The organism is Staphylococcus sp. Ze2 (assembly GCF_048568365.1).
GTDB lineage: Bacteria > Bacillota > Bacilli > Staphylococcales > Staphylococcaceae > Staphylococcus > Staphylococcus xylosus.
On sequence record NZ_CP183486.1, the window covers coordinates 1,903,157 to 1,960,827 of the forward strand.

Here is a 57,671-nt window from a genome sequence, read left to right on the forward strand (position 1 = left end):
CTAAATTGAGCATATGCTAGTGCTAATGCAACAACACCATATATTGCCCACGCATGGAATCCCCAATGGAAGAATGTTGAACGTAATGCTTCTGTATATGCTGCTGTCGTTTTCGGTTCTGCATTTGGCGGAGCTGCAAAATCAGCCATTGGTTCTGCTGCACCGTAAAATACAAGTCCAATCCCCATACCAGCACTGAATAACATCGCAAACCATGAAATTGTATTAAATTCAGGTTTGTCATTTGGTTTACCTAATTTTAATTTCCCAATAGGACTAAAAATTAGAAATACACAGAAGAAAACTATAAACGTTGTAAGAATTAGGTAATACCATCCAAGTTTATCAGTAATCCATAGTTTAATCGTATTCGTAACATAATCAAATTGACCCGGCAATACTGCACCGATAATAACTACGATTGCTACGATGATAGCACTATAAATAAAAACTGGAGATATCTTCTTACCATTAGGCTGGTTACTAGAAGAATTCATAATTAATTACTCCCTTTCTTATCATATTAAATTTTCAAGCCAAATAGAACTTTCATTTTCCAAAAAGATTCTATTTATGTATTAACCACGTATTAGAATAACAAAACAATGCGGTAATATCAAATTTCGTTAAAAAAACTATTCTCTTACTTTTAAATATATTGTATAATAATCTTTAAATTTAATAAAAAGGGAGTTAATCATATGTTTCAAGAATTTAAAGAATTCGCATTAAAAGGCAATGTCCTTGACTTAGCAGTAGCTGTAGTTATGGGTGCAGCATTCAACAAAATTGTGACAGCTTTAGTTTCATTTATTATTATGCCATTAATCGGCTTAATATTCGGTACTGTTGATTTTGCTAAGAGCTGGTCATTCATGGGAATCAAATATGGTATGTTCGTTCAGTCAATCATAGACTTTATCATTATTGCATTTGCATTATTTATCTTTGTGAAAATAGCTAATACGCTAATGAAAAAAGAAGAAGAAGAGGAAATCGAAGAAAATACAGTTTTACTTACTGAAATACGTGATTTACTACGTGAAAAAAATTAATTTAAAACACGAAAAACGAGAGTCCTAGCAGAACGACAACTACTAGAACTCTTTTTATTTATTTCATTTCATTAAAATTCTTACACTTTTTATTTAAAGATATTTTGCCATATAATATTAAATTATTGTTTCTTAAAAGTTGTCGTACTTTGATATTGTTCCGAAGCTACTTCTAAAATAAGAGGAATTCTTTGTTTCAATTCACTTACATGTGAAATGATTCCCACCATTCTACCCGTTGATTTTAAACTTAATAGTGTATCCAAAGCTGTTTCTAAAGTTTCTTGATCTAATGTTCCAAACCCTTCATCGACAAACATAGAATCTAATGCAATGCCACCTGACTCTTGTTGAACTATTTCACTCAAACCTAAAGCTAAGGCTAACGAAGCTTGAAAAGTTTCCCCTCCAGATAATGAACTAATATGCCTAGATTGATTAGAATGTGCGTCAAATACATCAATCTCAAGCCCACTGTATCCAAGTGAAACTTGTGATCTTCGCGTCAACTGGTACCGTTGACCTGTCATTAAAGATAAACGTTGATTAGCTTGAGCTAAAATTCTTTCCAAATAATAAATTAACACATAATTTTCTAATGTTAATTTTTGTTCATTTTTCCCTGCTAAAATTTCTGCTAATTGAAAAACTTCTTGTTGTGTTTTTAATTCACTTTCTAATTTACTAATTATATCTCTAATTTCACTTATTTTTTTATTATTAAACGTAACTTTATACTCATGTTGACTCAATTCAGTAGAGATGACTTCATACGCTTGTTGCTGTTGTTCAAAAACTTCCATTAAATGTCGAGTATCTTCTAACTTTTTATCAGAAATCTCATCTTTTAATTGTGAGATTATTAATTCAAAAGATTGTCTTGATTTATTAAATTTAGTTATTTCATTTTCTAATGCTTCTTTTTCACTAACTTTAGAAACTGTATTATATACTTGTTCTAAATCTGCGAAACCAATACGCTGCATCTCATCTTCAATTTTCACACTTACATTTTTAATTTCTTGCTCAATTTCAGATAAATTATTATCTAAATGATTTTTATTATTTTGTTCTATAGCAAGTTCACTCTTATACTGCTGTATATTATTCTCTAATTCACGTAGGTTTTTTTCATATTTCTCAATTTCACTTTGATTATTTTCAAAAACTTCTATGAAAGCATTAACGTCAGTATAACCAGTAGTATTTTCAAAATCATTTATAGCAATTTCAAGTTCTTTTAAATTATGTTGCTTAGTTTTCTTATCTAATTCTAATTGATGATACTGGTGTTCATTTTGTTGTTGTAATTCCCTTAATTCAACAATCTCTTCATTTTCCTTTTCAATTGTATGTTTTTGTTCTGTTTTCTCCTTAACTTCCATCTCAAGTTCATGATAGTTTATCTTTTCTAGTTTATCTTCATCAAATTTTGCCAACTGTTCTTCAATATAATTCAGTTCACTTTCAACTTTAATGCTATCTCCAATTGCATCATTTTTCTTTTGTTCTAACCGAGAAAGACTCTGGTGTCGTGCAGTTATATCATCAAAATCAATATGTTGTACTATAGTATGGACTTGATTACCACAAATTGGGCAAGTGTCTCCAACATTTATTGCGGATTGCAAAGTACTAATCAAATCTTGCTTATTATTTAAATCTATACTTGTTTTATCTATTTTTTTATAAGCTTCGGTTAGCTGCTGAATCTCATCATTTAACTTTTCACTGTAATTTGCTTTTTGATGTTTTCTTTCTAGTAATTGAAGGTATTCTTTTTTATCAAGTTCATTTTGTTTTAGTACTGTAACTTCATTATTCAACTTATGAATTGTTTCGTTTACTTGCTCTATTTTTTTGTAGTTCGGTACTCTACCATTGAGTTTGCCTTTAATTTCATCTAATTGCTGTATTTGTGTGTCTAACTTTATTTGAAGCGATGCAAAACCTTCTTTAAGTGATTGTTGCTCTTCATAAGCCGATTTGTACTTCTGAGATCTTTCGAAAAAAAGTTTTGTCTTTTCAATAAAGTTTTTACTATCTGTTATTTTACCTGACTCGTTTTTATGTACTTCTAACTGTTCAACTGCTTTTTTTATTTGAATTTCAAGTTCTGAAATAATTTCTATTTTCTTATTGATATCTTCTTTTATTTTTTGTTTCTTTGTATATAATTCGTCTTTAGATTCCAATAAATTAGCAATTGGCCTTACTTCGTTTATTGCATTCAAACGGTTTATTTTTTCATTTATTTCATTTTCACGAGTCAATAGTTGCTCATAATTTTGCTGGTTTTCTGCTAACTTGTTTAATGTTTCTTCTAATTTTTGATTGTTTTTCAAACAAACTTCAGCATCATTTAACTTTGCTTTATGTTCAACCTTTTGTTGTGTTAATTTATGCTGAATTTGTTCCGCTTTTTCACCAAATACATTCAATACTTTAAGCACTTGATTTGTTTGTCTTGGATTAATGGATTTATTCTCAATTAAAGTTTCATCATCGAATGTTTCTAAATCGAGCCAATTAGTTTCCAACAAATGATATTTTTGTTCTATTTGCTCTCTAACTTCTTTCACATCTTCAGATAAGTTTTTTTGTATTTCTTCAAAGCGCTGACTATTAAAAAGTGTTCTTAGTATTTCTTGTTTTTCAGAACTTTTTGATAATAAAAATCTTTTAAACTCACCTTGAGGTAAGATAAATAATTGCCTAAATTGCTCAGCGTTTACTCCTAATAATTCTTTAATAAATTGATTACCATTCGTTATTTTACTTTCTCTAAGCTCATACTCTTCAGTTTCCATTTGATACACAGCAAGTTGACCGAGTGTTTTATTCTTATTACCTTCTTTAACAAAAGCCCCTTGTCTTTTTATTTTGAAATATTGATTTCTTAATTTGAATTCAAATTCTACTACCATAGGTTTCTTACTTTCAGCAAAATGACTTCTTAAATCGCCTTCTTTTCTATCTTTTGTAGAGGCTTCTCCAAACAAAGCATAGACAATAGCGTCAAAAATCATCGTTTTTCCCGAACCAGTTTTACCACTAATTAAAAATAATTGGTTATTATCCACATAATTAAAATCAATTATTTCATTTAGAAAAGGACCAAAATTATTTAATTTAAGAGTTATTGGTCTCATTTATTTAGAACCTCCTTCTAACATTTCACGCATTACATTCTCAATTTTCTCTTTTTGGTGAGTTGTTAATTGTTCATCTGTCATGTTTTGATAAAAATTATCTATAATAGTCTCGTCATCAAGCTTTTGTATTTCAATATTTTCGTGATGTAACGATGTATTAAATTCAAAGGTTTGATTAGTTAGCGCTAGTGTATTTGGATAAATTCGCTTTAAATGCATCATTGGATCATTCACGTGTGACATATGTTTTAATTTAAAATGCATATAGTTTTCTTTATTTTTAACTTCTAAATTCTCTTGTATCGCATCTTCATAATCACCTTCTATCACTTCTAATTGTCTTAAAGGCTTCAAAGGTATAAATTTATCTTTTATATCATTTTTATTTATTACAATAGTTCTATAACCTTTAGGTTGACTCACTTCTGAAAATGAATATTGTAATATAGATCCACTATAATTTATAAAATTTGATTCGATACTAAATGGATGATGTAAATGACCTAATAATACTCTGTCGAATTGCTGAAACAACTTCTCTTCAACTGATTCTACTGTTCCAATAGTTAGTGGTCTCTCAGAATCCGAACGTATGGCGCCTTGCACTGTTAAATGCCCAATGAACATATTTATTCTATGCTCATTAATCACTTCACTCATTTGATTCAATGCATGTGCAAGCGCCTGTTGGTGTGTTTCAATTTCTTCATCATCGAAATGGTATTGCATCTCATTAATCGTTGCAAATGGTAATGTATAAAAGTCTACATCACCTATTGAAATAGGATTTTGCATATCATTTAAACTCGTACGAATATACATATTTGATTTTTCAAACCACTTAGCGCCGTAATTCAATCTTTCTTTACTATCATGATTACCATTAATTAAAATTAATGGAATATTCATTTCAAGATTCAAGGTATCAATCGTCTGCTCTAACAATTTAATCGCATTTTTATTAGGGTAACTTGTGTCGTATAAATCTCCAGCAACAACGATTACATCAGGTCTTTCCTCACGCATCGCTTCAATAAATTGTTCCAATATGTATGATTGATCTTCTAACAACGACTTACCATTTAAAATTCTACCTAAATGCCAATCCGCCGTATGTACAATTTTCATTTCAACACTCCTTTTCAGAACATTTGTTCGTCAACTTATTATATTATCATTTATCATACATCAAGCCTATTAAAAACGAAGTATTCGCGACAGCAATCTAATTTATTTAAAAGATTACGTCTCCCGCTATTTAGTAGACTAGAATTGATGTATCTAAAAATTTCACTTGAACCATTGCTCATTTAATGATTAAGGCTGAGACAATTAATTTGTCCCAGCCCCATTTATAACTTATTGAATTAAAGTTCTTTTCACTTTTTTATATTTGTATAACATCGCTAAACGCCAAGGTACAATCATGCAAAACGCAAGTAGGAAAAACATTCCTGCAATTTCGCCGGGATCTATCTGATTACTTATAAATATTTTAATTATTGTACGTACCAGAAGTAACGTTATAAGAATTATAGGAAAGGCTTTTGATCGTTTCATATAAATTTCACTACCTTGTTTTTCAAACCTAGATGTCCAAATTAAAATTGTAGAAAATAAAATACCTAGAATAATACATTCTACTATTTCAAAACCTGTCAACCTAAAATATGGAACGACGTACATTAATGCCCCCGTTGCCATAAAAAAAGGTGGTAATATGATTTTCTTTTCATTTACTGGAAAATGCTGTGCTTTCATTCGCACAATTATAACACCTATTCCCATTAGAAATGCAAATACAATGGAAAATATTAAATATAACATGCTTACACCTACTTTAAGTTTCTACAAGATGATATTCACTTTGGTTAGTATATCATTTAAATAAATAATAATCAGTATTTGTACGTTCATTTTTATTTACTATTAACCAATAGCACGTATATTATATCTTAGTATTTTTAAAATTACTAAGAAAATCATTACAGATTAATTGAATATCATAGAAAAGTCCAAATAAAAATACGATAAGATAAGCCTATTTAAAAGCTAACCTTATCGTACTTTTATTTAAAAAGCATGTGTCTGGTTACATGCCGATAATGCATCATTTAAAGTGTATCTAAGATAATTCATATCATGAATTTGCATCGCATTATGATATTTCTTAAATGCCTCATCGGTCGGAAAGTTAATATGCATATTTGCTAGTCGATCAAGTACTTCTTTGTCTTCCATGTCATAAGCATCCTTCACTTATCGATACCTCCCTTATATATACATTATAACAAACCACATTTTAGAATCAATTATTTTCTGAATATTTCAATAAATTAATACAGCTATAATCTTATATAAACTCAATAACAATACTTTCAATTGCAAAATCAATCTAAAATTTATGTATATAAGCTCACTCAATTTGAAAAAAACAATTTCCAAAAGACAAACACCATGTAAAGATCACTAAATTCTATCCATAAGCAACAATAAAGTTCCTCTGCACACAAAAACAAGGGCTGACAACTACTCAATATAAGTAGCTGTCAGCCCTTTATTTATGCGCTATTTCTTCTTCTTCATAGCGTCTTCTTGATTTTTATTCATCATCGTCATCATTTGATTAATTTTCTTTTGAGATGGTTTTTGACCCATTTGCATCATCATCATACGTAGCATTTCTTCATTAATTGGCGGGTTCTTTTTAAGATAATCCATCATATATTTTCTTGCAAGGAAAAATCCACCGACTAATCCTAGAATTAGTGCTAACACGATTAATAATATTGCTAACCAAGTTGCCATTGTTTCACCCACTTTCCTATCCTAATGAATTTTACTAAAATTAGTGCCCCTTTTCAAGAGCAACTCAATTAATATAGTGTTTCGACTTATGTATTATACCAATTAAAAAATAACTTTGTAAATATAAGTATATTTTTATTTCTAAAAATAAAAATTGGTATGAGAACCTAGGCTCTCATACCAACAAATTAAGCTTAGTTACATAAATTAAAATGTTTGAATTTGATTCAATACATTTTCTTTTGTAAAGCCATATTTTTCAACAACTAAGTCTCCAGGCGCACTAGCACCAAAACCGTCGATACCGATAACTTTACCTTCAGTACCTACATATTTATGCCAACCAAGTGGTGAAGCCATTTCAATTGCTACACGTTTAGTAATTGATGATGGCAATACTGATTCTTTATATTCAGCAGTTTGTTGATCGAACGCATTCCAGTTTGGCATAGAAACAACACGTACACCTTTACCTTGTGCTTCTAAGTCTTTAGCAGCTTCAAGTGCTAAGTTAACTTCTGAACCTGTAGCTAATAATAAGAATTCTGGTTCTTTATCTGATTCAAATACTACATAAGCACCTTTACGTACGCCTTCTTCTACAGTTTCTTTCGGTAAATCCATAGTAGTAAGATTTTGACGAGTTAAAACAAGTGAAGTTGGTGCATCTTCAGATTCTAATGCTACTTCCCAAGCTACACGTGTTTCGTTACCATCGGCTGGACGAATAACATTCATGTTTGGAATAGCACGTAAACCAGCTAATTGTTCAATTGGTTCATGTGTAGGACCATCTTCTCCAACTGCAATTGAATCATGTGTAAAAATAAACGTTGAGTTTAATCCCATGATTGATGACAGACGTAATGCTGGTTTTAGGTAGTCACTAAACACAAAGAAAGTTGCGCCATAAGGGTGTAAACCACCATGTGCAGCCATACCATTTACTGCAGCGCCCATTGCAAATTCACGAACACCAAACCAAATATTTTTACCTTCTGGTGTATCTTTATCAAAATCTGTCGCATCTTTGACATTTGATTTATTTGAACCAGCTAAGTCCGCTGAACCGCCAAAGAATGAAGGTACAGTTTTACTTAAAGTTTGAATTACTTCACCAGAGTCAGCACGTGAAGCACCGCTATGTCCAGCTTCAAAGTGTGGTAACTCATCTTTATAGTTTTCTGGTAATTTACCGCTGATAGCCAATTTAAATTCTTCAGCTAATTCAGGATATTTATTACTATACTCTTCAACAAGTTTATTCCATGCTTCTTCTTTTTCGTTAGCACGTTTCAACATACTTTGTTGGAAAATTTCATAAACTTCTTCTGGAACATTGAAACGTTTTTCAGGGTCTAAACCATAGTTTTCAAGTGTTAATTTTCTTTCATCCTCACCAAGTGGCGCACCGTGGACACCATGTGAAGCTTGTTTATTAGGAGCACCAAAACCAATAATCGTTTTAATTTCAATAATTGTTGGTACATCTTGAGATTTAGCTTCTTCAATCGCTTTATCGATTGCGTCTAAATCATTACCTTCTTCAACTAAAATGTGCTTCCAACCATAGGCTTCAAAACGACCTTTAACATCTTCAGAAAAGGCTTTATCTAAATCTCCATCTAATGAGATATCATTTGAATCATATAAAACAATCAATTTGTCTAATTGGTTATGTCCTGCTAATGAAGCTGCTTCGTGAGAAATACCTTCCATTAAGTCACCATCTGAAGCAAGTACATATGTGTAATGGTCAACAACTTTAGCATCTTCTTTATTAAATTTACCTGCTAAGTGTTTTTCAGCCATAGCCATACCAACAGACATAGCAAATCCTTGTCCAAGTGGACCAGTTGTAACTTCTACACCATCAGTGTGTCTAAACTCTGGATGTCCCGGTGTTTTAGAACCCCATTGTCTAAATTCTTTTAACTCTTCTAATTCTAAACTACCTGAAACATGTAATAGGCTATATAATAACGCAGAACCATGTCCAGCAGATAATACAAAACGATCTCTATCGAAGAAATCTTTTGATTGGGGATTAAAATTTAAGTGACGTGTCCATAATGTGTACGCCATAGGAGCCGCACCCATTGGTAATCCAGGGTGTCCTGAATTTGCTTGTTCAACTGCATCGATACTTAGCGCTCTAATCGTATCTACCGCTAATTGATCTTTTTCTTTATTCATCTAAATGACTTCCTTTCTTCTAGCAAGTTTCTATCTCATTATACCTTATTTGGTATCTATTTAACAAAAAAATGATTTAGTTTTTATCTTCTTTATTTTTAGAATCTAATATATTTTTCACTTTATCAGGTGTTACATCATTTCCTTCAGGATCTATGACTCTTGTATTTTCAATTTGTTGCTTAAATTTTTCTCTAAATGAATCTAAGTAAGCTTTTCTCAATTTAGATTGTTCTTTAGCTTCTTTTTCAGTCAAGCCTTTTTCTTTTTTCTTTTTTGCTAATTCATTTATGCGTTGTAAATCTACACCGTCTTTTTCAGCCATAATAAACCTCCGAAATTATTTATATAGAAAAATATAACAAAAAAGTGAACGAAACTAAATGGTTTCGCTCACAAAAAATACTATTATTAACAGTTCTATATAATAAAAAATTCATGCCACTATCAGTTATTAGTGAACAGCTGCCATCACTTGTTGTGAACTTTGTTCGCCTTGTATTTTAGTTTCGCTATTATCTTGTTCGCTAATTACTGATTCACTTGTTATTTGATGGTCAGTCATTTCGTACGTCTGTTCTGAATTAGCACTATTGTGTGCACTTAATATAAATAAGGCGCAAAGTATCATCGTCACTATTAATACTATAAAATAAGTCTTCATTTGCGATTTATAGTTCTTTATCATTCATAACCACTCCTAGAACGTTTGTTTGTATACAAACCTTATCAGAACATCTGTTCTATGTCAACGACCAAACGAACAAACGTTTGTAAAAACGTTATGAGCATGCTATAATTAAGCTAAATTAAATTAGGGAGTGCCTATTATGAGAGAGTTAACTAAACGACAAAATGAAATTTTTGAATATATCAAGCAAACCGTTCAATCCAAAGGATATCCACCGAGCGTTAGAGAAATTGGAGAAGCTGTCGGATTAGCATCTAGTTCTACAGTTCATGGCCACCTATCTAGATTAGAGGAAAAAGGTTACATTAGAAGGGACCCGACTAAGCCTCGTGCCATAGAGATTGTGTCAGAACAATTAGGTGAATCAGTTAATATGGAAGAAACAATACACGTTCCTGTTATAGGGAAAGTAACTGCGGGCGTACCTATTTCTGCAGTTGAAAATGTTGAAGAATACTTCCCATTACCGGAACATTTCACTTCAACCCATAATAGCGATATATTCATCTTAAATGTTGTTGGTGACAGTATGATTGAAGCCGGTATTCTGGATGGAGATAAAGTTATCGTAAGAAGCCAAACGATTGCAGAGAATGGCGATATTATCGTTGCAATGACAGAAGAGAATGAAGCGACTGTTAAGCGTTTCTATAAAGAAAAAAGTCGTTATCGCTTACAACCGGAAAATAGTGCAATGGCTCCGATTTACCTTGATAATGTAACCGTACTAGGAAAAGTCGTGGGATTATTTAGAGAAATGTAATTGATATTTCGACCAATGCTAACACTCTCAAAAAAAAAGAGGATGCGCTCATCGCGCACCCTCTCTTTTTTTATCGTTTTTCTCTAAAACGTCTTTTACTTTTTCAAGTATATCTTCTGTTTTGTCTTTTTTGTTTGTTGTCATAACTTTTCATCCTCACATGATAACAGATACCCTTACACAACAAAACTTAAACATTAACCAGTATAATTTTCTGTCCAATAAGGCTGACGATCTTTATTAAAGTCAACACCTACACCAAGGGTGTTAAATTCTTCCTTAAGGATATTCTTTCTATGTCCTAATGAATTCATTAAGCCTTGATGAGCGTAAATACTACTTGTTTGACCATATGCTAAGTTTTCACCTGCTGCATTAAAATCATGTCCATCGGCTTCCATACGATCAAATGGAGTATCGCCTGATAAATTATTATGATCAAAATAATTATGTTCAGCCATATCTTCACTGTGTTTTCTAGCTGTATCAGAAATACTATTAGAATATTTAAGTGGCTCTAACTTATGCTGTACTCGTTCTGAATTAACTAAATCAAAGTTTTGTAATTCAAAGCTTTGAGCTAATCCCTCAGATGGTGCGCCATATTGCTGTTGTAATCGGTTTTCCATTTTTTCACTAACTTGTAAGATTGCTGTTAAGTTATTGCTCTCATGTTTATCATAAAAAGCTGTTGTATATATTTTGTCTTTATGAAAATTATCAAATTCATCATCTTGAACATCAAATTTCACATGTCCTTTTTGCTTGTCAGTAATAGGTTTACCTAAACGTTCTCTCACCTTCTCTTTAGGTGTGCCATATTTAATTTTTGATTTAGATGATATAACGTTTTGGTTACTATATAGCGCATTTACTTTATCATCTATATAACTAACCATTACAAACGCTCTATAATGATCCGAATAATACGTGTGCCAATTTGTACCATATTCATTTGATGTGACACGTTGCGGACTCCCTAGCTTTTCTTCTACAGCGCCTTTAGTCATATTCATTTGAATATTATTAACCGCAAATTCTTGTTTACTGGGTACTTTTAATGCATCTTCGTTAATTGACTTTGATGAAGTCCAATCAGCAACTTTGCTTTTCAATTGCTGTTGTACTGTATACATCGATTGTGTTTCTTTGATTGGTAAGACAAGAATAATTACTAAGAAAGTAAGTACATACAAGAATAATTTTCTAATTTTTTACACCTACTAATATATTAGTCTCTATCACCGTTGAAAATTGAATTTCTTACAATTACATAATCCACTTTTCTTAAAGAATTAAGGTCAGTACCACCTGCATATGAAATTGAACTTTGTAAGTCTTGTTGCATTTCAATCAATGTATTAGATAATGAACCTTTGTGCTCAACAAACATTTTCTTACCTTCTACATTTTTATGCTCACCTTTTTGGAATTCAGAGGCGCTACCGAAGTATTCTTTATATAATTTACCATCTAATTCTACTGTTTCACCAGGAGATTCTTCATGTGCAGCAAATAATGACCCAATCATTACCATAGATGCACCAAAGCGTATAGATTTAGCAATATCACCGTGTGTTCTAATACCACCATCAGCAATAATTGGTTTTCTTGCCGCTTTACTACAGTTATTCAATGCTGATAGTTGCCAACCGCCTGTACCAAATCCTGTTTTAATCTTAGTAATACAAACTCTTCCAGGTCCAATACCCACTTTAGTAGCGTCTGCGCCAGCATTTTCTAATTCACGTACACCTTCGGGAGTACCGACATTACCCGCAATTAAAAATACTTCAGGAATGTGTTGTTTAATGTGTTTAATCATATTGATTACAGAATCTGAATGGCCATGAGCGATATCAATTGTAATATAATCCGGGATTGCTTTTTCAGTAGCTAATTGCTCTACAAAATCAAATTCGCTTTCTTTAACGCCTACAGAAATTGACGCAATTAACCCTTTTTCATGCATTTTCTTAGTAAATGGGATACGTGCCGCTTCATCAAATCTGTGCATTATATAGAAATAATCATTTTCAGCGAACCATTCAGCTAATTCTTCATTCATAACTGTTTGCATATTGGCTGGAACGACTGGTAATTTAAAACTTTTCGGTCCAAATTGAACAGTCGTATCACATTCAGAACGACTATTTACAATACATTTATTCGGTATAAGTTGGATATCTTCATAATCAAAAATTTTCATTGTTAATAAACCCCTAACATTTTTAATAAAACATTTACTTAATGGTAAGATTTTAATGATGTATTCAATAATTATATGGAGAATAATAGTTACATTTACTATAATTCCCGAACAATAACTTTTTATTTATCTTCACCAATAGATAATATACATTGTTTTAAACTAAATGTAAATGGACTTAGGTCGTAAATTACCAACTTGCTTTTTTAACACCTGGTATTTGCCCTTTATGTGCATGTTCACGTAATGCAATTCGTGACATCCCAAATTTGCGATACACACCTCTCGGTCTACCTGTAACTTTGCAACGACGTGTTAATCTAGTAGGTGATGAATCTCTCGGTAATTTTCTTAAAGCCTCATAATCACCTTTAGCTTTTAATTCTTTACGTAACTCATAATATGCTTCAACTAATTGTTCTCTTTTTTGTTCTTTAGCTATTTTTGATTTCTTTGCCATTGTTCTGTCTCTCCTTTTAAATCGTAATAGTTACGATTTAAATAATAACATACTCACTTCATTTTTCAACTTAAAAGTATTTGAAATTATTTTCTTTATATGCTAAAATTTTAAAACGTAATCATTACTGTTAAGAAAGAGGTGTTAATTTTGCGCGTAAATATTACATTAGCATGTACAGAATGTGGCGATCGTAACTATATTTCTACAAAAAACAAACGTAATAATCCTGAGAGAATCGAATTAAAAAAATTCTGTCCTAGATTAAACAAATATACGTTACATCGTGAAACAAAATAATTTCTCCGCTAAAATTATCTTTTTAAATACGACAATTTAAATGCAAGGGTATGTTGTAATGATATTTAGCTTATAGCACTAGAGTTATCTTTATTAAATTTATAATGACTTGTGATTGCCAACTACATTTTTATCATTGTAGTTGGCATTTTTTTTATTCATCTTAATCTCTAAATAACCACTCTAATTTATACGAAAAAGAGACCCATAAAGGGTCTCTTTCAGAACGTAGACAAACCTTGCGCAAATTAATGCGTAAGGTTTGTTTATTTTTATTTATATAGTTATTTTTCAAAAAGCAGTGGTCTTTCAGACCATTATTGGCCCTTTTACTAACCACATTGCTATTTTTTTAGATTCATGGCAGCACAAATTAGCGTGGTATCCATGGAAACTTTGTCATGCCCTCTATATCTTGTCCATCGCATACCATGCTGTTCTTTTGCATCGCCAAATCTTCTCTCTATTGTTTGACTTCGCAATTTATATTGTTTTTTTACAGTATCAATAAACCTTAAATCTTCAACTATATCTAAATCGTCTTGCCAAACATGTCTTCTAATTTGTTTTATGGCATCTTTATTTTCGGTACATTTACTTAATACAGGACAGTCTCGACATATTGAACCATCTGATACATATAACCTGTGTCCTGTCGGCATCGTTCTTTTGTATGATAAAATTTCATCATTAGGACAAATATAAGTATCATAATATTCATCGTAGATGAAATCTTTTGTTCTGAAAAATCCAGGTTTCCCCTTAGGTCTTGTATAGGGCATTGCTGGTACAATTGCTTTTTCAAGTAAAAAGTGGGTATTAAAAGGTGTTTTATAACCTGAGTCAATTGCTAATGTAATAGGCAACATCTGCTTTGCTTCTAGTCTTTCAATCATTGGTTTGAGTTGTGTACTATCATGAATATTACCGGGCGTCACATGCTTATCAATTATATAACCATTTTTATCCACACATGCATGTAAACTATAAGCAAATTGCTTTTCTCGTTCTCCTTTTACATAGTATCCAGCTTCTGGATCAGTTGTACTTACCTTTTTTGTTTTATATTCCTCCTTCTTTTTATTTTTTAATGGCTTTTTTCCTTGTGCTAACCTTTGTTCATTTATTTCATTGTCCAATTCTTCTTGAAAGTGAAGTGTATCTTTTTTAACAATTTCTGTAATATACTTATTTTTATTTGCATTTGCTTTAATATGGGTGGAATCAATAAATAAAGATGAGTGATCGATTAAGTTATTTTTGATAGCTATTTCGAGTATTTTCTCAAATATTTGTTCAAATAAATCCGTATCATGAAAGCGACGTGTATAGTTTTTACTAAAAGTCCCAAAATGAGGTACTTTATCTAAAAAGCTATATCCTAAATACCAACGGTAAGCTACATTTGTTTCTATTTCTTTAATTGTTTGTCTCATTGATTTGATACCAAATAGTCTTTGTATAAGTAATATTTTTACTAAAATAACTGGATCTATAGAAGGTCTACCATTATCGAGACAATATTTGTCTTCGACAAGTTCATATACAAAATTTAAATCTAATATCGTATCGACTTTACGTAATAAATGATTATTAGGGACTAATTCAGAAATAGAAATCATTTCATATTGATCTCTTTTATCAATTGATTTATTCAACATAATAAACACCACCACTGTTTAATTTATATATATTATAATATTTTTCGTATAATATTGGCAGTGATTTGGGCCGACTCCTGCGGGAAGAGCGCTAGCCGAAGACTACAGGCTAAGGCAGTGCCCGCGGAAAGCGTGCACAAAAAAACTGCCAACAAAGTCGGAGACTTTGTCGACAGTCTGAGAGACCCATAAAGGGTCTCTTTTTACTTGTAAGAAAATACTACTAAACTATCACTATTTTCAAAAGGGTTGGAACACTTAATTAATAGAGTATTCATTCCCTCGCTGTTTTTGACATTATTAATCTTTGATTTCTAAATCAACATCATTAATATCAATACCTAAAGCTTTCGCTACGCCTTTACCATATTCACTATCAGCTTTGTAACAGTGGCGAATGTGACGGTGTTGTACTTCTAATGTAGTACCTTGCATCTCATTAGCAGTATTTTCAAAAATGCGCTCTTGTTGTTCTTTAGATTGTAATCTAAATAAACGTCCTGGTTGTTCAAAGTAGTTGTCGTCATCTTGTCTGAAGTCATATTCATAAGCTTCGCCTTCAACTTTTAAGCCAGGCTTTTTGAATTCAGGTTGATCTTCAAATGAACCATCACTATTTGGATAATAATGCGTGCCGCCACCTTGATTATTATCCAAGATTCTCATTTGGCCATCTCTACTAAATGGGCAAATGTTTTCAACACCTACACCTTTTGGTTGATTTACTGGTATTTGCCAATGATTCACACCTAATCTATAACGTTGCGCATCTCCATATGAGAATAAGCGACCTTGCAACATTTTATCTGGTGAGAAATCTATGCCAGGCACAATATTTGTAGGTGCAAAAGCAGCTTGTTCCACATCTTGGAAATAGTTATCTGGGTTTCTGTTAAGTTCCCATTCCCCTACTTCTATTAATGGATAATCACCTTTGTACCAAACTTTTGTTAAATCAAACGGATTATCTTTATGGTTTCTTGCTTGTTCTTCCGTCATGACTTGGATGTACGTCTTCCATTTTGGATAATCTTTATTTTCAATTGCTTCAAATAAATCACGTTGTGACGATTCTCTATCATCAGCAATAATTTTCGCTGCTTCGTCAGGTTGAAGATTTTCAATACCTTGTTGTGTTCTATGATGGAATTTCACCCAAACACGTTCACCTTTGTCGTTATACATTGAGTAAGTATGAGAACCAAAACCATGCATATTTCTATAACCTTTTGGAATACCACGATCAGACATCAAGATTGTAACCTGATGTAAAGCTTCTGGTAGTGACGTCCAAAAATCCCAATTATTTTGCGCACTACGCATATTTGTTCTTGGATCACGTTTGACCGCGTGATTTAAACTCGCAAATAATTTAGGATCTCTAAAGAAGAATACAGGCGTGTTATTACCAACTAAATCCCAGTTCCCTTCATCTGTATAGAACTTTAATGCGAATCCACGAATATCACGCTCTGCATCTGCTGCACCACGTTCACCTGCTACTGTTGAAAAACGCGCAAACATTTCAGTCTGTTTACCAACTTCAGAGAAAATACTCGCTGAAGTATATTGCGTGATATCATTTGTAACTGTAAAAGTACCAAATGCTCCTGATCCTTTTGCATGCATACGTCGTTCCGGAATCACTTCTCTGTCAAAGTGAGCCATTTGTTCTAAAAAATACCAATCTTGCATTACTAGTGGGCCCCTTGGTCCTGCAGTCATACTATTTTCTCTATCAGAAACTGGTGCACCAAATAGGCTAGTTAATTTTTTATTGTTGCTCATCACATTTCCCCCTCATTCTCTACCTAAATAATAATTATTATTACCTAGTACTTATTTTAATGTAAAGTAGTTTTAAAAGCAACATATCCAACATTAATTAATTAGACTATTTTCGCAATATTTAAACATTTCTTGACTTTTAGCTGAGAAAAAGCATTGCTTGTGTCTATCAAAAGCATTAAAATGGAGTGTATATATTTTAATTAACTATTAGGAGACTTATTATGGCACAAAATAATATGAATCGTGGTTTAAATTCTCGACATATTTCAATGATAGCAATTGGCGGTGCCATTGGAACCGGACTTTTTGTTGCTACAGGTAATGTAATTTCTCAAGCTGGTCCTGGTGGTGCAATATTAGCTTATTTAATTATTGGGGTAATGTTGTATTTCTTAATGTCTTCCATTGGGGAACTAGCAACATTTTATCCTGTTTCAGGATCTTTCAGTTCTTATTCTACTCGATTTGTAGATAAGTCCTTAGGGTTTACGATGGGATGGCTCTATTGGGCAATATGGTTACTAGTTACTAGCGTGGATATCATTATTTCTGCAAGTGTACTTAATTATTGGGATACGTTTCAATTTTTCAGTCCAGTAACTTGGAGTATTATCTTTTTATGTTTACTTTTCTTATTAAATATATTTTCAGTTAAAGCATTTGGTGAAACTGAATTTTGGTTATCATTAATTAAAGTAATCACAATTATCATCTTTATCGCTGTCGGTGTTCTAACTATCGTTGGTATTTTAGGTGGTAAAACATATGGACTGTCAAATTATACTATGGGCGAAGCACCATTCGTTGGTGGTTTTTCAGGTTTCTTAGGCGTGTTACTCGTTGCAGGTTTCTCAGTTGGTGGTACAGAGGTAGTTGCAGTCACTGCGGGTGAATCATCTAATCCTGATCGTTCAATGCCAAAAGCGATAAAACAAGTGTTTTGGAGAATATTATTATTCTATGTATTATCTATTGCTGTTATATCTGCAATCATACCTTATACTGATCCTTTGTTACTAAACGAAAGCGAATCAGTATCTCAAAGTCCCTTTACAATTGTCTTTGACCGTGTAGGAATTGCTTTTGCAGCATCTGTAATTAATGCAGTTATCTTAACTTCGTTGTTATCAGCAGCTAACTCAGGTATTTATACCACTAGTAGAATGTTGTACTCAATGGCTGAAGACAAACAAGCACCTAGATTTTTAGCAAAATTAAATAAAACAACAAAATTACCTATAGTTGCTCTATTTACAACTTTCATTATTGTATTAGCAGTAATTATATTGGCTCAATTCAAATCTGATATTGTGTTTACATTACTCAATATCATCGGTTCTTTAGTTATTGTTATTTGGGCAGCTAGTATTCTAGCTCAAATCAGACTTCGCTTGGCAATTAAAAAGCAAAACAAAGACCCTAAAGATGTACTACCATATAAAGCACCATTTTATCCTTTAGGGCCGATTATTGTAATCATCGCTTTACTGTTCTTGTTTGGAGGAAATTCGTTCGGAGCAGTATTATCAGGAGATATTGGTGCATTATTTAGAAATATAACACCTATTGTCATTTTAGTTCTAATATACTTAGTACATAAATTTATTAGAAAAACTAAAATTGTAAAACTTGAAGAAATTGACTTAAAACGTCACGATTTAGACTAGTTATATTTCATAATTAAAGATGTATAAACACCCTTTAATATGGAGAGAACATTAACAACTGAAAATGATATCTCAAAGTTATGAAAAATGGGGATACGAAAGCAATTTCAAACATTGATTTCGTATCCCTTTTTTGTTATATAGTACTTTATTTAAATTACATAGATTTATCAATATAACACCCGAACAATTTTATTAACTCTTTCTAAATACATAAGCCTCAGTTATTTTCAGTTATATAGAAATATAGTATAATAATTAATAACAATGACGTAACTTAGAGGTGAAGAATATGATTGGGCAAACGAATTTATTTGACGATATTTTAGAAACTGAAGAACGCTTCGTTATAGTTGTGCAATCACTTGAAGATAAGCATCAGCGCTTAATCAAACGTACATTAAGAGAGTATAGTAGTTTAGACCATTCACAAATGGAAAGTCTTTTTGAACATTTGAAAGACTTATTTTTACAAGAAGACTTTGAGGAAAACCAATCTGCATTCGCAATAACTGTTTATACTAACTTAGACTATACGGCAGATCATGTATATGCACACGTCAAGCGACATCGTGGCAAAAACGAATGGACACATACTGCTAAGTAATCTATAGCATATATTGAATACTTAGTGTATTAGGCATCTAACTATTGCAATCTTTTATAAAGTGATAAACACATTGATTTAAACTTATCAAACAGGGACTGCCTCGCTAAAATCCTATATTTATTGAATTGATTTCAGTGATCATGTACAAACTATTTTTAGAATATTTACAAGCAACCATTATCAATAAAAAATAAAGCCCGAAACACATAATTAAGTGTGTCTCGGGCTTTATTTTTATTTTAATAAGTTTCTTAAAGCATGTGGAATACCATTATCACTGTTACTTAAAGTTACCTCATCAGCAACTTTTTTCACATCATCATTAGCATTTCCCATTGCTACAGCATGTCCAACAACCTTTAACATGGAGATATCATTGGCGCTGTCACCAAAAGCAATTACTTCTGATAGATTAACTTGCACTTTTTTACATAATTCAGTGACGGCATTTCCTTTGGATACACCATTAGCCATAAATTCTAAGAAATAAGGTTTACTTGTAGTAACATCAATTTCTTCATTAAAATGGCCGGCCAAATCTTTATTGAGACCTGTAATAGTTGGTACATAATCAACGCCCATCACTTTAGGTACATCTTCTTGAATGAAATCCTTCAAGTCATCTACACGCTTCATAGGAAGCCCAGTTAATTCAGACTCAATATTCATATATTCATGTTCACCTTCGTAAACAATAAACCCATCTTGATAAGTTAATACAAATAATCCATTTTTTCTACAATAATCGACTATAAAATCAAAATTTTCTTTAGAAACAGTACGGCTTACTTCCACCGTTTCCGTATTAACATTTACGGTTTTTCCACCATTATAGCTAATTACATAACTTTGAAATTTATCCAATTGTAAAGTTTTAGCAGTAGGTAACATACCTTCTGTAGGACGTCCTGATGCTAATACAACTTTGTATCCTTTATTTTGTATATCAATTAAATAACTTTCTGTTTCAGGACTCATTTGATTGTCATGGTTCATCAACGTGTCATCCATATCCATTACTATCATTTTATATTCACTCATGTTGCTTGTCTCCCTTCAACGTCTTCACTATATATTACAACAAATTATTGACGTTGGTACAACACTTTGAGTTCAACACCAGTCTCATTAATCGTCACCAACTCTGAACGACAATTTTCAAATGTTCTTTTCAACTCTCTAACTAATTCACCACTACGTTCAGGAGCTATCATAGTAAGTACAGTTGGACCTGCACCACTTATCACCGTAGCATATGCTAAATATTGTTTTGCTAGTCCTTTAATTGTCTGGAATTCAGGAATTAAATCTTGTCTATATGGTTCATGAAACCCATCTTGTTCCATCATTTTTCCAGCTAATACGTAATTATGTTGAATAAGTGCACTAATCATCGTATTACTAATCGCGCTATTTTGAACAGCTTTTTTATGTGAAAAGGTATCAGGTAAAGCATTTCTTGAATCAACCGTTCTTAATTCATAAGATGGCACTGTAATAATGATATCTAATTTAGGTGTATCAATATAAGAAACATCAGTTACCTTAGTTTCCGGATTATAATAACCTAACACTAATCCACCGTATATCGTCGGTGCGACATTATCAGGATGACCTTCAAATTCGGTAGCGAGTTGCAATAATTCATATTTTGATAACTCAATATCACCAAAATAATTTGCTATGTATAAGGCACCTACTAAAGCAGATGCCGAAGATCCTAATCCTCTAGCCAAAGGAATTTCACTTCTCATTTCAATTTCTAACGTAGGTAAAACCACATTATACTTGTGCGCAACCTTTTGTGCGATTTGGTAAATGTAATGACTATTATCTGTTGGTAAACCTTCCACATTAGGACCGATATGGTTAAACGACCAATGATCATCATTACTTATTTTCACATCTAAATATAAAAATTTATTTAATGCCATACCAATTGAATCAAATCCAACACCTAAATTTGCAGTAGATGCTGGTATTTTCAAATGTAACCTTTCGCTCATGCTAAATTGCCCCTTTGATATAATCTAAAATACTTTCTCTATCATTTGGCAATGGTTTAATTGGATTATCCAACAAGGAAATTGCAGTATCTGGATCTTTCAAACCATTACCAGTTAATACAGAAACCACTTTTTTACCTTGAGGTAATTTGCCTGCTCGATGTAACTTGATAAGTCCTGCAATTGAAGCATTACTAGCTGGCTCACTGAATACACCTTCGTTACGCGCCATCAATTGATATGCCTCTAAAATTTCTTCGTCAGTAACGCTATCTATTTGTCCATTAGATTCTTCAAGTGCAGCAGTTGCTTTATCCCAACTTGCAGGATTTCCAATTCTAATTGCTGTGGCAACCGTGTCTGGGTCTTTTACTACTTTATTTTGAACGATTGGCGAAGCACCTTCCGCTTGAAAACCAAACATTTGTGGTAATTGCGTATCATTTGCTTCATGGTAATCTTTGAAACCTTTCCAATATGCAGAAATGTTTCCAGCATTACCTACTGGTATTGATAAAATATCAGGTGCCACACCGTCTAATTGTTGGATGACCTCGAAAGCAGCTGTTTTTTGCCCTTCAATACGATAAGGGTTTACTGAATTTACTAGAGCAATTTCTCCATTTTTAGCAATTTCTTGAACAATTTCTAAAGCTTCGTCAAAATTACCTTCTATTGATACAATTTCTGCTCCGTACATCACAGCTTGTGACAATTTACCTAAAGCGATTTTACCTTCTGGAATAACTACAATAGCTTTTAATCCAGCACGTGCTGCATATGCAGCTGCCGAAGCTGAAGTATTTCCGGTAGAAGCACAAATTACAATTTTCTTGCCTTCTTCTTTCGCTTTAGCCATTGCCATAACCATACCTCTATCTTTAAATGAACCTGTCGGATTGGCACCTTCATATTTTACATGTAGTTCAATACCTAGCATTTTAGACATGTTTTCACAATAAATTAATGGTGTGTGGCCCTCATTTAATGATAATGATGGTGTTTTTTCAGTTACTGGTAAATAATTTTTAAATTCTTCTACTAAACCTTTCCAATTCTTCATATTAATTAAACCCCTTCTACTGGATAAATTTTCTTAACGATATAACCTGACTCTTTAATTGATGCTTCTGGATTTTCATCGATTCCTATTACTGCAACACCTACTGTATGAGCGTCACGTTCAGTTACTGCTAATGATTTGTGGAAAGGTAATACACCCTTAAGTAAGGTTTCAACTTTACTTATATCTTCACCGTCTGTTTGCACGACAACGTAGTAACTTTCTTTTTCCTTAATTGATACCGTATCTCCATCGTCCATAATCGCTTTCGTCTTTTCAGTTTTTAATTCAAAATGTGGCGGTAATGTGTGTAAATTCGTATCAAAATTTAATGTTACATTTAGCAAGTCACTTACAACTGCGCTTCCAGTAGCTAGACTACCAGCACCTTTCCCGTAAAACATTGTTTCACCCACTGCATCACCGATGACATAAATTGCATTAAACTCATCTTCAACAGCGGCTAATTGATGGGATTTGTTTATAAGTGTAGGTGAGACAGAAGCTTGTACTTGACCATGTTCATATGTCCCTTTACCAATTAACTTAATCTTATAACCAAGATCATCGGCAACTTTAATGTCTGAAGGCTCAACATCACTAATACCATGTCTTACCACATCGTCTAAATTAATCACTCTATTAAATGATAAGTAAGAAGTAATGACAACTTTTCTAGCAGCATCGATACCTTCAACATCATCAGTTGGATCCGCTTCTGCAAAGCCCAATCTTTTAGCTTCGTCTAATGCATCTTCGAATGACGTTTGCTCTTTTGTCATTTTACTTAGAATAAAATTAGATGTGCCATTTAAAATACCCATAAACTTACTAATGTTATTAGCATTTAATCCATTGTTAATTGCGTTTACAATTGGAATACCACCTGCGACACTAGCTTCATATTTCAATGCTACATCATTTTCTTGAGCTAAATCTTCTAATACATTTAGATGTACTGCTAATAAATCTTTATTTGCAGTCACAACATGTTTCTTCTGACTTAATGCGCGCTTCAACCAATCCACCGTTGGCTCAATACCACCCATAACTTCTACTATAATATCAATTGAATCATCGTTTAAAATTTCATCAATATCTTCAGTTAAATTATAATTCGACACATTGATTGGACGTTGTCTTGATTTATCTCGAACCAATATGTGTCGAATATTAATATTTTTATTCATTGTTTCTTGTATTTGTTCTCTATTTTCTTCAATAATTTTTACTACACCAGAACCTACAGTTCCTAAACCTAATAAGGCTACATTTAATTCCTTCATAATTTCATTCCTCCGATTGTTCTTCTAAAAAATACAGTTGTACAGTTGAAAAATACTTGAATATGGTATAGTATAAATTCATTCATTATTTTTGTAAAGGTGAAAATTTAGATTCTATATATATCCTATCACTCTCGTGATAAAAACTAAACAAAATTTTCTGATTTTTTAGAAAGGTTGTATGTCCCATGAAAGTTGCCAAGTTTGGAGGAAGTTCTGTATCTACTGCAGATCAAATAAAAAAAGTATTAAATATCGTTAATTCCGATGAGGACCGGAGAATCATCATCGTGTCCGCACCAGGTAAGCGACATAAAGAAGATGTTAAAACAACAGATTTACTTATTCGTCTGTATGAGAAAGTCATTGATGATTTAGATTATATTTCTAAAAAAGAAGAAATTATTCAGCGTTACGCTGATATCATTTATGAGTTAGATATGAGTGATAACCTATTAACTACTATTGATCAAACGTTAGAAAATTTTATTACTACATTAAAAGATAAACCTTCACGTTTATTAGATGCTTTACTTTCATGTGGTGAAAATTTTAATGCACAATTAATTGCAGAATATAATAATAGCCAGGGCATACCAACTCGTTATATATCTCCTGGCGAAGCGGGCATTCAAGTTACCGATTTGCCCCAAAATGCACAAATTTTAGATCAATCATATGAAGCACTATATAACTTAAGAACATATGACGAAAAATTAATCGTCCCTGGTTTCTTTGGTGTTTCAAGACAAAATTATATCGTAACATTTCCTCGTGGTGGGTCTGACATCACTGGTGCTATTGTTGCAAGAGGTGTCAGAGCAGACTTATACGAAAACTTTACTGATGTTTCAGGCATTTTTAGAGCAAATCCAACAATTGTTAAGAATCCTGAAGTCATAGATGAAATTACTTATAGAGAAATGAGGGAATTGTCTTATGCGGGCTTCGGCGTCTTTCATGATGAAGCTTTACAGCCCCTGCATAAAGATAGAATTCCTGTCGTTATAAAAAACACAAATCGACCAAATGATACTGGAACATTTATTCGTCATGATAGAGAAATTAATTCTAGTAATATCGTGAGTGGTATTAGTTGTGACAAAGGCTTTACTGTATTAAATATCAAAAAATATTTGATGAATAGACAAGTAGGATTCACACGTAAAATCTTAGGCGTGTTAGAAGATTATAATATTTCTTTCGACCACATGCCTTCAGGTATTGATAGCATCAGTATCATTATGCGTTCAAAAGAAATTCATAATAGAGAGGAACAAGTGCTTAATGACATTCGCGATAAATGTGACGTCGATGAGTTAAGCGTAGAACATGATTTAGCTATCCTAATGATTGTTGGCGAAGGTATGCACAGAATCGTTGGCACGGCTAACACCATTACACATGCCTTAGCAGAATCAAAAATAAATTTAAAAATGATGAACCAAGGTGCTTCTGAGATTTCAATTATGTTCGGTATTGATGTAGCAGATGCAGATAAAGCTGTGAAATCAACTTATGAATATTGTTACAACGGTAAATGCTTAAAAGTTTAGTATCACACATTATTTAACAATCAAAAAATCCTTCAAATTAATTTTTGTCCTCTTGTTAAGACTGACAATAATTTGAAGGATTTTATATTGCTTTTTTCTCTGAAATAAGCGCTTGGTTAATACGTTCATCTCCAACGACTAACCTCAATATTACGAATTGATAATAACTTAATGAATCTATTACATTTCTATAATTTGGTAGTTGATGATAGTCTATTGGATCTAATAATTCATACATCAACACGATTTCTGGTTTAATATAATCTACATCCCATTTGATAGAATGAAAATAAATATTTTTCTCTGGCAACCTTATGTTATGATTCCACCTAAACATCCATTCTTCATCTTTTACATCGTATACAATCACGGTCATAACCAATGTATCACCATCATATATATTAGCGTGAGTAATCTTTGAAAAATCTACTGTTGTATAATCAGAAGTGCTATGTGTAGTGTCGTGCAATAATGTTTGGTATTCATTCGGAATATATTTTAAAACTTCCCCCAAAAACTTTCTCTCAACACTAATATCAACTTTATTATCTAAATTAAATGCATCATGTAAAAACAATTGTTTTGCTATTTCACCATTATATTTAATTAAATTTGGTACATTAGTATTTAAAATTTCGACAATTCTCTTTATCGATTTATTTTTTTCATTTTCCAAATGTGCACCCCCTGACAAAAGTAAGCGTTTCCAATAATTAATATTATATAGTTTGTACTTAAATATTTCAATGTATTAAATACAAAATCGTGAAATAAAACACAAATTATTTTTAAAAACTACCTACCAAGGTGTAATCATGAGATGAATGATTATCTAAAAGATCTGGTCTGTTTAACAGAAAAATATCATTAGCATTGGTGTTAAGCATTTTTTGAATATCGGCAATAGCAGGTATTGTCTGGTATAAATCATTATCTTGTATATATGGTACAGTGATAAAGTAATATCGAATACGATATTTTGAAAATGTTTGCACTACATCTGAACCTACAATGATATGAAAAGCACTATCAACCACACCATTAGGTACAATAATATTAAAATTTGTATACCTAGATACGTATTTAATAATATCTGTAGAGTAACTAATCACAGATATTTTAATATCATAATTAGAAAGTTCGTCTAAAATTTTATATGCAAAAGGATGATTATCAAAAGCTATAATATCCTCATGTTTAATTGTTCGAGTAATGTGCTCGAGATATTCTTTTATCGTACTCAAATCACTTTTCACCATCTTCCTTATTTATATTACATATAATTTATTATAGCTATTAATCTAAGTAAGTTAAACCGTTATCTATTTAAAAAATACCACTTAAGTGCCCAAAAGATACGAAAGGAATTAATTTACAAATATAATTTATGTACAGGTTAGTTATAATATATTACCATGGATATGATCATATTAAGTTTAACGAATTGGTTAATAGCATTTGTACAAAATTAGATAAAAGCGTAAAATGAACTATGTTAAAAAATTTAATAAGATTAGGATGATATTCATGTTTTTACCACTTATATTACTAGTAATAATAGTATTACTTATTATTATAGTATTTATAGATCATCGTGTTATGCAAAATAAGCTTGAAACTGAAACTTATGCTAAGGATCAATTAGTAACTAAAATAAGTACAGTTACACGTGAAAATACAAATTTGAAAAATAAAATGTTAGACATAGATTCAAATAATGACACACATCACCATGGTCTCAGAAAAGCTAAACAAGATTTATCAGTCATTTTAAATGAACAAAAAGAACAAGGCGTAATAGCGTACTTCGACATTATTGCTACTGGTAATTTAGCTGTTAAGCATCCTCTATTTGAATACGCAAGAGCTTTTGACTATATTGTTTTTACCGAAAAAGGAATTTTTAATATTAATGTCAAAAATTGGAAGCAAAAAACTTTTTATCACTTCACGCCTGATTCAGCAGAGCAAACTGAAATTGATAATGAGAATTCAGTACATCAAATTGTTGGAAGATATATTGCCAATCAATTTCATGGCCAATACCAATCATCTCGTTCTACAACTTATACATTTATAGAACGTATTAAAAATAATTCTGTCATTTATGACTTTTACAATTATGACCCTTATGAACAAGCTTCTAAAAACACTCAAGCATTAGAAGCCAAAATTCAAGAGCGTTTAAATCAACAAATTCCAAATGTTGGTCTCGTTTACTTCACAGACGGTAGTGTGAATTTAATCGATGGTCCAACAGTTAGAAATAATTATGTGGAAACAGTTTCTTCAAAATCTTCTTTACAAGAAATTATAAAAGAAACATTAAATTCAAAAAATGATGTATTAACCAAAGAACAATATGATAAACTAATTGCACGGTTTAACTAATTAAAAAAACAGACCTTAAGTGATAGTTCTCCTAAGGTCTGTTTTCTTATATTTATATAGTTTTTTCAAAATAACCGTGATCTTTCAGAGTAAAGTTACCTCTTTTATCAATTAATTTATTTAACTTAATCAACACCATCACTGCTTAAGTTATATTTAATCTTCCCAGTGTAATATTTGGCAGTAATTTGTGCCTAATCCTGCAGGATGATTACTAGCCGAAGACTACAGGCAAAGGCAGTGTCCGCGGAAAGCGTGCAAAAAACTGCCAACAAAGTCAGAGACTTTGTCGACAGGCAGGTCTTTTTTATACTTTATCGTTCTACTAAATAATATAAAGGTATGTTAGCTACTTAGAACAAGTTTACTTGCTCCAAAGATTCACTTTATCATTTTTAGCTTGTGTTTCAGCTTGTTTAAATACTTCTCTATACTTTCCATTGGGAGAAAAATATTTTTCTCTAGCTAATCCTTTTTTTACCAATTCCTCATTGAACATCGTTTTATCATCGATCCATACATATGCTAATGTTCGTCCATAACGATCTTCTTTTTCTTTATCGTATTCTAAATATACATCTTTATTCGTTAAATGTTTTTTAGAATAATCCGACGCTTCTTTACCATAAGGTTGTACTGGCGTGTTAGGTTTAACAGTCTCTGGTGTATCCATACCAATTAACCTAACCTTCAATTGTTCATTGTCACTATTTTTAGCAACTAACGTATCTCCATCTACAACACGTTCAACATGAACCTTTTCCGAATTGTCAGGCCCAGAAGATGTATCACTATTACCATTTTCTTGAAATGGTCCCGTATGATTAATAAATTGAAATGCTAATACACCCAATACAATTACAATTGCGATCAAAGATGTCGTTTTCTTTTTTGATTTCACTGTTGCACCCACTTCTTTTTAATTGTCCAAATTATCATATAGAAAAAAGTGGCGTGCGTCAACATAACAAATATACTTTTTAAACAACGAAAATAATTATTGAGCTATTTAACACTCGATTATAATCTTTCCGTATAAAAACTACCCATCTTAAAATTTGCTTTCACACTGTAATTATTTGAAAATTGAAGTTCATTCAAATCTATTTGGTTTTATTTATCTATTTAAATAACTCATGCTATAATACTTAATGAATAGGAGTGAACGCGTTGAGTATATTTAAAGAAAACATGATAACAATTATCGCAGTTATTGTAGCTATCATTATTGGTATGGTATTGCAATATCAATTACAATTACCCCCAATGGTATCAGCAGTTGTAGCTATATTATTAGGCCTCTTAGTTGGCTTTATCGTATTTGTAATCCAAGCAATTGTCACTAAAAATAATAATAAATAAATTTAACTGTCGCATATTCAATGCGGCAGTTTTTTGTTGCTTTAACGTTAAATCAATTTATATCCAGCCATTTTAAAATTATGCAACAATAGTTTAGAATGCAATTTCTTCCACTGCTCTCATTTTATTATTTTTAATCTTTATCTGATCACAATTATCCCCAGATATTATAATCTAATATTCTTTCATATAAACTTGGGTAATAATATGAGTGTGTGTTGTCACAACTTCATAGTGACAAATGTCATAAATTAAGTTCACTACAATTTTGTTTACATAATAAATATATAGTAACTAAAAGATAGCTACTCTCATTCATATTATGTGAGTAGCTATCCTTTCTCTATGATTTAGTTGTCTATTAGATAAATTACCGTTCACTACAAATTTAGGATTTGTAAATAATTAGACTAATAATTATTTATGGCAAACTTTAATAAAATAAAAAGACTGAGACAACAATGTCTCAGTCTTTTTATTAACGCTCTTTTATAAAAGTTAGAATCGCATGAAATTCTTGTTCATTCGCTGAAAAAGTACGTTCTTCAATTTCTCGCACTGTAGAATTCAATAATTTATAACCAGCAACTTCATCATCTTGTAAATAAGCATTAATGCTTGATTCTAATTCCTTTAACGATGTTGCCTTTAATGTAGATAATTTAACTTCTTGCATATTGCCATCCCCTTTAAAACTTTAAATTTATATTGCTTATATCATACTATTTAGGCGAATGACATTCAAACAATAAAACATAAATGTACGCAATTCAATAAAATTATTCACCCTTAATACAACTCTATATTGACGCGACTTATAGCTTATTTTAAAATTAAAGTTCACTAAGTATGATTGAGGTGATTATTTTCTTTAAAACAAAAGAAGTGCGTGCGTTTATTATCTATTTTGCAGTATGTCTTACTTTATTTATATTATATTTAATACCATTTTCGCACGCAATATTTGGTTAATAGCTTATATGTAAAATAAAGCTATTTGATTGAAATAACACAGTAACTAAAACTGAGTTATTTCAATCTTTTTTGTTCTCCAACCCAATCAATCTCACTTTTCAAAAATACATTATTATTTAAACCTTTAGAAATTGTTATCCAAAGTTAATTCTTTTATTTATAAAATTATATCCCCTTTTGTCCGTAAAATAGTTTTTTATCACTGTTGATCTTTTATTACATCAGCTAACAGTGAATTTAAAGGCTTTCCTGTTTGCTTAAGTTCTTTCATTATATTTTCCTTATCGTTTTGACTTCGATTTTGGCTTAATTTATATGCAGCTTCTAATTTATCTACTTTTACTTTAAATCCAATTATTCCTTTTATTTGTTGTTTCGTTTTTTCTGATAAATTCTCCCACGTTGCACCATTTAAATGATTACTTTCATATCGGTTTAGTAACATACTTAATTCTTTTTTCAATTGTTCTTCATTTAATAATTGTCCTGTTCCATATGCATGAACACTTTGATAGTCCCACGTTGGAACATCTTCAGTTTCATACCAAGTTGAAGATATATAACCATGTGCCCCTGAAAAAATAATTAGTATTTTGTCATTTCCGTCTATTGTTTGCCATTGTTTATTAGCTTTTGCAAAATGACCTGATAAATATAAACTATCCTCCCTCTCTTTAATATTAAGTGGTAAATGTGATGCGGTAGGCGTTGATCCATGATTAGTTACAATAGTTGCAAAATTATTAGCTGTAATAAAATCTTTTATATTTTCATAATCTTTCATTTCATAATATTTAGGTATATACATATAAAAGCGCCCCCTAATAGATGTTTAATGTAAAAGAAATAACCTTTAATTTTATTCTATTATACATACTCACATTTATAAAATTACTTCTAAAAAATTATTTCCTTTATAATATTTAAAATAGAGTACTTTAGTTATACAAAAAATACACTCCCTAAATGTTTACACTTTAACATGACTAAAGTGGTTATATTTAGGGAGTGTATCAGATTAAAATGGCTTTTGATAATCAACTTTAGAACTAGGGAGTTCTATATATATTTTAGCATCGTTAAGTCAATTACATATATTAGGGAAAGCCCTAAATAAAAGTAACTTCTCAGTTGTATTTACTCGCTATAATTAAAAAAGCAAATCTCCATAAATGTCACACATTAATGGAGATTTGTTTTTTAATTAACACTTACATTAATTTCAATATCTATTGTTTCTTTTAAAGCTTTTGAATATGGACAATAATTATGTGCTTTTTCTACATATAATTCTGCCTCTTCTTGACTAAGATCTTTAACTGTTACATCTAATTCAGCAGCCAACTTAACGCCACCATCTGCTTTATCCGGTAATAAATAAGCTGTCGCACGCACTTCTGGTTCAATTGAGCCTTTACCATCGCTTTTTAAAATGTGCATAAGTGCATTGTTGAAACATGAGCTATAGCCAGCTGCAAATAATTGTTCTGGATTTGATTCAGTAACACCATTTCCTCCCATTTCTTTCGGGACAGCTAAATCTTGATAAAAAGTATTGTCTTCACTAAAAACTTTACCATCTCTACCACCATTGCTAATAACAGTAACCTCATATAATGGTTTTACCATTATAACCACTCCTTTTAATTGAATAAATTATGTTTATATTAATGAATTAATCACAATTCGTTAATAATATAACATTAATTTCTAAAAACCTAAAATTAAATGCCTAATTAAATCATACCAAATCATATGAATTACAATTTTATAAACAGAACATACTTGAAGTGAATAGATTTTTAACAGCCTAGTAAAACTATAGTCATATAATATTATTTTCAATTAATTAGGAATTCATACATTTTCCTAATCGTTCACAGAATACTATTTCACAAAATAACAACACGACATCATCCCATTATAAATACTCGAATTGCATATTTTTATATTATAGTTAAAAAGCTATACTTATAATAATAGCTCGAGAAATTGCTAATACTTGTTATTTTACTAAAACAAAAACAATCTATAAAACAGCAAAAAAAACCACCTCTTATTTAGGTGGGTTTATGCATATTCGCATAGTTTTCAAATGAGAACGGTGACTAGAAGCTTACTCATATAAGGCGTACTGAGTAGCACTAAAATATATTGCACCACATATATATTTTTATAGGAATGATTGGATGTTTAAATTCAGACCACCAGTAATCGTATTTCTTTTCTACACTAACAAATTCCCCCCTAAATTTTGTAAATAGCCGAGAACTTGCATCAACTACCAAACCATCTATGCAAAGAGAGCATATTTAGCTCTCAAGCGACCTTTCAACTTCCATTTAGTTTGGGATGCAGTTGTTGGATTAGAAAATTAGTTAAGTCCAGTTATACAAGTCCAAAGAGATTATTAATTTAATGAATGGTTAGGCTTTCACTTAATCACTTGGCGTAATGATAAACTAAGCCAAATTAAAATAGAAATAGCGAATTTTTCTAATAAAGAAATATTTCAAAACTTTCTTCACCCATTCTGCACCCAAAACACTCAATAAAAATAAAAAATGGGTGCAAAAAAACAACCCGAAATCATCCTAATAGGATGACTCGAGTTGCTTATATACCTAGTGTTTAACCCCTTTGTTTAGCACCTAGTATTGTTTGATATATTGTTCTCTTTCCCATTCAGAAACTTGAGTTCTGTAGTAATCCCACTCAATTGATTTAGAATTAATGAATTGGTTATAAATATGATTACCAAGCGCTTCTTTGATTGGCTCATTATTCTTCATAGCTTTAATTGCTGTATATAAAGTTGAAGGTAAATCTTCAATACCAACTGCTTCACGTTCTTCACGGTTCATCTCATAAATGTTTTGGTTAACTGGTTCTGGTACTTCTAATTTATTTTTAATACCATCTAAACCAGCTTGTAAGATAGCTGCTAATGCTAAGTATGGATTTGCTGCTGGATCAACTGAACGCACTTCTACACGTGTTGATAATCCACGAGATGATGGTACACGGATTAATGGAGAACGGTTTTTACCACTCCATGCAATGTAACAAGGTGCTTCATAACCTGGAACTAAACGTTTATAAGAGTTTACTAATGGATTACATACACCTGTAAATCCACGTGCATTTTTCAAGATACCTGCAATAAAGTGGAACGCATCTTTAGTCATTTGCATATCGCCATCTGGATCAAAGAATGCATTTTCTTTGCCTTTGAACAATGACATGTTAAAGTGCATACCGCTTCCGTTCACACCAAACAATGGTTTTGGCATAAATGTTGCATGCAGGTTATGTTGACGCGCAATTGTTTTTACAACAAGTTTAAATGTTTGGATATTATCACAAGCTGTAATTGCATCCGCATATTTAAAGTCAATTTCATGTTGTCCTGGTGCAACCTCATGGTGACTCGCTTCAATATCGAAGCCCATATCTTCTAATTCTAGTACGATGTCACGACGGCAATTTTCACCTAAATCTGTTGGAGCTAAATCGAAGTAACCACCATCATCATTTAGTTCTAATGTTGGTTCACCTTTTTCATCTAATTTGAATAAGAAGAATTCAGGTTCAGGTCCTAAGTTTAATTCTGAGAATCCTAACTCTTGCATCTCATTTAACACACGTTTTAAGTTGGCACGAGGATCACCTTCAAATGGTGTGCCATCTGTTTTATATACATCACAAATTAAACGAGCAACTTTACCTTGCCCAGCAGTCCATGGGAAAATAACCCATGTATCTAAATCTGGGTAAAGGTACATATCAGATTCTTCGATACGCACGAATCCTTCGATTGAAGAACCATCAAACATCATTTCATTATCTAAAACTTTTTCTAATTGACTAACTGGTACTTCAACGTTTTTAATAACTCCTAAAATATCAGTGAATTGTAACCTTAAATATCTTACATTTTCTTCCTTAGCAAACTTATGAATATCTTCTTTAGTAAATGAACGTTTTGGCATTGTAAATGTCCCCCATTATTTTATTTGATAAAGCGTGATAAATCTCCACGGTTTATCGGAATTGCTTCTCGCTGTGGTTTCTGAGTGGCTTCAACTATCATTTGTTTTCTTGTTTCTTGTTCATCATCAGTCAGGTGATCTTGATCATCTTTTATAATTTGTTTAATTCCTTTTATATTAAAGCCCTTTTCAATTAAGCTTTTAATTTCTAAAAGTCGCTCCAAATCATTTAATGAAAAAAGTCTTTTATTCCCTTCTGATCTATGTGGTTTAAGCAGTTCATGTGTTTCATAGTAACGAATTTGCCTTGCAGTCAATTCGCTTAATTTTGTTACAACACTCATAGGGAAAACCGGCATACTTCGTCTTAATGTATCATTTGACTTCAATCCGATCACCTCTATTTTTGAACTTATAATAAATTTAGCATAATAACTAAATTAATTCAAAGATATGTAAGGTTTCCTTACATCATATCTAATCCCTTGATACAACTAAGCTCAAGACACTTTCTACTCATTGGTCAAATAAGTTTTTTGAAAATTCCTTAAATTTATTTCAAAAAAACCATATATTTTCTTTATGATTCATAAAATTAGTAGTCAATTTCAATTCGTCATAAAATAAAATATATGGTAAATAGTTATTATTTATACAAGTTGTTGTGTTTTTAATTTTTGTGCTGCTCTAGTCACAGCTAATTTAACGTGTTCATATGTTAAACCACCTTGCACATACACTTCATATGGGGGTCTTATTGGTCCGTCTGCCGATAATTCTATTGAAGAACCTTGCACAAAAGTACCCGCTGCCATGATTACATCATCTTCATAACCAGGCATATAGGCCGGTTCTGGACTGAAATGAGCATTTATCGGTGAAGCCTGTTGGATACTTTGACAAAATAAAATCATTTGTTCTTTTGTTTCGAATGACACAGTTTGTATTAAATCTGTTCGAGCAACATCATAGCGTGGTGAGGTGCGCATATCCATTTTTTCTAATAATAAACTAGTAAACAATGCGCCTTTTAAACTTTGGCTAACTACATGTGGTGCAAGAAAAAAGCCTTGATACATTTCTTGAAGTGAATTTAACGAAGCACCCGCTTCTTTACCTATTCCTGGCGCAGTTAATCGATAACCACATCTTTCGACTAGCGCTTTTTCACCTGCAATATAACCACCAATTTTTGCTAAACCGCCACCTGGATTTTTAATCAATGATCCTGCAATTAAGTCTGCACCACATTCAATAGGTTCACGTTTCTCAACAAACTCACCATAGCAATTATCTACAAAAATGATTATATCAGGATATTGTGCCTTTATTTGTTGTATCGCCTGTTCGATTAAATCTAATCTAATTGAGGGGCGTTGATCGTAACCTTTCGACCTTTGGATAGCAATTACTTTTGTTTGTGGTTTAATTTGTTTAAACACGGCTTGAATATCAATGTCGCCCTCTTTCAAATCGACTTTATCATAACTTACACCATGTTCTTTCAAACTTTCTATCCCATTACCGTTAATACCTATTACTTCTAACAAGGTATCATATGGGTTACCTGTAATATATAAAAGTTCATCCCCATATTTTAAAAGGCTCTGTAAAGCAATCGTAATCGCATGTGTCCCAGAAATCATTTGAGGCCTTACAATAGCATCTTCTGCTTTAAAAGCGTGTGCATAAATCTCTTCAAGGTGATCTCGACCTAAGTCATCGTAACCATAGCCTGTAGTACCTTGTAAGTCGCTTTCTGTTGCTTTGACTGCATGAAAAGCATTTAAAACTTTTTCTTGATTCTCATAGGCAACCTCTTCAATATATTTAAAATAAGGTGCTAATGTTTCTTCAGTTTCTGCAATCAGTTGTTTCATCTCTTCCATTAATCATTACTTCCTTCTACTCTTTTTTATAGCCTTTCACTTCGTAAGTCGCGGTTATTTCATTAAAATTCAATTCAGATACTAATGTATTTTGCTTTAGAAAATATAAACGATTGGCATCTGAACTCGGTACATGCTCTTCGTAATAAGTTAATACTTTTTTCACTTCATTATATAAAAGTTCTTTAACCTTTTCTATATCTTCTTGTTCTCTGCTTGAAACAAAAACATGTGGTTTATTTGTAGCTGGCAATGTCCCTTCATGTAAATCTTTTTTATTAAATATAATCGCTTGAGGGATTTGTCCCATTTCTAAATCACCAATAATTTGATTTACCGTATCATATTGCGCTCGATATTCCGGATGACTACTATCTACTACATGTAATAGTAAGTCTGCATTTTTAGCTTCTTCTAAAGTGGACTTAAATGCAGCAATGAGCGTTGTTGGTAATTTTTGTATAAAGCCAACCGTATCAGATATAACAAGATTAAATCCATCATTAATTTGAATTTGTCTCGTTTTAGGGTCAAGCGTTGCGAACAACAAATTCTTTTCATATGTTGTTTCTTTAGCTAATGCGTTAAACCACGATGATTTACCAGCATTTGTGTAGCCAACTAGCGCAACTTGAAACACATGATTTTGTTCACGTTTATTACGATATCGTTCACGATGCTCTACTACAGTTTCTAACTGATGCTTTATTTCATTCATTCTTGTTCTTATGTGTCTGCGGTCCATTTCAAGCTTAGTTTCACCAGGGCCTCTTGTACCAATTCCACCACCTAAACGTGATAAACTCCGACCGTGTCCTTGTAATCTTGGCATTAAGTAATCTAATTGAGCTAACTCTACTTGTAATTTACCTTCTTTACTACGTGCTCTTAAAGCAAATATTTCTAATATAAGCTGTGTTCTATCAATGATTTTAACATTTAAATTACCGTTAAGTGTCTTAGATTGCGCTGTTGTCAATTCATCGTTCGCCACGACAACATCAATATCATGAAATTCAACATATGCTTTTATCTCATCTAATTTACCTTTACCAACATAATATTTGTTATCAACGTTCATTCTATTTTGAGTAAATTGCTCTTGAACATCCAATTGACATGTTCTGGAAAGAGATGCCAACTCTTCCATCGTGGATTCGAAATTAAAATCATTGTCTGTTTGAGCATGTACTCCAATCAATATTGCTGTTTCTAATTTTTGTTCGGTTGTATGCGTTTGATATTGGGTCATAACATGCACCTCTTTTCCAAGTTTTCTTAGCTATTCTATCATAGTGTCAATATAAAGACTATAAACTCAAATTGTGTTAAATTAATAGTAAGAGGTGAATTAAGATGACTATATATGACATAGAAGTTCAACAACCAAATGGAGAAACATATCAATTAGACGCATATAAAGATAAAGTTATGCTGATTGTGAATACTGCTAGCGAATGCGGTTTCACACCTCAGTTTGAAGGTTTACAAGAATTGTATGAGAAATATAAAGATCAAGATTTCATTATTCTAGGTTTCCCATGCAACCAATTCGGTGGCCAAGAACCTGGTAACGGAGAAGAAGCAACACAAAACTGCAAAATTAATTACGGCGTTTCTTTTCCAATGCATGAAAAAATAAATGTTAAAGGGGAAAACCAACATCCACTTTTCAAATTTTTAACAGAAGCACAAAATGGGTTATTCAATGAAAAAATCAAATGGAATTTCACAAAATTCTTAGTTGATAAAAAAGGTAACGTTGTTCACCGCTTCTCTCCGCAGAAGAAACCAGGACAAATCGAATCTGAGATAGAATCTCTATTATAATTCGAAATGATTAATCTAGATTTAGTTATCACTACTTATGATAAAACACTAAAAATAGTGACTTAAATCCCATTTCTTATAACAAAGGACTAATTCATTTTAATATGGATTAGTCTTTTTTATATACAAACCTCATCGTTTAAAACATCTATACTCATCTAGAATATAATTTAAGCATATGATATGGCACTATTGATAAAATAAATTCAAACAAAATATTATTTTGATAAATATCACTAAAATAATTAGAGGGAGAGTTGTTCCACGAACTCAAAAATTTCAGGAAAATAAAGAAAACGCCGGTTTCTATTTTGTTGCAATAGAAACCGACGTTTATGCTTTAGACAGAGATGTTTACGCCCTGCCTCTACTACTTTATACATAAAGTATCATGTTAATTTTTAATAGCGTTGTATTTATACTTCCTCATTAGTGTTTGAATCGTCAATCGTAAATGTACTAATCGCATGTTTGTAAATTAAATGCTGCTTACCTTGTGATAATAAGCATACTAAATACTTATCATAATCTTCGATAATACCTTTCATTTGAAAACCATTTACTAAAAACACAACTACCTTTGTCTGATCAGCCTTAAATTGCCCAAGGAATTTATCTTGGATGTTCTCTGATGTATTCATATTATGTTCTCCTTTTCTGTATTTGGACTGAAACCTCTTCTAACATCAATGATAGTGACATTTTCTCTCTATCTAACCACAACACGTCGAGCTTGTTTTTAAACCAAGTCATTTGTCGCTTAGCGTAATTTCTAGAATGTTGCTTTAATTTTTCGGTTGCTTCATCTAAATTTAATTCTTGTTTAATGACTGGTACGATTTCTTTGTATCCTATCGCTTGCATACTTTGACTAGTTTCGTATCCATTATCAACGAGTTGTTGCACTTCACTAAGTAATCCACGTTCCAACATTATATCTACACGTTTATTAATTCTTTGATATAATATGTCACGCGACATTTCTATCCCTAATAATAATGTATCATAATTTTCAGTAAATTGTTGTACTTTCTTGCGAGAACTTAAAAGTTTTTTCGTTTTTAAATAATATTGTATTGCTCTTCTAACTCTTTTTCGATTATTTGGGTGTATGTCTTGTGCAGACACCTCATCAAAAGACGCTAAGTATTGATGCAACGCCTCATTTGATAATTGATCAAGCTCAGATAACTTTGCTTCAATTTCTAAACTTTTTTGTTCAGAAATAGTTTCATCTTCAAAGTCATAATTATAGATAAGCGATTGAATATACAGCCCCGTACCGCCTGCAATTATAGGTACACGTCCTCTTGCTGTAATCTCTTTAATTAACCGTTGTGCTCTATTTTTAAATTCATATGCTGAAAAGTTTTCATCCGGTTCTAAAATATCAATCATATGATGAGGGATACCTGACATTTCGTCTTGCATAATTTTAGCAGTTCCAATATCCATTTGTTTATAAACTTGCATTGAATCACCACTAATAATTTCACCGTCCACTTTCTTCGCTAATTCAATGCTAAATTCTGTTTTCCCCACAGCTGTTGGTCCTACTAATACGATTAAAAATGGTTTGTCGCTTTGCACGTGTATCAACTCTCTTTTTCTATTTGTACTTTTTTAAAATTTGTTTTTCTATCCATTCATACATATGTTGCCATGTTTCAGTATAACCTTGCTCAAATAATACTTCATGTCTCTTGTTTTTATATAAGTGTACAGTAATGTGCTTAACACCTGCTTTTTTATATAAATTACCTAAATTTCTTATTCCTTTACCATATTCGCTTAATGGGTCATCCTTGCCAGATATTAATAAAATTGGAAGATTCGGATTAAGCTTTTTCATATTTTTACTGCTACTTGTTAGTAACATATGCTTAATTGTTTCGTAAATCAATTGGTTAGACACTAAGAAACCTGTATAAGGATCTCTGTTAAATTGTTCCACTTCTTCAGGATCACTAGATAACCAATCACTTGTCGTTAGTTGATTAACTATATTTTTATTAAAGGTTTTATACATAGTGCGGTTCAACCAATTTAAACGACGTTTTTTTCCTGTAATTAGTGTGATTAATTTCAATACTATTCTTAGCAATGAAGCTTTATACTTAGGGTATTGTGTAGTTCCTGATAGAATTACACCTTGTGCAGCATCTGGATATTTTTGAACAAAAATGCGTGCAACAATTGACCCCATAGAGTGTCCAATTACAATGTAAGGAATATTATAATAATGCGCACACATTGTTTGTGCTATTTCATATGTATCATCAGCTACTTGCGATATATTATCTATATGACCTCTTTCACTATCGTCAACCTCTTTACCATGTCCTCTGTGATTATGACGCAATACATCGTAACCTTGCTGATTTAACGATTCTACTAGATGATCGTATCTATCCATATGCTCAGCCATGCCATGAAGTAAATGTACGATACCAATCGTTTCATTTTTTGCCTTATCCAATCTAACTTCTAACATTGTCCCATCTGAAACTGTTATTTTAAATTCATTTTTACTCATGTATTTAGCCTCCCATACTATACGATTATCATTATCTATATTATACAATATACCTTCAAACTACCATGTTATCAAATACTACGCTATACGTTTAGTCATTAGCGAAAATAACTATTACACAAAAAACAGCTACCAACTCAATAGAGTCAGTAGCTGCTTTTATTTTAAACTTTACAATACAAAGTGCCAGATGATTATTCTTTTTCTGCTGGTTGTTGGTTCCCAGTTTGTGCTTCTTCAATTGCAATTTGTAATTCTTTTGTATAAGCTTCTTTTTGAATATTAGTGTAACCTAATAAGTCACCCATAACTTCAATAACTTGTTCTTTATAATTTAATACATCATCAATTTTGAAATAAAGTTTACCAGTACGACGGATAAAGAAATCTGTTGGACGGTACACCATTTCATTTTGTATTGAATAGATTAATTCCGTATAAATATCTAACGGCAATCCAGTATCTTGATGTTGAGCTGTTTGTGCTATTTTGAATAATTCTTCAGCATTAGAACCATATTTAGAAGCAAAGTGACGTGCTGTTGCTTCATCTATTTGATATGATTTTGCTTCTTTAACTTTTTGATCGATGAATTGGTCAAAGTTTTTACTACCACCAACATCTCCGCCAGAAATTGTTAAATGTTTTGTAGCACATTTAGCAAATTTCATGCCGTATTCTTCTTTCAAGCGTTTTGATAATAAGTCTACAATTTCTAAAGCCATGTGACGATAACCAGTTAATTTACCACCAGCAATTGTTAACAGACCAGATTTACCTTCCCAAACTTCATCTTTACGAGAAATTTCAGATGGGTCTTTACCTTCTTCTAAAATTAATGGTCTAATTCCAGCCCATGATGATTCAATGTCTTCATCTTTAACATCTACATCTGGGAACATGTAATTAATTGCATCAATTAAGTAATCTCTATCTTCTTGTGTAGCAAGTGGTGAAGCTTTGTCATTATTGTAGAATGTATCTGTTGTACCTACATATGCTTTACCTTCACGTGGTATAGCAAAAATCATACGACCATCTTTTTCAGTATCGAAATAAACAGCTTGACCTAATGGGAATTTAGATTGATCAATAACAATGTGAACACCTTTAGTTAAGCGTAATTGTTTATTATTTCTAGCATAGTCACCACTGCGTACTTCGTCTACCCATGGGCCACTTGCATTGATAACTTTTTTAGCTTTAACTGGATAAGTTTCATTGTTAATTTGATCTTCTACTTGGATACCATTAACTTGTTCATTAGAATCATATGTGAAATGAACAGATTTTGTATGGTTAATAATCGTTGCGCCTTTTTCTTCTGCACGTTTCATAACTTCTATTGTTAAACGCGCGTCATCAGTACGGTACTCAACATAAGAACCGCCACCTTTAAGACCAGCTTTTTTAACAAGTGGTTCTTTTTCTAATGTTTCTTTAGCATTTAGCATTGTTTTACGTTCTGCTTTTTTAACACCAGCTAATCTATCATACATTGTTAAACCTATAGCAGTAGTGAATTTACCCATTGAACCGCCTTTATGCATTGGTAAAAGCATACGTTCAGGTGTTGTTACGTGTGGACCATTTTCATATACAATTGCACGTTCACGACCAGTTTCTGCAACAACGCCAACTTGTAGTTGTTTTAAGTAACGCAAGCCACCATGTACTAATTTAGTAGAACGTGAACTTGTACCTTGTGCAAAGTCTTGCATTTCTACTAAAGCAACTTTCATACCTCTTTGACTAGCATCTAAAGCAATACCTGCTCCAGTAATACCGCCGCCAATAATGACAACGTCAAAATCTTTATTTTTCAAATCTTTCTTGATCTGTTCTCTTTTTAATGTTGATAAACTCATAAAAACTAGGCCTCCTAAAATAATAAAAAAAGAGAGACTCATCCCATACATATATAATTGTACGAACGAAATCTCTCATTTCTCATCTCTGTATTATTAACTTACCCATATTGTAGCATACATAACAACATTTAGTCTATTTTTTTATTCATCTTCTAATTTAAAAACTTGAGTTGCTTCTACAGCTTTCTTCCAGCCTTTATATAATTTTTCTCTTTCTTTATCTTCCATATTAGGCGTAAAGTCTTTTTCAAGTTTCCAACGATTAGCAATTTCATCTTTACTATCCCAGAATCCTACTGCAAGTCCCGCTAGGTATGCAGCACCTAAAGCTGTCGTTTCATTAATCTCTGGACGTTCTACACCAACATTTAACAAGTCAGCTTGAAATTGCATAATGAAATTATTTTTTACAGCGCCACCATCAACACGTAAATTATTCACTGTAATGTCAGAGTCTTTTTCCATAGCTTCTAATACATCACGTGTTTGATAACATAATGATTCTAATGTTGCGCGGATGAAATGTTCTTTTTCTGTACCACGTGTTAAGCCGAAGATTGCACCTCGTGCTTCTGCATCCCAATAAGGTGTGCCTAGCCCAACAAATGCTGGCACAACATATACACCTTCTGATGATTCAACACGCTCTGCGTAGTTCTCTGATTGTGGTGCAGAATTAATCATTCTTAGACCATCACGTAACCATTGGATTGCAGAACCAGATACAAAAATAGAACCTTCAAGTGCATAATTCACTTTACCATCTATCCCATATGCAATCGTTGTTAACAAACCACTCTTAGATGTAACAGCTTCTTCCCCTGTATTCATCAACATGAAACCACCAGTGCCGTAAGTATTTTTCACATCACCACGGTTAAAACAAGCTTGTCCAAATAAAGCGGCTTGTTGGTCACCAGCAATACCAGAAATTGGTACTTCTTTACCGAAGAAGTGATAATCAATAGTATTTGCATAGACCTCACTTGATGCTTTTACTTCAGGTAGCATAGAATTAGGAATTTCTAAAATATCAAGTAACTCTTGATCCCATTCTAAATCGTGAATGTTATAAATTAATGTACGACTTGCATTTGTATAATCTGTAATATGTGCTTTACCGCCAGATAATTTCCAAACTAACCACGAATCAATCGTTCCAAATAATAGTTCGTCATTGTCAGCTTTTTCTCTCGCGCCTTCAACATTATCTAAAATCCATTTTACTTTTGTACCTGCAAAGTAAGGATCTAATAGCAAACCAGTCTTCTCACGGAATTTATCTTCGAGACCTTGTTCTTTTAAATCTTGACAAATGCTTTGAGTTTGACGAGATTGCCATACAATTGCATGATAGATAGGACGTGACGTTTCCTTATCCCATACTACTGTTGTTTCACGTTGGTTAGTAATACCGATACTAGCGATTTGATCTGCACCGACATTTCCTTCATTTAAAACTTCGGCGATAACCGCTAAAACGGATGTCCAAATTTCATTCGCATCATGTTCTACCCAACCTGATTTAGGGAAGTATTGCTTAAATTCGCGTTGTGCTACACCTTTGATTTTACCGTCTTGGTCAAAAAGAATCGCTCTTGAACTTGTAGTTCCTTGGTCAATTGATAAGATATATTTTTCCATAATTATAATCTCCCTTTTATCATGTTCGATTTCTACATAGTATATGTAAAATTTGACATTTTACACGTCTAGTTTACACATTGCCAAATATCATTCTATACAAACATGCTTTTATTACTTATATTTATATATTATAAAGCCTGTTTATATTTTAACTTATAAACAGGACTGTTGAAACTTAATTAATAAACGGATTCGATACCTTTTGCACTTTTAGATTTATTTAACACAATACCAAGGGCAATTGTAACTATTAATAATACTATCGCTACAACTGACATCATATCAAATGCCCCTTTGTAAAATAATCTATAAATAACCGCACCAATCATACCACCTGTTATTGGACCTAAAACAGGTACAATTGCATAACCCCAATTCGAATTGCCTTTACCAGCAATTGGTAATATTGCATGTGCAATACGTGGGCCTAAGTCACGTGCTGGGTTAATCGCATAACCAGTTGGACCACCTAAACTTAAACCGATTGCAATAATCAAACTACCAACGATTAATGGATTTAAACCATCAGCGATTTTATTCATACCTATAAACATTAAACCTAATGTTAGAGCAGCAGTACCAATAATTTCACTTAAGAAGTTTGCAAAGTAGTTTTTAATTGCAGGCGCAGTTGAGAATACACCTAATTTTGCGCCTTGATCTTCCGTTTGTTTCCAGTGTGCTAAATACATTAACCAAACAACGATACCACCAGTGATACCACCTAGAATTTGGCAAATGATATATCCTGGTACCATCCCCCAACTTAAAGCACCGTCCATAGCAAACGCAATCGTTACCGCGGGATTAAGATGCGCACCTGAAATATTACCGACAGCATAAACTCCCATTGTAACCGCAAGTCCCCAACCTAATGCAATAACAATCCAATCCGCGCCGTTACCAGCACTTTTTTTCAAATTGACGTTGGCACAAACGCCTCCCCCAAATAATACTAATATTGCTGTTCCCAAGAATTCAGCAAAATATACACTCATAGAGACTCCTCCTAAAAATAGATAGAGAGACCCCTACAATTATAGCCAGTTTCGAACCACCGGTTTAATTACTGTAGAAATCTCCCATCTCTGTTCTAATTATTAACTTGAATTCATCTTACACTGATATTGTAAGCGTTGTCAAATACTTTGTTGAAAACTTGTCACAAATTAATCTTCAATAACACCATTTTCAGTAATAAAGAATTGCTTAGTTTCGCAATTAATTTGTGCTTCAACGCCATAAGGCAATATATGTTTAGGTTCGTTATGACCAAATGACAAATTATATAATATAGGTAAATGCTTGAGCGTCTCTACGTTGAAAAAGGTCAATATTTCATCTTTATATTGTTCATAATAAACATTGTTAAATGGTTTACCGAATATGATACCGTTAACTTTATGGAACACCCCTTTTTCAAATAATTGAAACAACATCTCTCTAAATTCATCAGGCTTGGGCATATCTTCCGAAGTTTCTAAAAATAAAATCGTCTGTTCAAAATCATTTAATTGTGGAAACAATTCAGAATCTTTAATATCTACGAGTGTTTCCAAATTCCCACCTATTAAGTGACCTGTGACATTCACTCGCCCTTGAAGCAATATATATCCTTGTTGTTGCACAATTGGTCTCGCGATTGCTTTATTTTCAATGTTCCAATTTAATCCATAGGGTCTGATGTATTTTGCAGGCCTCACTTCTCCTATTGACTGACTATTAAACCAATTCTTTTCTATATCTTTTATAGTATAAGAATCCATGTTAACATTCTCTGCAAAATCCGTTAACAACGCTGGACCATAAAAACTAGTGATACCCATTTTATAAAACATCATGTGTACTGTTGTTAAATCTGAATATCCTGAAAAAATTTTTGGAAAGCTTTGAAGCGCTTCACAATCTACATAGGGCCATATCCTAATTGCATCATCTCCACCAATGCTACTGATAATAGCTTTAACCTCTCTATCTCTTATAGCTTCATTTAAGTCTGAGGCACGCAACTCTGGATGTTGTTGTGTAAAGGCACTCCCCTTCAGTGCATGTGGCATTATTTTTACTTTCAAACCGAAAATTTCTTGTAACCTTTGAATTCCTTGATAAGTGCGCCACACAATAGAATCATCACCTGCGATACCTGATGATAGAGACACAATAGCAACCGTATCTCCTCGGTTTAACTTTTGTGGTTTCAACATAATTTCTACCCCTTTTAATAATATTATAAAAAAAGCTAGCTCACTTAATGCAGTTTTGAGATTACCTTATGCTTAAATGGCTAACTTTTAAATTTAATTTATTATTTAAGAATTGATTTTTGTAAAATGCTTTGCTGTCCATTTCAATTTAATTAATTAAAACACTATCGCCTTACCATAAATGCCTGTCGCTTGTAGTAATATACTTTGCGCCATTTTCGACCGCGATTTCAACTTCATCTACTGTGTTAATAAGGCCTCCAGCTATTACAGAAGTATTTGTTTCTTCATTAATAATTTGAATTACTTTACTGGCAATTCCAGGTAAAACTTCAACATAATCAGGTTCTACACGCTTAATTAGTTCTATGCTTCGTGATAAAGCGTGACTATCTAATATAAACACTCGAAAAACAGTCGTTGTATTCAGTGATTTTGCCTTATTGATTACCTTTGTTTTAGTAGAAACTATGCCTTTAGGATGATAATTTTGTATAATATATTCGCATGCAAATTCATCGTGACTCATACCTTTAATCAAATCGATATGCATATACGTTTCAATTTTATTCTTCTTAAGTAATTCCATGATACTTTTTACATGTCCAATATGTGTATCTAGTAGCACACACTCTTTATAATCCGTTTGTATCATTTTCTCCAAGTCTTTCATTGATCGAATAGCTGGTAAAATATATGGCTTCATCCACTAACCTCCTAGATAATTCGTTTGAACAGTCGCTCTAATTCATAATTTGAAAAGTTTATAATAATCGGTCTGCCATGTGGACAAGTAAAAGGGTCCTCAGTTTCTCTCAGTTGATTAACTAAATCGGCCATTTCGTTATTTTTTAAATAGTGATTGGCTTTAATGGATTGCTTACAACTCATCATAATTGCAGCATCTTCACGTATTTTTTTAACATTAACTTTCTTATGCTCTAATACGTATTCAATCATATCTTTTATGATTTCTTCCGCTTCAGACGCTGGGAACCAAACCGGGTAACTATCTACTATATAATCATTTCCTCCGAATGGTTCTAAATGCACACCAACTTTGTCTAATTCTTCTTTATGTTGATTGATAATCATCAATTCGTCTGTAGAAAAGTGGAATGTTAAAGGAATCAATAAATTTTGACTTTCATTTGAAACTTCCCCGATTTTCTCTCTAAAATACTCATATTTAATCCGTTCTTGAGCTGCATGTTGATCAATCATATACATACCTTGTTCATTTTGAGCAATTATATAAGTACCATGTACTTGGCCGACTACTTCCATATAAGGCACACGTCTTGAGGCATCTTTACTAACACTACCTTTGATATCTTGATTTGCGATATCTTGCGCCTTGTCATCTTGATTAAAAGTTTCGTGTTGGTTGTTCTGGTGAAGTATTGATTCTTGTTCATGGTTCTCCATTTCATCTAATAACGCTCTTTGAGTTTGTGCGTAATCGTCATTTTTGACATTCGTTTCCCGTATAGTTGATTGAATATCATCATCTTGCATATTTTCAGTATTATATTGTAATTGAGCTTGCGATTTTGGTTCATGGCTTTCTCGATCTTCATGACTTTGTACCTCATCATGAAAAGATTGTTGTTGAAAGTCGTTTTGTTGTTGTTTACGTTTTTCAAAATCCATTTTTTGCTGTTCAAACTTATCTAGCACTTTATTTTTCTTAGTAATTTTATCCATATCATTTTGCGGAATCAAAATACGATCTTGAAATGCTTCACGTATTTTTTCAACTATTAATTCAAAGAGTTGGTCTTCTTTGGAAAGTCTTACTTCTAATTTAGTCGGATGCACATTGACATCTACAAGTATAGGATCCATTTCTATATTAATATAACAAATAGGGAATCGACCAATCATCAACAGCGTATGATAGCCTTCCTGAATTGCCTTATCTAGTAAAAAGTTTTTAATATATCTACCATTTATAAAAATAGAAATATAATGTTTATTACTTCTAGAGTGCTCTGGCTTTGCGACATAACCTTCTAAATGGTAATCACTCGTATCTCCAGTAATATGAACTAAATCTTTAGCCACTTTCATACCATATATTTCAGCCATAACTTCATTTGTACGTCCAGAGCCATTTGTTTTAATAATAGTTTTACCATCAGAAATTAGTGAAATACGTATATTCGGATGACTCATTGCCATACGATTCACAATATCTGTTATTTTACCTAATTCTGTATATAAACTTTTAATATACTTGAGGCGTGCAGGTGTATTGTAAAATAGTGATTCCACTAAAATATCAGTACCACGTTTGGCTTTTGCTGGTTTTTGATTAAGGATTTCACCATTTTCGACATAAATTTCTTGTCCCTCTTCACTATCTGTACAAGTCTTCAACGTCACTTTCGACACTGAAGATATACTTGCTAAAGCTTCTCCACGGAATCCTAAAGTACGTATATGGAACAAATCATCATCTTGATCTAGTTTACTCGTTGCATGACGATGAAATACGAGTCCTAAGTCATCTATGGCAATCCCTGTACCATTATCGACGACACGGATTGATTCAACACCAGACTGTGCTACTTCTATATTGATTTCGGTCGCTTGGGCATCAATGGCATTCTCCAATAATTCTTTAACTACTGATCCTGGACGTTCAACAACTTCTCCAGCAGCAATTTTATTTGCTAATGATGTCTGTAACTCTTTAATTTTACCCATTTGACTTCACCTCTATTTCAATTGTCTTTGTAATTCGCTTAGTTTCACAAGTGCTTCTATAGGCGTCATATTAGATAGGTTTAATGTTTTAATTTCATTTTCAATTTCACTTTGTTTTGCAGATGTATCAAATAAATCAAAGGCTGCCTGTTCAAATTGACTTTGTTCTTGGCTAGCAGATTGCTTAGCATCTGGTGTTTGATATTCGTAACTTACTGGCGAGTCATTTACTGAGTGACTATATGGATCGTTGCTACTATGCTCTAATTCTACCGTATTAACTGCAACTTTAGTTTCTTGTTTATTGTTTTGTTCAAAAGCATCTAATATTACTTGAGCTCTATCAATCACTTCGTCTGGTAAATTTGCTAATTTAGCTACTTGTATACCGTAACTATCATCAACTGCACCATCCTTCACCTTATGTAGGAATATCAATTCACCTTTATATTCATTTGCTGCAACGTGTACATTTTTTAAACAAGGCAGCGACTGATCTAGTGTAGTCAATTCATGGTAATGTGTTGAAAATAATGTCTTAGCATTTGAAGTGTGTGCAACATATTCAATCATCGCTTGAGCTAATGCCAAACCATCATATGTAGAGGTACCACGCCCTATCTCATCAAAAATGATTAGGCTATCTTCAGTAGCGTGAGCAAGCGCTTTTTGGGCTTCTAGCATTTCAACCATAAAGGTACTTTTACCTGAAACTAGATCATCTGCAGCACCAATTCTAGTGAAAATCTGATCAAACACAGGTAAAGTTGCCGATTCACATGGCACATAAGCACCCATCTGCGCCATAATACTAATAATGGCTACTTGCCTCATATAAGTCGATTTACCTGACATATTTGGACCAGTAATCAAATATATAAATGTATCTTGGTTCAGTGCACAATCGTTCGGTACGTAGTCATTATGATCCATCACACGCTCTACAACTGGATGTCTCGAATTGATAAGCTCTAACGTTTTATCTTCGCTAAAAGTAGGTCGTGCATAATTATATTTTTGGGCAATTTCTGCAAAACTCTGTAAACAATCAAGCTCAGATATAACTTTTGCTTGTTGTTGTAATCGTTCTGTGTATGATTTAATTTGTTCTCTAAGCTCTACAAACAATTGATATTCTAGCTCAATCGCTTTGTCTTCAGCTCCCAAGATAATATCCTCTTTTTCTTTCAACTCATCTGTTATAAAACGTTCGGCATTTGAAAGAGTTTGCTTTCTGTGATAACCATATGCTGTCGGGTCAAAACCTTGTAAGTTAGCTCTTGTAATTTCAATAAAGTAACCAAATACTTTATTAAAACTAATCTTCAGTGATTTAATACCAGTTCTTTCACGTTCTTTAGCCTGTAATTCTGCTAACCATGTTTTCCCATTTTTCGAAGCTTCTAAATAACTATCTAATTCAGTGTTAAAACCAGCTTTAAACAAGCCACCCTCTTTAACTGAAATCGGGGGTTCTTCTTTTAAACTTTCTTCTAATAAAACCAGTAAATCATCTAAAGGTTCTAATGCTTTAAACTGTGCAGTCATATGTTCATCGAAATCATCTAATAAGTGCTTAATATTTGGAATTTCTGAAATTGAGTGTTTCAGCTGAATCAAATCACGTGCATTGACATTACCATAGCTAACACGTCCCACTAATCTCTCAATATCATATACTTGATTTAAATGATTACGTAAAGTATCCCTTTCAATGAAGTGATTTATAAATTGACCAACTGTATCTAAACGAGACTCGATTTGTGATTTTTGGATAAGTGGACGATCTATCCATTGCTTTAAGCGTCTAGCTCCCATAGGCGTTTTAGTTTCATCCATCAACCATAGCAATGTACCTTTTTTAGTTTTCAAACGTATGCTTTCGGTTAATTCTAAATTACGTTTTGCATAGAAATCCATTTTCATAAAGTCAATAGCTTCGTACTTAATCACGGTTTCAATATGTGATAAATCTCTTTTTTGTGTATGGTGAATATAATCTAATAATAATTGAGTTGCATTAAACAATAGCGTTTCATTCATATTATTAACTTCATAATTCGCATTAGAAATATCTGATAACACAGTAATTGTCTCCGTCGTTAAACTAATTTGGTGTTTTAACATTTCGCCAATCTCTTCATTAACTACGATTTCATTAGGATTAATTGTTGTGATTTCATTAATTAATGTTGCTTCATCTTCAAAATGAGTAGCCTTTAATTCTCCTGTAGATACATCACAATAACTTAACGCATATGATGATGCGTCTTGGATAAAACTTAATATATAGTTATTTTGCTTTTCATCGACACCACCTTGATCCATCACTGTGCCTGGTGTCACTATACGCACTACTTCTCGACGAACCATTCCTTTTGTCTGCCTTGGATCCTCCATTTGTTCACAAATAGCTACTTTATATCCATTACTAATTAAAGTTTCAATATAACCGTCCGCAGAATGATAAGGTACGCCGCACATTGGTATTGGATCTTCCTTTTTAGCGTCACGTTTTGTTAATGTTATTTCTAATACTCTAGATGCAACTTTAGCATCTTCGAAAAACATTTCATAAAAATCCCCTAATCTAAAAAATAAGAGACAATCTTGATATTGCGATTTGATTTTTAAATATTGTTGCATCATTGGCGTTTGATTTGTCATATTAGTACGTCACAGTCCTTTTTTAAATTCTTATGTATTTTTCTTAAATTTTGTTAGCTTATAAATTAAAATAATGATTAATTTTCATCAAAAATTAGGCATATTTATCGCTTCATATACATGTGATACTATGCATTTTGGAATACTTTTCATTGATTTTTTTAATCATACCCGCTCATTTTCTTTAACTAATTTAGTTAATTTAACTCTTAAATTCTAACATATGTTTTCAATTTTCGCCCATTTATTAAATTAATATACAGACACCAACTGACTAACTAAATCTTTTCATGAGTTAAATATTGATATGAACAAAAAAATTAAGGCAACTTTGTATATGGTCGATTTAGTAGATCTACTTAAGTAGCAAATCTATCAAATCAGAATCATATTAGTAACAAAGTGCCTTAACTTGATTTATTAAGATTGATTATAAATATTTTTTTAATATGCCTTTTCTTTTCAATATCATTAAAATGATATAACTTATGATGGCACCGATGACACTCGATACAATAAAGGCTGTCATTAATGGTTTAACAGCAAAATTTGAAAAACCTAAAATCCATGCTAACGGTATACACATTATACTACCGATAATGCCCGTACCTATTACTTCACCCACTGCCGCCATAAAGATATGTTTACGATAAAAATAGAAAGCACTAGCTAGCAACACGCCTACCATACTCCCTGGGAAAGCAAAGAAACTTCCTGTACCAAAAATCATGCGTATGATAGATGAAATAAAAGCTTGAGCAAGCCCAAACCATGGTCCTACAAGTACAGCACATAACACATTAACTAAATGCTGAATTGGCGCTGCTTTCACTGGACCTAATGGAATTACAATAATACTACTTAACACAACGTTTATAGCAATAAAAATTGCAGTTAGCGTTAACTTTCTCGTCTTCATATGGCTCATTTCCTTTCCAACAAGTTCCACCACAATCTCTGTTAATCTTTATCTTCTTGTTGTTGATTTAAACGATCTGACATGGTACTAATCATCATTTGTAATAATTCGTTAGCTTCGGTCTGAGATTCTCTAAACTCTTCTACGATAGGCAAGATATTAATATCTTCTTCAATATGCTGGATTTTATCCTCAGAAGCTTTTAAAGCTTGTGTCTTACCGTAGTTTTGTAAGTTAACCGATTGCTTTTGATTTTTTTTTAATTCTTTCATGCGTTGTTCTATATTTTTGTTTTGATGTATTTGCGATTCGACATTATGATAATCTTTGACTGTATCTAAAGCTTTTATGCGTTCACTAATACGATCCGCTTCAGCTAAAATTTCTTCTTTTTCATACATTATTGTGTCACCACCGCTTGTTCAGTTACATTTAAAAATGTACCATTAAGAGAAAATTGTTTCGCTTCATCTACTTGTACATCTACAATTTTACCAATCATAGATTTAGGCGCTTTAAAGTTGACTAATTTGTTTTTTGAAGTATAACCTGCTAAGACTGTATCGTCTTTTTTACTTGATCCTTCACATAAAACTTGTACAACTTTTCCTTCATATTCTTGCATAGCACGCTCAGAATAGTATGCCACCTTTTTATTCAACTGTTGTAATCTATCTTTTTTCACATCTAAAGGAACGTTATCTTTCATTTTAGCTGCTGGCGTACCATCTCTTTGAGAATAAATATACGTATATGCATGTTCAAACTCAACTTCATCATAAAGCGTTAATGTTTCTTCAAATTGTTCGTCTGTCTCGTTTGGATAACCAACGATGATATCAGTAGTTAAAGCAACATTAGGAATTCTAGACTTAATGCGATTAACTAAGTCTAAGTAACTTTCACGTGTGTATTTACGTCCCATAATTTTAAGCACAGCATTATTACCCGATTGAACTGGAAGGTGAACGTGCGGAACTATATTTCCACCGTTAGCAATAACCTCAATCATTCTATCTGTAAAGTCCCAAGGATGACTCGTTGTAAACCTGACTCTTGGGATATCAATTCGAGAGATATCTTCTAACAAATCGCCTAAACCATATGCTAAACCACCTATGTCTTTGCCGTAAGCATTAACGTTTTGCCCTAACAATGTAATTTCTTGATACCCTTGACGTGCTAAATCTCTTACCTCTTCAATGATATCTTCTGGTCGTCTACTACGTTCCTTACCTCTTGTGAATGGAACAATACAGTATGTACAAAACTTATCACACCCATACATAATATTTACCCACGCTTTGATATTACCTTCTCTTACTTTTGGAAGGTTTTCAATGACGTCGCCTTCTTTTGACCAAACTTCAACTACCATTGCTTTTGATAGATAAGCTTCTTCAAGTATTTCTGGTAAACGATGAATATTATGCGTTCCAAAAATCATATCAACATTTTGGTATGACTTTAAGATTTTATTTACGACAGATTCTTCTTGGGACATACATCCACAGACACCAATTACTGTTTCTGGTTTCTCTTTTTTCAAATGTTTTAAGTTCCCGATTTCACTAAATACTTTATTCTCCGCATTTTCGCGAATTGCACATGTATTTATTAAAATTACGTCTGCTTGATTAATATCTTCCGTTGGTGTGTAACCTAATGCACCTAAAATACCAGCCATTACCTCTGTATCATGCGCATTCATTTGGCAACCATATGTTTTAATTAAAAATGTTTTTCCTTGTCCCATGTTTCTATATTTCTCATCTATTTGAAAATCACGGTTATAATTAATTTCTTCTTTTCCGCGTTTACGTGCTTCTTTTAAACTTGGCGGTTGATACACGTGTTCAAAATACTTGCTATAGTCTTTTTCCTTTTTATCTCGTTCCGCTAAAATATCTATAGAAGTACTTTTTCTTTGTTCTTCATTCACTCTACAAAACCCTTTCTATATCATAAAAACTAAGAACAAGTATTTTAAAATATCCCTCAAGATTCTGTTTTTCGACCTTGACGTTCAAAGTTCTATAAATTTATCCATAGTCATTATTACATTATATTAAATTTAACTTCAAAGTGCAAAAAGGCTAATAAATAATCAGTCTATTGCACAATATTCTCAATACTAAAATTATCAAAACCATATTTTAGTGTTATAAAATACAAATGAGGGAGCGGGAAAGAGCTTCTGACTGAAATCATATCTTTCTAAAATGATTATGTCTGGGCTCAACTTCCTGCTCCCTTAAATATAATGATATTCTAATTCACTTATTACATGTACTTTATCTAAAATTCAGACCATGCATGGTAATTCAACTAATTTATATCCATTAAACATAAATATAGATTATAGACAAATACCGTATATATAGTTAGTCTTTTAATGTAATTTTACGTATTAAATTTTAAACTTCATCGTATTTTCCAGTAAGTGTCTCAATAGTAATACCTTCTGGGACATGATAAAACTTAACTTGGCTTATTGTACTAGGTATCTCTAATTCAACCATACGCTCGTTTAATTTTTGAATTAAGATTAAGCACTCATTCATTTCGCCTTGAACTGTTGTTTCTAATGGCCCCACTCTGTAAGTTAATCCCGAATCATCAATGATTTTAATTGCTTCATCTACGTATGGAATAACATCTTCTCCGTTGGCGGTTTTAGGAATAATCTGAATACTCATCAAAGTATCATTCATGTTATTACAACCCCTTAACTATTTAACTTAATGTTATTTTATCAAATTATAAGTTAAAGGCATAGTTAAAAGTCAATGACAACTTAAAGCGTGTTAATGACTAGTAATCAAAAATCTTCTTCTATCTGTTTCATCATCATCATTTTTGCAATCATGCCACCATCAGCAGCTGAATCTAATAATTGACCCGCAAAATTATTTTTAGCTTCACCAGCTACATACAATCCTTCAACAGATGTTTCTCCGTATATATTCGTTTCGAATTTACCATCTTCGTCTCTCGTTATACTTAATTGATTTAAGAAATCAAATTGTGTATCCCATTGCATCTTTGCAAATGCACCTTCTACCGCAATAATTTGCTCATCGATTAACTCAATGCCGCTTATATATCCATTGTTGCCAATCAATTGTGCAATAGGTTCTGTATAAATATTAATACCTTTGTTGTTTAATATTGTTTTGTCTGCTTCAAGAATCTCCTTTTCTCCATTTGTAAACACGACTAAGTCTTGTGAAAAGTTACTTAACAGTTTGACCATATGAAGCAACGATTCACCTGAAAAAATAATCGCAAGTTTTTTATTACGCATTTCATAACCATCACACCAAGGGCAATAAAAGATAGATTGGCCATAAAAGTCATTAAAATTTGTAATATCCGGACCATACTCTCTTAATCCTGTAGCTATTAACACTTGTCTCGCATTAAATGTCTGCGCTTGTGTTCTGACTATAAATGTCTTATCTATTTTCTCTATTTGTTTTACATGCGCTTCTAAGTAAGTAACATCTTTATATTTAGCCACATCTGCTTTAGCTTTTCTTTTAAATACGGTTGGTTTAATACCATCTTGCGTTAAAAAACCATGGGACAGTTGAGTAACCCTATTACGTGGTTTATCCTCGTCGATGATAAGTGTTCGTTTCATACCTCTACCGAAATTTAATGCAGCATTTAATCCTGCCGGACCTCCACCAATAATAATTACATCATAATACATTTGACTCGCTACTTTATACCTTTTAAAGACTTATAATATCTATAATTAGTTTAAATTATAAGAACTTAGCTATTCGCCAAGTCCTTTAATGTCTTACCTTCTAAATTAGTAATTAAACTATGCTCTGCTTCGTCCATTATTTGTTTAATTGGACATTCTTTAGCATGATTAAAACTATCTTCTAATAAGCTTTGCTTGCCATCAATGGTAGTAATCACTTCATATATAGAAACGTCTTCCCAACCAGCTTTTAATTGATAGCCACCTTTGGCACCACTACTAGCGGAGATAATACCTACCTTTACGAGGCGTGTCAATATTTTAGATAAATATGTCGTTGAGACTTTTAGTGCTGTTGCTAAATCTTGTACTGGAATCCTACTAGATTCACCATCGCTTTTAATCATATATAACAGTGCATGTAGTGCATAGTCTGTCGCTTTAGAACATTTCATATTTTATCAACTTCCTAATTATAGATATCGTTAGTCTACAATAACTTAGTTAGTGATGATTTGCAAGAACTGTTATTAAAACTCCTATATTGATTTAACTATTGCAGTGGTAAATTCATCCATAAATTGACTCCAATTATGCTTATCTTCACGACTTTTTTTGTTATATTTTTGGTTGTTAAAACACATTTTTCTTAAGTCAGGAGTTAATTCTAATTGTACACCTGCACCTGTTTTGCAACAATTAATGATATTATCATCATGAGCAGCTGAAATATGTTCTGGTGCTTGTTCTACATTTATATTCAATTGCTCAAATTGTTTAGTCATTTCATGAATAAGTTTTTGGTCTTTCCCTCCGATATAAATGATATTCCCGTCACCGTCACAACCATGAATTGCTACTGCATTTGTTTTGTTCTTTATCATTTCTATCAATACAGATTGATCATAATTTCGAGAAGTTACATGTAAATCTTCATTTCCTTTTGATTTAGTACCTTTAAAAGAAAAATAATCATACTCACCTTTTTTCGCAGTTAAATCAGCGATTTCAGTTGTTCCAGGTTCGATACCTCCACCATGTATCGCAGCAATAATTACTTGACTACCTAAGTTGCGAGTTACAATTTCCCAGTCATTATTTTCAGTTGTCTTCGCTTCCAATTCTGACATTGAATTATACTTATCATTCATATAAAAACCCCCTCCAAAGTTTCTATATTTGTCTTTCCCTCACGCCCGTGCTACTAACTTAAGATTTTGTAAAACTCAACTTAAGATTTGTAATTATCAAACACAATGAAATTATTTTTTATATCATTTGCTCTACATTGTTTATCGCTTTATTTATAGCTGTTGAAAATAAATACATTAACTGTGACCAATTCTGCCTATTTTCTCTATCATTTAAATTATACTTGTTATTATTAAAATATTGTTTTCTTAATGCCACGGTTAATTCTAGTTGAACTCCAGCATTTTTGGGGCCTGCGTTAACAAAATTATCCATATGCATACCGGCAATATGTGAAGGCGCAGGTTTAACAATGATATTTACTTTTTCTAGTTGTAATTTTATTTCAGATGCTAGTTCTAAGTCTCTACCACCAATATAAACTTCAGGTGCATCCCCCATACATCCATGTATAGATACAATATTATGATGATTAGATACCATTTGCATAAGTTTTGGTTCATCAAAATGTCTTGATGTAACATGTAAT

Annotated in this window: 55 protein-coding genes (2 of these 55 running past the window's edge); 9 read left to right on the plus strand and 46 right to left on the minus strand. The window is 32.2% G+C overall.

The features are described from left to right. Nucleotides 1-497, minus strand: partial view of a BCCT family transporter gene (locus tag ACM591_RS08990; RefSeq protein WP_029377387.1) — the beginning only. 1,144 nt of this gene lie to the left of the window's left edge; only the first 497 of its 1,641 coding nucleotides appear in the window; its start codon is at nt 495-497; the stop codon falls past the left edge of the window. 204 nt (nt 498-701) lie between these two features. Between ACM591_RS08990 and mscL the strand changes: the two genes are divergently transcribed. After that, nucleotides 702-1,055 carry a large conductance mechanosensitive channel protein MscL gene (gene mscL / locus ACM591_RS08995; RefSeq protein WP_029377388.1) on the plus strand — a complete coding sequence of 118 codons (354 nt, stop codon included), beginning with the start codon at nt 702-704 and terminating at the stop codon, nt 1,053-1,055. Between the two features lie 122 nt (nt 1,056-1,177). Here the strand turns inward: mscL and sbcC are convergent, their stop codons facing one another. From sbcC to sosA, 8 genes are all read right to left on the minus strand, one after another. Further along, nucleotides 1,178-4,207: an exonuclease subunit SbcC gene (gene sbcC, locus ACM591_RS09000; RefSeq protein WP_418354370.1), complete on the minus strand. Its 3,030-nt coding sequence runs from the start codon at nt 4,205-4,207 to the stop codon at nt 1,178-1,180. Continuing rightward, the gene (gene sbcD, locus ACM591_RS09005; RefSeq protein ID WP_058625569.1) at nt 4,208-5,338 is read right to left on the minus strand and encodes an exonuclease subunit SbcD; all 1,131 of its coding nucleotides are present in this window, start codon (nt 5,336-5,338) and stop codon (nt 4,208-4,210) included. A 231-nt stretch (nt 5,339-5,569) separates the two neighbouring features. Next, complete coding sequence (locus ACM591_RS09010; protein ID WP_029377391.1) at nt 5,570-6,037, minus strand: CcdC family protein; 468 nt, start codon at nt 6,035-6,037, stop codon at nt 5,570-5,572. A 246-nt stretch (nt 6,038-6,283) separates the two neighbouring features. Then, a complete protein-coding gene (locus ACM591_RS09015; protein ID WP_029377392.1) occupies nt 6,284-6,469 on the minus strand; it encodes a hypothetical protein in 186 nt (61 codons plus the stop codon). A gap of 309 nt (nt 6,470-6,778) precedes the next feature. Continuing rightward, nucleotides 6,779-7,018 (minus strand): YneF family protein, encoded by a 240-nt coding sequence (locus tag ACM591_RS09020; protein WP_017724378.1) that lies wholly within the window; start codon nt 7,016-7,018, stop codon nt 6,779-6,781. Nucleotides 7,019-7,225: 207 nt separating this feature from the next. After that, nucleotides 7,226-9,214, minus strand: a complete 1,989-nt coding sequence (gene tkt / locus ACM591_RS09025; protein WP_029377393.1) for a transketolase — start codon at nt 9,212-9,214, stop codon at nt 7,226-7,228. A 76-nt stretch (nt 9,215-9,290) separates the two neighbouring features. Further along, nucleotides 9,291-9,539: a DUF896 domain-containing protein gene (locus ACM591_RS09030; protein WP_029377395.1), complete on the minus strand. Its 249-nt coding sequence runs from the start codon at nt 9,537-9,539 to the stop codon at nt 9,291-9,293. A 129-nt stretch (nt 9,540-9,668) separates the two neighbouring features. Next, nucleotides 9,669-9,902 (minus strand): DNA damage-induced cell division inhibitor SosA, encoded by a 234-nt coding sequence (gene sosA, locus ACM591_RS09035; protein ID WP_029377396.1) that lies wholly within the window; start codon nt 9,900-9,902, stop codon nt 9,669-9,671. A gap of 142 nt (nt 9,903-10,044) precedes the next feature. Here sosA and lexA point away from each other — a divergent pair, with 142 nt between their 5' ends. After that, a complete protein-coding gene (lexA, locus tag ACM591_RS09040; RefSeq protein WP_029377397.1) occupies nt 10,045-10,668 on the plus strand; it encodes a transcriptional repressor LexA in 624 nt (207 codons plus the stop codon). Between the two features lie 197 nt (nt 10,669-10,865). Here the strand turns inward: lexA and ACM591_RS09045 are convergent, their stop codons facing one another. From ACM591_RS09045 to rpsN, 3 genes are all read right to left on the minus strand, one after another. After that, nucleotides 10,866-11,864, minus strand: coding sequence for a CAP-associated domain-containing protein (locus ACM591_RS09045; RefSeq protein ID WP_069796579.1), 999 nt, complete (start codon nt 11,862-11,864; stop codon nt 10,866-10,868). Between the two features lie 35 nt (nt 11,865-11,899). Further along, nucleotides 11,900-12,877 carry a GMP reductase gene (gene guaC, locus ACM591_RS09050; protein ID WP_186335270.1) on the minus strand — a complete coding sequence of 326 codons (978 nt, stop codon included), beginning with the start codon at nt 12,875-12,877 and terminating at the stop codon, nt 11,900-11,902. Nucleotides 12,878-13,067: 190 nt separating this feature from the next. Then, on the minus strand, nt 13,068-13,337 hold the full coding sequence (rpsN, locus tag ACM591_RS09055; protein WP_017724370.1) for a 30S ribosomal protein S14: 270 nt from the start codon (nt 13,335-13,337) through the stop codon (nt 13,068-13,070). Nucleotides 13,338-13,487: 150 nt separating this feature from the next. Here rpsN and rpmG point away from each other — a divergent pair, with 150 nt between their 5' ends. Next, nucleotides 13,488-13,637 carry a 50S ribosomal protein L33 gene (gene rpmG, locus ACM591_RS09060; RefSeq protein WP_017724369.1) on the plus strand — a complete coding sequence of 50 codons (150 nt, stop codon included), beginning with the start codon at nt 13,488-13,490 and terminating at the stop codon, nt 13,635-13,637. Nucleotides 13,638-13,981: 344 nt separating this feature from the next. Here rpmG and ACM591_RS09065 read toward each other — a convergent pair whose 3' ends face one another. Both ACM591_RS09065 and ACM591_RS09070 read right to left on the minus strand, forming a co-directional pair. Then, nucleotides 13,982-15,298, minus strand: coding sequence for an IS1182 family transposase (locus ACM591_RS09065; protein ID WP_418354371.1), 1,317 nt, complete (start codon nt 15,296-15,298; stop codon nt 13,982-13,984). Between the two features lie 300 nt (nt 15,299-15,598). Further along, nucleotides 15,599-17,086 carry a catalase gene (locus ACM591_RS09070; protein ID WP_186335271.1) on the minus strand — a complete coding sequence of 496 codons (1,488 nt, stop codon included), beginning with the start codon at nt 17,084-17,086 and terminating at the stop codon, nt 15,599-15,601. A gap of 224 nt (nt 17,087-17,310) precedes the next feature. Between ACM591_RS09070 and ACM591_RS09075 the strand changes: the two genes are divergently transcribed. Both ACM591_RS09075 and ACM591_RS09080 read left to right on the plus strand, forming a co-directional pair. Further along, nucleotides 17,311-18,756, plus strand: a complete 1,446-nt coding sequence (locus ACM591_RS09075; RefSeq protein ID WP_029377400.1) for an amino acid permease — start codon at nt 17,311-17,313, stop codon at nt 18,754-18,756. Between the two features lie 292 nt (nt 18,757-19,048). Continuing rightward, a complete protein-coding gene (locus tag ACM591_RS09080; protein WP_029377401.1) occupies nt 19,049-19,363 on the plus strand; it encodes a hypothetical protein in 315 nt (104 codons plus the stop codon). A gap of 237 nt (nt 19,364-19,600) precedes the next feature. Here ACM591_RS09080 and ACM591_RS09085 read toward each other — a convergent pair whose 3' ends face one another. From ACM591_RS09085 to ACM591_RS09100, 4 genes are read right to left on the minus strand one after another with little or no spacing between them, the layout of a single operon-like run. Continuing rightward, nucleotides 19,601-20,407 (minus strand): Cof-type HAD-IIB family hydrolase, encoded by an 807-nt coding sequence (locus ACM591_RS09085; RefSeq protein ID WP_029377402.1) that lies wholly within the window; start codon nt 20,405-20,407, stop codon nt 19,601-19,603. Between the two features lie 44 nt (nt 20,408-20,451). After that, on the minus strand, nt 20,452-21,372 hold the full coding sequence (gene thrB / locus ACM591_RS09090) for a homoserine kinase (RefSeq protein ID WP_029377403.1): 921 nt from the start codon (nt 21,370-21,372) through the stop codon (nt 20,452-20,454). Between the two features lies 1 nt (nt 21,373). Then, the gene (gene thrC / locus ACM591_RS09095) at nt 21,374-22,435 is read right to left on the minus strand and encodes a threonine synthase (RefSeq protein ID WP_029377404.1); all 1,062 of its coding nucleotides are present in this window, start codon (nt 22,433-22,435) and stop codon (nt 21,374-21,376) included. Between the two features lie 5 nt (nt 22,436-22,440). Then, nucleotides 22,441-23,721 (minus strand): homoserine dehydrogenase, encoded by a 1,281-nt coding sequence (locus ACM591_RS09100; RefSeq protein WP_029377405.1) that lies wholly within the window; start codon nt 23,719-23,721, stop codon nt 22,441-22,443. Nucleotides 23,722-23,909: 188 nt separating this feature from the next. Here ACM591_RS09100 and ACM591_RS09105 point away from each other — a divergent pair, with 188 nt between their 5' ends. Next, nucleotides 23,910-25,277, plus strand: coding sequence for an aspartate kinase (locus ACM591_RS09105; protein ID WP_038678422.1), 1,368 nt, complete (start codon nt 23,910-23,912; stop codon nt 25,275-25,277). Nucleotides 25,278-25,359: 82 nt separating this feature from the next. Here ACM591_RS09105 and ACM591_RS09110 read toward each other — a convergent pair whose 3' ends face one another. Next, complete coding sequence (locus ACM591_RS09110; RefSeq protein ID WP_029377407.1) at nt 25,360-25,953, minus strand: hypothetical protein; 594 nt, start codon at nt 25,951-25,953, stop codon at nt 25,360-25,362. 112 nt (nt 25,954-26,065) lie between these two features. Next, nucleotides 26,066-26,521, minus strand: coding sequence for a hypothetical protein (locus ACM591_RS09115; RefSeq protein WP_029377408.1), 456 nt, complete (start codon nt 26,519-26,521; stop codon nt 26,066-26,068). Between the two features lie 283 nt (nt 26,522-26,804). On the opposite strand from ACM591_RS09115, the gene ACM591_RS09120 reads away from it, so the two are divergent. Next, nucleotides 26,805-27,668, plus strand: a complete 864-nt coding sequence (locus ACM591_RS09120; protein ID WP_029377409.1) for a hypothetical protein — start codon at nt 26,805-26,807, stop codon at nt 27,666-27,668. 364 nt (nt 27,669-28,032) lie between these two features. Here the strand turns inward: ACM591_RS09120 and nucI are convergent, their stop codons facing one another. Then, nucleotides 28,033-28,569: a thermonuclease NucI gene (nucI, locus tag ACM591_RS09125; RefSeq protein ID WP_029377410.1), complete on the minus strand. Its 537-nt coding sequence runs from the start codon at nt 28,567-28,569 to the stop codon at nt 28,033-28,035. 269 nt (nt 28,570-28,838) lie between these two features. Between nucI and ACM591_RS09130 the strand changes: the two genes are divergently transcribed. Next, a complete protein-coding gene (locus ACM591_RS09130) occupies nt 28,839-29,030 on the plus strand; it encodes a hypothetical protein (RefSeq protein ID WP_029377411.1) in 192 nt (63 codons plus the stop codon). 478 nt (nt 29,031-29,508) lie between these two features. On the opposite strand, the gene ACM591_RS09135 is transcribed toward ACM591_RS09130, so the two are convergent. The 7 genes from ACM591_RS09135 to hflX all read right to left on the minus strand — a co-directional run bounded on the left by ACM591_RS09135 (nt 29,509) and on the right by hflX (nt 37,138). After that, nucleotides 29,509-29,706: a hypothetical protein gene (locus ACM591_RS09135; protein ID WP_029377412.1), complete on the minus strand. Its 198-nt coding sequence runs from the start codon at nt 29,704-29,706 to the stop codon at nt 29,509-29,511. Nucleotides 29,707-30,204: 498 nt separating this feature from the next. Next, the gene (locus tag ACM591_RS09140; protein WP_029377413.1) at nt 30,205-30,813 is read right to left on the minus strand and encodes an FMN-binding negative transcriptional regulator; all 609 of its coding nucleotides are present in this window, start codon (nt 30,811-30,813) and stop codon (nt 30,205-30,207) included. Between the two features lie 392 nt (nt 30,814-31,205). Continuing rightward, a complete protein-coding gene (locus ACM591_RS09145) occupies nt 31,206-31,634 on the minus strand; it encodes an Ohr family peroxiredoxin (protein WP_029377414.1) in 429 nt (142 codons plus the stop codon). A gap of 1,022 nt (nt 31,635-32,656) precedes the next feature. Beyond that, on the minus strand, nt 32,657-33,997 hold the full coding sequence (gene glnA / locus ACM591_RS09150) for a type I glutamate--ammonia ligase (protein WP_029377415.1): 1,341 nt from the start codon (nt 33,995-33,997) through the stop codon (nt 32,657-32,659). A 20-nt stretch (nt 33,998-34,017) separates the two neighbouring features. Further along, entirely contained in the window at nt 34,018-34,386 is a 369-nt protein-coding gene (locus ACM591_RS09155; protein WP_029377416.1) for a MerR family transcriptional regulator, read from the minus strand. Between the two features lie 261 nt (nt 34,387-34,647). Continuing rightward, a complete protein-coding gene (locus ACM591_RS09160) occupies nt 34,648-35,886 on the minus strand; it encodes an aminotransferase class I/II-fold pyridoxal phosphate-dependent enzyme (protein WP_326007654.1) in 1,239 nt (412 codons plus the stop codon). Nucleotides 35,887-35,902: 16 nt separating this feature from the next. Continuing rightward, the gene (gene hflX / locus ACM591_RS09165) at nt 35,903-37,138 is read right to left on the minus strand and encodes a GTPase HflX (RefSeq protein WP_038678405.1); all 1,236 of its coding nucleotides are present in this window, start codon (nt 37,136-37,138) and stop codon (nt 35,903-35,905) included. A 104-nt stretch (nt 37,139-37,242) separates the two neighbouring features. Here hflX and ACM591_RS09170 point away from each other — a divergent pair, with 104 nt between their 5' ends. Beyond that, nucleotides 37,243-37,716, plus strand: a complete 474-nt coding sequence (locus ACM591_RS09170; protein WP_029377419.1) for a glutathione peroxidase — start codon at nt 37,243-37,245, stop codon at nt 37,714-37,716. A gap of 416 nt (nt 37,717-38,132) precedes the next feature. Here the strand turns inward: ACM591_RS09170 and hfq are convergent, their stop codons facing one another. From hfq to ACM591_RS09260, 18 genes are all read right to left on the minus strand, one after another. Beyond that, nucleotides 38,133-38,357: an RNA chaperone Hfq gene (gene hfq, locus ACM591_RS09175; protein WP_029377420.1), complete on the minus strand. Its 225-nt coding sequence runs from the start codon at nt 38,355-38,357 to the stop codon at nt 38,133-38,135. Nucleotide 38,358: 1 nt separating this feature from the next. Beyond that, nucleotides 38,359-39,306: a tRNA (adenosine(37)-N6)-dimethylallyltransferase MiaA gene (miaA, locus tag ACM591_RS09180; RefSeq protein ID WP_326026955.1), complete on the minus strand. Its 948-nt coding sequence runs from the start codon at nt 39,304-39,306 to the stop codon at nt 38,359-38,361. A 19-nt stretch (nt 39,307-39,325) separates the two neighbouring features. Continuing rightward, entirely contained in the window at nt 39,326-40,252 is a 927-nt protein-coding gene (locus tag ACM591_RS09185; RefSeq protein ID WP_135058937.1) for an alpha/beta hydrolase, read from the minus strand. A gap of 194 nt (nt 40,253-40,446) precedes the next feature. After that, nucleotides 40,447-42,120 carry a glycerol-3-phosphate dehydrogenase/oxidase gene (locus ACM591_RS09190; protein WP_029377423.1) on the minus strand — a complete coding sequence of 558 codons (1,674 nt, stop codon included), beginning with the start codon at nt 42,118-42,120 and terminating at the stop codon, nt 40,447-40,449. Nucleotides 42,121-42,264: 144 nt separating this feature from the next. After that, a complete protein-coding gene (gene glpK / locus ACM591_RS09195) occupies nt 42,265-43,767 on the minus strand; it encodes a glycerol kinase GlpK (RefSeq protein WP_029377425.1) in 1,503 nt (500 codons plus the stop codon). A 182-nt stretch (nt 43,768-43,949) separates the two neighbouring features. Next, complete coding sequence (locus ACM591_RS09200) at nt 43,950-44,768, minus strand: MIP/aquaporin family protein (protein ID WP_029377426.1); 819 nt, start codon at nt 44,766-44,768, stop codon at nt 43,950-43,952. A gap of 171 nt (nt 44,769-44,939) precedes the next feature. Further along, nucleotides 44,940-45,974 (minus strand): S66 peptidase family protein, encoded by a 1,035-nt coding sequence (locus ACM591_RS09205; protein ID WP_326008868.1) that lies wholly within the window; start codon nt 45,972-45,974, stop codon nt 44,940-44,942. 172 nt (nt 45,975-46,146) lie between these two features. Beyond that, on the minus strand, nt 46,147-46,680 hold the full coding sequence (locus tag ACM591_RS09210; RefSeq protein ID WP_029377428.1) for a glycerol-3-phosphate responsive antiterminator: 534 nt from the start codon (nt 46,678-46,680) through the stop codon (nt 46,147-46,149). A gap of 11 nt (nt 46,681-46,691) precedes the next feature. After that, nucleotides 46,692-48,686 (minus strand): DNA mismatch repair endonuclease MutL, encoded by a 1,995-nt coding sequence (mutL, locus tag ACM591_RS09215; protein WP_029377429.1) that lies wholly within the window; start codon nt 48,684-48,686, stop codon nt 46,692-46,694. 12 nt (nt 48,687-48,698) lie between these two features. Continuing rightward, nucleotides 48,699-51,353: a DNA mismatch repair protein MutS gene (mutS, locus tag ACM591_RS09220; RefSeq protein ID WP_326026958.1), complete on the minus strand. Its 2,655-nt coding sequence runs from the start codon at nt 51,351-51,353 to the stop codon at nt 48,699-48,701. Nucleotides 51,354-51,783: 430 nt separating this feature from the next. After that, nucleotides 51,784-52,272, minus strand: coding sequence for an energy coupling factor transporter S component ThiW (gene thiW / locus ACM591_RS09225; RefSeq protein WP_029377431.1), 489 nt, complete (start codon nt 52,270-52,272; stop codon nt 51,784-51,786). 41 nt (nt 52,273-52,313) lie between these two features. Then, nucleotides 52,314-52,673, minus strand: a complete 360-nt coding sequence (locus ACM591_RS09230; protein WP_029377433.1) for a YlbF family regulator — start codon at nt 52,671-52,673, stop codon at nt 52,314-52,316. Next, nucleotides 52,673-54,214: a tRNA (N6-isopentenyl adenosine(37)-C2)-methylthiotransferase MiaB gene (miaB, locus tag ACM591_RS09235; protein WP_326026959.1), complete on the minus strand. Its 1,542-nt coding sequence runs from the start codon at nt 54,212-54,214 to the stop codon at nt 52,673-52,675. The genes ACM591_RS09230 and miaB overlap by 1 nt, the downstream gene beginning before the upstream one ends. Nucleotides 54,215-54,689: 475 nt before the next feature. Further along, on the minus strand, nt 54,690-54,986 hold the full coding sequence (locus ACM591_RS09240; RefSeq protein ID WP_029377435.1) for a thiamine-binding protein: 297 nt from the start codon (nt 54,984-54,986) through the stop codon (nt 54,690-54,692). Between the two features lie 107 nt (nt 54,987-55,093). Further along, nucleotides 55,094-55,990 (minus strand): NAD(P)/FAD-dependent oxidoreductase, encoded by an 897-nt coding sequence (locus tag ACM591_RS09245; RefSeq protein ID WP_029377436.1) that lies wholly within the window; start codon nt 55,988-55,990, stop codon nt 55,094-55,096. A 65-nt stretch (nt 55,991-56,055) separates the two neighbouring features. After that, complete coding sequence (locus tag ACM591_RS09250; RefSeq protein ID WP_070050478.1) at nt 56,056-56,445, minus strand: RrF2 family transcriptional regulator; 390 nt, start codon at nt 56,443-56,445, stop codon at nt 56,056-56,058. Between the two features lie 84 nt (nt 56,446-56,529). Continuing rightward, a complete protein-coding gene (locus ACM591_RS09255; RefSeq protein ID WP_326006398.1) occupies nt 56,530-57,141 on the minus strand; it encodes a poly-gamma-glutamate hydrolase family protein in 612 nt (203 codons plus the stop codon). A 118-nt stretch (nt 57,142-57,259) separates the two neighbouring features. Continuing rightward, nucleotides 57,260-57,671, minus strand: the 3' portion of a protein-coding gene (locus ACM591_RS09260; protein WP_029377439.1) for a poly-gamma-glutamate hydrolase family protein. It continues 221 nt past the right edge of the window; only the last 412 of its 633 coding nucleotides appear in the window; the start codon falls outside the window, past its right edge; its stop codon occupies nt 57,260-57,262.

Bases quoted from the DNA above. Each gene is read 5' to 3' on its own strand.
- ACM591_RS09135 (WP_029377412.1), bottom strand. From the start codon at position 29,706: ATGCAAGAAGTTAAATTATCTACATTAAAGGCAACATCGTTAAAGGAA.
- mscL (WP_029377388.1), top strand. From the start codon at position 702: ATGTTTCAAGAATTTAAAGAATTCGCATTAAAAGGCAATGTCCTTGAC.
- ACM591_RS09105 (WP_038678422.1), top strand. From the start codon at position 23,910: ATGAAAGTTGCCAAGTTTGGAGGAAGTTCTGTATCTACTGCAGATCAA.
- ACM591_RS09070 (WP_186335271.1), bottom strand. From the start codon at position 17,086: ATGAGCAACAATAAAAAATTAACTAGCCTATTTGGTGCACCAGTTTCT.
- ACM591_RS09100 (WP_029377405.1), bottom strand. From the start codon at position 23,721: ATGAAGGAATTAAATGTAGCCTTATTAGGTTTAGGAACTGTAGGTTCT.
- ACM591_RS09240 (WP_029377435.1), bottom strand. From the start codon at position 54,986: ATGAATGATACTTTGATGAGTATTCAGATTATTCCTAAAACCGCCAAC.
- ACM591_RS09210 (WP_029377428.1), bottom strand. From the start codon at position 46,680: ATGAAGCCATATATTTTACCAGCTATTCGATCAATGAAAGACTTGGAG.
- rpsN (WP_017724370.1), bottom strand. From the start codon at position 13,337: ATGGCAAAGAAATCAAAAATAGCTAAAGAACAAAAAAGAGAACAATTA.
- ACM591_RS09200 (WP_029377426.1), bottom strand. From the start codon at position 44,768: ATGAGTGTATATTTTGCTGAATTCTTGGGAACAGCAATATTAGTATTA.
- ACM591_RS09255 (WP_326006398.1), bottom strand. From the start codon at position 57,141: ATGAATGATAAGTATAATTCAATGTCAGAATTGGAAGCGAAGACAACT.
- sbcD (WP_058625569.1), bottom strand. From the start codon at position 5,338: ATGAAAATTGTACATACGGCGGATTGGCATTTAGGTAGAATTTTAAAT.
- ACM591_RS09085 (WP_029377402.1), bottom strand. From the start codon at position 20,407: ATGAGTGAATATAAAATGATAGTAATGGATATGGATGACACGTTGATG.
- thrC (WP_029377404.1), bottom strand. From the start codon at position 22,435: ATGAAGAATTGGAAAGGTTTAGTAGAAGAATTTAAAAATTATTTACCA.
- ACM591_RS09030 (WP_029377395.1), bottom strand. From the start codon at position 9,539: ATGGCTGAAAAAGACGGTGTAGATTTACAACGCATAAATGAATTAGCA.
- ACM591_RS09190 (WP_029377423.1), bottom strand. From the start codon at position 42,120: ATGAGTTTATCAACATTAAAAAGAGAACAGATCAAGAAAGATTTGAAA.
- ACM591_RS09230 (WP_029377433.1), bottom strand. From the start codon at position 52,673: ATGTATGAAAAAGAAGAAATTTTAGCTGAAGCGGATCGTATTAGTGAA.
- ACM591_RS09080 (WP_029377401.1), top strand. From the start codon at position 19,049: ATGATTGGGCAAACGAATTTATTTGACGATATTTTAGAAACTGAAGAA.
- tkt (WP_029377393.1), bottom strand. From the start codon at position 9,214: ATGAATAAAGAAAAAGATCAATTAGCGGTAGATACGATTAGAGCGCTA.
- hfq (WP_029377420.1), bottom strand. From the start codon at position 38,357: ATGAATACATCAGAGAACATCCAAGATAAATTCCTTGGGCAATTTAAG.
- ACM591_RS09010 (WP_029377391.1), bottom strand. From the start codon at position 6,037: ATGTTATATTTAATATTTTCCATTGTATTTGCATTTCTAATGGGAATA.
- ACM591_RS09250 (WP_070050478.1), bottom strand. From the start codon at position 56,445: ATGAAATGTTCTAAAGCGACAGACTATGCACTACATGCACTGTTATAT.
- ACM591_RS09205 (WP_326008868.1), bottom strand. From the start codon at position 45,974: ATGTTGAAACCACAAAAGTTAAACCGAGGAGATACGGTTGCTATTGTG.
- guaC (WP_186335270.1), bottom strand. From the start codon at position 12,877: ATGAAAATTTTTGATTATGAAGATATCCAACTTATACCGAATAAATGT.
- sosA (WP_029377396.1), bottom strand. From the start codon at position 9,902: ATGATAAAGAACTATAAATCGCAAATGAAGACTTATTTTATAGTATTA.
- glnA (WP_029377415.1), bottom strand. From the start codon at position 33,997: ATGCCAAAACGTTCATTTACTAAAGAAGATATTCATAAGTTTGCTAAG.
- lexA (WP_029377397.1), top strand. From the start codon at position 10,045: ATGAGAGAGTTAACTAAACGACAAAATGAAATTTTTGAATATATCAAG.
- ACM591_RS09245 (WP_029377436.1), bottom strand. From the start codon at position 55,990: ATGTATTATGATGTAATTATTATTGGTGGAGGTCCGGCAGGATTAAAT.
- ACM591_RS09020 (WP_017724378.1), bottom strand. From the start codon at position 7,018: ATGGCAACTTGGTTAGCAATATTATTAATCGTGTTAGCACTAATTCTA.
- sbcC (WP_418354370.1), bottom strand. From the start codon at position 4,207: ATGAGACCAATAACTCTTAAATTAAATAATTTTGGTCCTTTTCTAAAT.
- ACM591_RS09170 (WP_029377419.1), top strand. From the start codon at position 37,243: ATGACTATATATGACATAGAAGTTCAACAACCAAATGGAGAAACATAT.
- thrB (WP_029377403.1), bottom strand. From the start codon at position 21,372: ATGAGCGAAAGGTTACATTTGAAAATACCAGCATCTACTGCAAATTTA.
- ACM591_RS09185 (WP_135058937.1), bottom strand. From the start codon at position 40,252: ATGAGTAAAAATGAATTTAAAATAACAGTTTCAGATGGGACAATGTTA.
- ACM591_RS09075 (WP_029377400.1), top strand. From the start codon at position 17,311: ATGGCACAAAATAATATGAATCGTGGTTTAAATTCTCGACATATTTCA.
- ACM591_RS09145 (WP_029377414.1), bottom strand. From the start codon at position 31,634: ATGGTAAAACCATTATATGAGGTTACTGTTATTAGCAATGGTGGTAGA.
- glpK (WP_029377425.1), bottom strand. From the start codon at position 43,767: ATGGAAAAATATATCTTATCAATTGACCAAGGAACTACAAGTTCAAGA.
- mutL (WP_029377429.1), bottom strand. From the start codon at position 48,686: ATGGGTAAAATTAAAGAGTTACAGACATCATTAGCAAATAAAATTGCT.
- ACM591_RS09140 (WP_029377413.1), bottom strand. From the start codon at position 30,813: ATGTATATACCTAAATATTATGAAATGAAAGATTATGAAAATATAAAA.
- hflX (WP_038678405.1), bottom strand. From the start codon at position 37,138: ATGACCCAATATCAAACGCATACAACCGAACAAAAATTAGAAACAGCA.
- thiW (WP_029377431.1), bottom strand. From the start codon at position 52,272: ATGAAGACGAGAAAGTTAACGCTAACTGCAATTTTTATTGCTATAAAC.
- ACM591_RS09065 (WP_418354371.1), bottom strand. From the start codon at position 15,298: ATGTTGAATAAATCAATTGATAAAAGAGATCAATATGAAATGATTTCT.
- mutS (WP_326026958.1), bottom strand. From the start codon at position 51,353: ATGACAAATCAAACGCCAATGATGCAACAATATTTAAAAATCAAATCG.
- ACM591_RS09120 (WP_029377409.1), top strand. From the start codon at position 26,805: ATGTTTTTACCACTTATATTACTAGTAATAATAGTATTACTTATTATT.
- ACM591_RS09160 (WP_326007654.1), bottom strand. From the start codon at position 35,886: ATGGAAGAGATGAAACAACTGATTGCAGAAACTGAAGAAACATTAGCA.